We start from the raw sequence: 57064 nt of genomic DNA, 5'->3' as shown, positions 1-57064 counted from the left end.
TGCAGGCGCTGGGGCTGCCGGGCAAATCGTTCGTCCCGCTGATCGTCGGCTTCGGCTGTAACGTGCCGTCGGTAATGGGCGCGCGCACCCTGGATGCACCGCGTGAACGACTGATGACCATTATGATGGCGCCGTTTATGTCCTGCGGCGCGCGTCTGGCAATCTTTGCCGTCTTCGCGGCAGCCTTCTTTGGCCAGCAGGGCGCGCTGGCGGTCTTCTCGCTGTACGTGCTGGGCATCGTGATGGCGATCCTGACCGGCTTAATGCTCAAGCACACCATCATGCGCGGTGAAGCGTCACCGTTTGTAATGGAGCTTCCGGTCTATCACGTCCCGCATCTGAAAAGCCTGGCGATCCAGACCTGGCAGCGCCTGAAAGGCTTTGTGCTGCGCGCCGGTAAGGTGATTGTTATTGTCAGTATTTTCCTGAGCGCGCTGAACAGCTTCACCCTCACCGGTCAGGCGGCAGATAACATCAACGACTCTGCCCTCGCCTCCGTCAGCCGCGTCATCACGCCGGTCTTCAAACCGATTGGCGTGCAGGAGGATAACTGGCAGGCGACCGTGGGCCTGTTCACCGGTGCGATGGCGAAAGAGGTGGTCGTCGGGACCCTGAACACGCTCTACACCGCAGAGAACATTCAGGAGCAGGAATTTAACCCGGCGGAGTTTCACCTCGGTGACGAACTGCTGGGTGCCGTAGAGGAGACCTGGCAGAGCCTGAAAGACACCTTCAGCCTGAGCGTGCTGGCTAACCCGATTGAGGCCAGCAAAGGCGACGGCGAAATGGCGACCGGTGCCATGGGCGTGATGGGCGAGAAGTTTGGCAGCGCGTCCGCAGCCTACAGCTACCTGATCTTTGTTCTGCTCTATATTCCGTGCATCTCGGTGATGGGGGCGATTGCCCGTGAGTCCAGCCGCGGCTGGATGGGCTTCTCCATTCTGTGGGGGCTGAATATAGCCTACTCGCTGGCGACGCTGTTTTACCAGACCGTTAACTTCAGCCAGCATCCGCGCTACAGCCTGGTCAGCATCCTGGCGGTCATCCTGTTTAACGTGATTGTGATTGGCCTGCTGCGCCGGGCGCGAAGCCGCGTTGATATCAACCTGCTGGCGACGCGTAAAACCCCGGCCACCTGCTGCAACAGCCCGGCTGGCGACTGTCACTAAGGGGAAAAACAGATGGCATCGTTGATTCAGGTTCGTGACTTACTGGCATTGCAGGGACGCATGGAGGCAAAACAGCTCAGCCTTAGCCTGCATACGCCGCAGCCGATGATCGATGCCATGCTGGAGCGCCTGGAAGCCATGGGTAAAGCCGTGCGGATTCAGGAAGAAGCGGAGGGTTGCCTCTCCGGCAGTTGTAAAAGCTGTCCGGAAGGAAAGGCCTGTCTCAGGGAGTGGTGGGCACTGCGCTAATAAAGCCGGGCATTGCTGCCCGGTTTTATCGTATTACTTATAGACGTCCGCAGTAGCGCGTACGTTTTTGGTCTGTTTTTCTGCGCTGGTGACGACGAAGTATGTCCCGCCCAGCTCATCCGCTTTCTTCGACAGCTCTTTTCTTGCATCCATCGGCGCGGTGGTGTCAGACGTAGAAATCTCACCAATTTTCGTCAAATTCATCCCGGCAACTTTATCTTTTTCCAGCTCTTTTGCCGCAAAAACGCCAAATGACAGTGACCCAATAACCAGAGAAGTGACAATACCTGTAACAAGTTTCATAGCCTGACTCTCCATAGGATTGTTGTTTTGATTATCGTAGGCAGAACAACCGCAACGACATCTGGAGTATGGTTGCGGTGTGTAACTTTTTCCAGGCTGGATAGAAAATAATCAGTCTAAACGTTGACTTAACGCAACCAACGCTGAACAAAATTCCGTCGGATGAGAGATAAACGGCGCATGCGCGGCTTTTGCTATGACCTGTGATTCGCTGTCCGGCCAGAGGGAATCCAGAAGTGGGACCACTTTGCGCGGCACCAGCCCGTCGAGATAGCCATAGATGCGCAGGTGCGGCATGCTCAGCCCGGCCAGCGGCTCGCGCAGATCGGCCGTTTTCAGGATCTCAAGACCGCCGTTAAGCACCTCGACGTCCGGCATCGGCAGGGAGAGCACCACCTGCTTTAACGCTCTGGCATCCTGACGCGCGGTTTCGGTGCCCATTGTCTGCAAGGCGAGGAATCGCTCGACGGTCCGCTGGAAATCGTCGCTCAGCTGCTGCTGGAAGCCCGCCAGAACATCAGGTTTGATGCCGGGCCACGCCTCTTGTGCGCTAAAGCATGGCGACGAGGCCACGGTGACCAGCGCCCTAACGCGCTCGGGCCAGGAGAGTGCAATCTGGCTTGCCACCAGCCCGCCCAGACTCCAGCCCAGCCAGATGGCATTTTGCGGCGCGGCGTCTACAACGTGCTGCGCCATTTCATCAAGCGACATCGCGCCAAAGCCACGGCTGCGACCATAGCCCGGCAGATCAACCAGATGTAATGTAAATTGCGAGGCAAGTTCCTCGCTTATGCAATGCCACACTTCCGCATTCAGGCCCCATCCGTGCAGCAGCACAAGATGGCAATTTCCTGTCCCTACGGTCTGCCACCACAGCGTCTTCATCAGTTACTGTTCTCTTTTTTCACATGGAGGTTGCACATGCTAACAGTGCCTGGCTTGTGCTGGCTATGCAAAATGCCGCTTGCCCTCAGCGTGTGGGGCGTCTGTTCCGTCTGCACGCGTTCGCTGGAAAGGCATATCACAACCTGCCCGCAATGTGTTTTACCGGCGGCGAACCGCGATTTGCCCTGCGGCCGCTGCCTGAAAAAATCCCCGCCGTGGAGCGCGCTGGTGGCCGTGGATGATTATGTTCCGCCGCTGAGCGGGCTTATTCACGCCCTGAAGTTTTCCGGCCAGAGTTCGCTGGCGCAGCCCCTTGCCCGCCTGCTTTTGCTGGCCGTTTTACAGGCGCGACGAACCCGCGCTTTGCCGAAAATCGACATGGTGGTGAATGTCCCCTTATACCGACGCCGGCACTGGCGGCGCGGCTATAATCAAAGCGACCTGCTCTGCCGCCCGCTCGCCCGGTGGCTGGGCTGTCGCTACGATGCCAGCGCGATTACCCGCGTTCATGCCACCGCCATCCAGCATCAGCTAAACGCCCGGCTTCGCAAAAGGAACCTGAAAAACGCCTTTCGCCTTGAATTGCCGGTCCACGGCCTCCATATCGCCATCGTGGATGACGTCGTCACCACAGGCAGTACCGTTGCTGAACTTTCCCGACTGCTTTTGCAAAGCGGCGCCGCGTCGGTTCAGGTATGGTGTCTGTGCCGTACCTTGTAGCCCTTCTTCAATGGGCGTATGATTATACCCAGGTAATTTAGTCAACTATTAGGCCAAAGCTATGATCCGTATTTCCGATTCTGCACAAGCGCACTTTGCCAAACTGCTGGCAAATCAGGAAGAAGGGACGCAGATCCGCGTGTTTGTGATCAATCCAGGCACTCCGAATGCAGAATGTGGTGTCTCTTATTGTCCTCCGGACGCTGTGGAAGCAACTGACACTGCCCTTAAATTTGAACAGCTCACCGCTTACGTCGATGAACTGAGCGCGCCGTATCTTGAAGATGCGGAAATCGACTTTGTCACCGACCAGCTGGGTTCTCAGCTGACCCTGAAAGCGCCAAACGCCAAAATGCGTAAAGTTTCTGACGATGCGCCACTGATGGAGCGCGTTGAGTATCTGCTGCAGTCCCAGATCAACCCACAATTGGCTGGCCACGGCGGTCGCGTTTCCCTGATGGAAATCACGGAAGACGGCCTGGCGATCCTGCAGTTCGGCGGCGGCTGTAACGGTTGCTCCATGGTCGACGTGACCCTGAAAGAAGGGATCGAGAAGCAGCTGCTGAACGAATTCCCGGAACTGAAAGGCGTGCGCGACCTGACAGAGCACCAGCGCGGCGAGCACTCTTACTACTAATTCAGTACCCGTCTGTATTGCCCGGTAGCGCTGCGCTTACCGGGCCTGACTCCCTTGCCTTCCCCTCTATATGTTGACCTGCGTCTCATAATTCAAATTTTGCCTCACCGGGTGATTCTCAACCACGACATGTTACCCGTATCATTCTCGTGGGCACTCAACACCCTTATAACAGCCGACTAAACTTAACTGTTTCGCAGGCATCAGTATGAGTGCCGTTAACCACTCTGTTCCCAGTTGGGACAACCGGAATTTGTCGTTGAAACAATGACGTTACCCATAACAATTCAAAGGCCAGGTAAATCATGCCATTAGTCATCGTTGCTATCGGTGTTGTGTTATTACTGCTCTTGATGATCCGCTTCAAAATGAACGGATTTATCGCTCTGGTTCTGGTGGCACTTGCAGTCGGTCTGATGCAGGGGATGCCGCTGGTTAAAGTTATCAGCTCTATCAAAGCCGGTGTCGGCGGCACGCTCGGCAGCCTGGCGCTGATCATGGGCTTCGGCGCCATGCTCGGTAAAATGCTGGCGGACTGCGGGGGCGCGCAGCGTATTGCCACCACGCTTATCGAAAAGTTTGGCAAGAAGAACATCCAGTGGGCGGTGGTGTTAACCGGTTTTACCGTCGGTTTCGCGCTGTTCTATGAAGTGGGCTTCGTGCTGATGCTGCCGCTGGTGTTCACCATCGCCGCCGCGGCCAACATCCCGCTGCTGTTCGTGGGTGTACCAATGGCTGCTGCGCTGTCCGTGACCCACGGCTTCCTGCCGCCGCACCCGGGTCCAACCGCCATCGCCACCATCTTCCACGCCGATATGGGTAAAACCCTGCTGTTCGGTACGATTCTGGCGATCCCGACCGTAATTCTGGCAGGCCCGGTGTATGCCCGCTTCCTGAAAGGCATTGATAAGCCTATTCCGGAAGGTCTGTACAACGCCAAAACCTTCACTGAAGAAGAGATGCCAGGCTTTGGCGTCAGCGTCTGGACCTCGCTGGTACCGGTGATCCTGATGGCAATGCGCGCCGTGGCGGAGATGATCCTGCCGAAAGGCCACGCTTTCCTGGCCGTTGCCGAGTTCCTCGGCGACCCGGTGATGGCAACGCTGATTGCGGTATTGATTGCGATGTTCACCTTCGGCCTGAACCGTGGCCGCTCCATGGATCAGATCAACGACACGCTGACCTCGTCCATCAAAATCATTGCCATGATGCTGCTGATTATCGGCGGTGGCGGTGCGTTCAAGCAGGTGCTGGTCGACAGCGGCGTGGACAAATACATCGCTTCCATGATGCATGAAACCAATATCTCTCCAATCCTGATGGCGTGGTCTATTGCTGCCGTGCTGCGTATCGCGCTGGGTTCTGCAACCGTTGCGGCGATTACAGCGGGCGGTATCGTTGCGCCGCTGATTGCCACCACGGGCGTCAGCCCTGAGCTGATGGTTATTGCGGTAGGCTCCGGCAGCGTGATTTTCTCTCACGTGAACGATCCGGGCTTCTGGCTGTTCAAGGAGTACTTCAACCTGACCATCGGTGAGACCATCAAGTCCTGGTCAATGCTGGAAACCATTATTTCGGTCTGCGGCCTGGTAGGGTGTCTGCTGTTGAATATGGCTCTCTGACTCTCCTGCTCGATCGGTTCCCTCTCCCCTTTGGGGAGAGGGCTAGGGTGAGGGGCAAATTACGACTTCTTACCCACCGCCTTTCTGCGCTTATCCAAATCTTTAATCAGCCTGTTAACCCCGTCATCGGCAAACATCGTCTCAAGCGTTGTGGACAGCTTGCGGCGCCAGTTCTTGTACTGATAGCTGGTGCCCGGAACGTTCACCGGCTCCGCCATATCAATCCAGTCTTCCGGCTGCAGGCCGAGCAAAGCGCTGTTGCTGTCGGCAATATAGCGCTGCAGGCCACGGTTGAGCGTTGGGGTCATTGCCATCAGCGACGCCTTATGTCCGGCACGCTTCGGCAGACAGCCATGCTTGTGCAGCGCGTCCAGCAGCCCCTGCTTCGCCAGCTCGCGGTCCTGATACAGCCCGCGCAGAACCTCTTCATCTGGATAGAGGCCCAGCGTTTTGCCGAGGGTCAGATCGCCGCTTTCCCAGTAGCCTCTGAGCGTAGGAAGATCATGCGTCGTCGCGACTGCCATTGACTGTTCAGGGTACGCTTTCGGCGCGCGGAAGGTTTTCTCATGGTCGTTTTCAAAATAGAGCACTTTGTAGGAATAAACCCCGCTGTCGCGGAGCTTGCTGACAATTTCCACCGGTACGGTACCGAGATCTTCACCGATCACCATGCACTGATGACGTTTACTCTCCAGCGCCAGGATCGACAGCAGATCGTCAACCGGATACTGCACGTACGCCCCGTGATCGGCCGTTTCACCGTACGGGATCCACCACAGGCGCAGCACGGACATCACGTGGTCAATGCGCAGCGCCCCGCAGTTCTGCATGTTCGCGCGCAGCAGGTCGATAAACGGCTCGTAGGCGCGCGCCGCCATCACGTGCGGATCCATCGGCGGCAGGCCCCAGTTCTGACCGAGCGGGCCGAGGATATCCGGCGGCGCGCCGACGGATGCTTTCAGGCAGTAAAGCTCACGGTCACACCAGGTTTCCGCGCCGCCTTCCGCCACGCCCACGGCCAGATCGCGATACAGGCCGATCGGCATTTTATAGCCCTGGCTCACCTGCCAGCAGGCGGCAAACTGGCTGTACGCCAGCCACTGCAGCCATAGGTAGAAGTCCACCTCGTCGGCATGATTTTTACAGAAGGCTTTGACTTCAGGGGTATCCACGGTCTGATACGCTTCCGGCCAGACCGGCCAGCCCCAGCGCATTTCGTCCTCTTTCACCTGATACGCGTGCAGCGCATCAAATGCCGCCTGCCAGTAGAGGCTTTCACCTTCCTGCATCACGAACTGGCGGAAGGCCGCCATCTGCTCGTCGTCGCGCTTCGCAAAGCCTTTCCACGCCAGGCGCAGAGCCGCCATCTTCAGCGCGGTCACGGAGGCATAATCTACCCAGTCCGCATCGCGGGCCTGCTTCAGCAGCTGCTGGGTGGTCTCAAGCTTCCACCACGCCTGTGCCTCTTTGCTGTTTTTGAAATCGTCTAACGCGTTAACGTCGATGTAAATCACGTTTAGCCAGCGTCGGGAAGACGGGCTGTACGGGCTCGCGCTTTCCGGGTTGGCCGGATAGAGCGCGTGGATCGGGTTGAGGCCGATAAACGCGCCGCCGCGCTCACCAACAGATGCCAGCATCTTTTTCAGATCGCCAAAATCGCCGATCCCCCAGTTGCTGTCGGAACGCAGCGTATAGAGCTGCACGCAGGCGCCCCACAGTTTTTTGCCTTCGAGCAATGCCTGCGGCTCATAGCAGCGTTTTGGCGCGACGATCACCCGGCAGTGAAAACGCTGTTCGTCCTGGGTGAGCGTCAGGCTGTGATAGCCCTCCGGCAGCTTTGCCGGAAGGTTTAACGTTTTGCCGCCGGTGGCGTGGCCTTTATGCTGATGCCCCTCTTCGGTGGTGAGCAGCCAGCTAAACTCGCCACGCCCCTCCACCGCCAGCGGCATCTTTTTGCCTGCGGTAAAGACCTTCACGTTTGGCACCGGAGCAGCCGACGCGTTCGCGTCGGTTTTGTGCATGGCATCCAGCAAACGTCTTTTGGTGTCCGCACCAATAGACTGCGGTTTGCCGTGCGCATTGATGTAACTGAGGCTAATTCCCGCCGCCTGCGCGGCACTGTCCAGACGTTTACTCTCCATCGCGCTTCCTTAGCGTTTTGCCTGCCAGATACGGGCCTGATAATCACGGATTGAGCGGTCAGAGCTGAACATGCCGCAGCGCGCGGTGTTCAGAATGCACGCCCGGGTCCACGCCTCCTGGTCGCGGTACAGCACGTCGACCTGTTTCTGCGCTTCAACGTAGGCCGTGAAGTCCGCCATCACCAGGTACGGGTCGCCACCGTGTTTGTCCATGCTGTGCAGCATCTGGTCAAACGCGTGCTTGTCGCCATCGCTGTATTTGCCGCTTTCCAGCTCCTTCAGCACCGCATCCAGCACTTTGTCTTTTTTACGCCATTTCACCGGGTCGTAGCCTTTGGCCTTGATGGCTTTCACTTCTTCAACAGTATGGCCGAAGATAAAGATGTTCTCTTCACCGACCTTCTCGGCGATTTCGACGTTCGCACCGTCCAGCGTGCCGACGGTCAGCGCGCCGTTGAGCGCCAGCTTCATGTTGCCGGTACCGGACGCTTCTTTCCCTGCGGTCGAGATCTGCTCGGAGATATCCGCCGCCGGGATCAGCATTTCCGCCGCCGAGACGCAGTAATCCGGCAGGAACACGACCTTCAGCTTGTCGCCTACTTTCGGATCGCTGTTGATCGCCGCCGCCACTTTATTGATGGCGAGGATAATGTTTTTCGCCAGGTAGTAGCCCGGCGCCGCCTTCGCACCGAACAGGAACACGCGCGGCACGCGGTCGGCCTGCGGGTTCTCGCGGATCTCTTTGTACAGCGCCAGAATGTGCAGCAGGTTCAGGTGCTGACGCTTGTACTCGTGCAGGCGTTTGATCTGGATATCGAAAATCGCGTTCGGGTTGATCTCAATCCCGGTACGCATTTTCACAAACTCCGCCAGGCGAACCTTGTTCTCCAGCTTGATCGCGCGGTACTGCTCGCGGAATTTCGCGTCGTCGGCGTATTTTTCCAGGTTAATCAACTGGTCCAGATCGTTGGCCCACTCTTTCTTCAGGGTCTTATCCAGCAGGCCGGCCAGCAGCGGATTGCACTGCTTGATCCAGCGACGCGGCGTAATGCCGTTGGTCACGTTGTGGAACTTGGTCGGCCACAGCTGGTGATATTCCGGGAACAGATCTTTCACCACCAGATCGGAGTGCAGCGCCGCCACGCCGTTCACGGCAAAGCCGCTCACCACGCACATGTTCGCCATACGCACCTGTTTGTCGTGCACCACCGCCAGCTTCGCCCAGACGGCTTTGTCGCCCGGCCAGGTTTTCTCCACCAGCGCTTTAAACTGGTCGTTAATCTTGTTGATGATCTGCATGTGGCGCGGCAGCAGCGTTTTCACCAGCTTCTCATCCCAGCACTCCAGCGCTTCCGGCATCAGGGTGTGGTTGGTATAGGCGAAGGTGCGGCTGGTGATGGCCCAGGCGTCGTCCCAGCTCAGCTGATGCTCGTCAATCAGCACGCGCAGCAGTTCCGGGATGGCAATAGTCGGGTGCGTATCGTTAAGCTGAATGACTTCGAAGTCCGGCAGCTGCGCCAGCTTGCGGCCCGCCAGGTGATGGCGACGCAGAATGTCCGCCACGGAGCAGGCGCACTGGAAGTACTGCTGCATCAGACGCAGCTTTTTACCCGCCAGGTGGTTATCGTTCGGATAGAGGACTTTGGTCAGCTTCTCGGCGTCGATGCCCTGCTGCTCGGCACGCAGGAAATCGCCGTCGTTGAATTTGGTCAGGTTGAACGGATGCGCGTGCTTCGCCTGCCACAGGCGCAGCGGCTGCGCCACGCCGTTACGGTAGCCGAGCACCGGCAGATCCCAGGCTTCACCGGTAATAGTGAACGCCGCTTCCCAGAGCCCCTGCTTCGTCACTTTCCCGCCGATGCCGACCTGCACGTCCAGCTGCGCGTTGTGGCGGAACCACGGGTAGGTATTGCGATGCCAGTCGTCCGGCGCTTCCATCTGGTGGCCGTCGGCAAACGACTGACGGAACAGGCCGTACTGGTAGTTCAGGCCATAGCCAATCGCCGACTGGCCGACCGTTGCCATAGAGTCAAGGAAACAGGCCGCCAGACGCCCCAGTCCGCCGTTGCCCAGCGCCGGGTCGATCTCTTCTTCCAGCAGGTCGGTCAGGTTAATGTCGTGCTCTTTCAGCACATCACCCACCTCCTGATACCAGCCAAGGTTCAGCAGGTTGTTGCCGGTCAGGCGGCCAATCAGGAACTCCATTGAGATATAGTTAACGTGACGCTGGCCTTTGACGGGCTTCGCCACGGGCTGAGCATCCAGCTGCTCTGCGAGCGCCCCGCTCACCGCCTGCCACCACTGGTGAGGCGTCATCTCGTTTGCAGCATGAAGGCCAAAACGCTGCCACTGACGCGTCAGGGCAGCCTGGAATTGAGCTTTGTTGAAGGTAGGCTGTGACATAGGGGATCGGCATCCTTTAGAAAGAAAACACAAGTTGGCGCTAGTGTGCCTGGCTCATTTCACCTCTTCCTCCTCCCGTGGGGGATTAGACAGGGAGGAGTAGCGGGGATGAGCGTAAAAGTGTGATCGAGGCCACTCTGAGAGCATAGCTGGAGTGTGCCCGGAAGATAAAAAAGTAACCGGGGAGAATGTCAAAGAAATGAAATGCGGTTTTGGATGAAATTAATCCACGCGGAAATGATTGCTTACGGAGAATAATATTTCAGCAATCGGCTCCTGCCTAAGGAGATTATTAATCTCACTCAACTTTACCCGAAGTTTATTAAATTCGACGTCATTATACCTTTCTGAAACCAGTTTCAGCCCAGCCTCGTGACATCCATACAAGCCAGCATTGACGCGGCATCAAAGCCTTTTCAAAAAAGTTCCAGTACTGGCCGGAATGTTTTGTGACAGAGTGCAAATTCAGAGCCACAAAAGCCAGACATAACTTGCAATAGTTCTCTTTCTGACCGACCTTATAGCTATTAATTACGAAGCGCAAAAAAAATAAATTCTCTCGTTCCCCACAGTGAAGTGAAACCTATGTTGATTCCGTCAAAATTAAGTCGCCCGGTTCGTCTTGACCATACAGTGGTCCGCGAGCGTCTGCTGGCTAAACTTTCCGGCGCGCATAATTTCCGACTGGCGCTGGTTACGAGCCCTGCAGGTTATGGAAAAACAACGCTCATTTCACAATGGGCCGCAGGTAAGAGCGATCTTGGCTGGTACTCCCTCGACGAGGGCGATAACCAGCAAGAGCGTTTTGCCAGCTATCTGATTGCCGCTATTCAACAGGCAACCAACGGACACTGCGTCGCCAGCGAGGCAATGGTGCAAAAGCGCCAGTACGCCAGTCTGTCCTCCCTTTTCTCTCAGCTGTTTATCGAACTGGCCGAATGGCATCGCCCGCTGTACGTGGTGATTGATGACTATCATCTGATCACGAACCCGGTTATCCATGAGTCGATGCGCTTCTTCCTGCGCCACCAGCCGGAAAACCTGACCCTGGTCGTGCTGTCACGCAACCTGCCGCAGCTCGGTATTGCCAACCTGCGCGTGCGCGATCAGCTTCTGGAAGTGGGCAGCCAGCTGCTGGCCTTTACCCACCAGGAAGCGAAACAGTTCTTTGACTGCCGCCTGACCTCACCCATTGAGGCCTCCGAAAGCAGCCGCTTGTGTGATGATGTCGCAGGCTGGGCTACGGCGCTGCAGCTGATTGCCCTTTCTGCCCGGCAAAACAACAGCCCGACGCACCAGTCTGCGCGCCGTCTGGCCGGCATCAACGCCAGCCATCTTTCGGATTACCTGGTGGATGAGGTGCTGAACAGCGTCGATCCCTCCACCCGCAATTTCCTGCTGAAAAGCTCCCTGCTGCGCTCCATGAACGACGCGCTGATTGTGCGCGTAACAGGCTGTGAGAACGGTCAGCTGCAGCTGGAAGAGATTGAACGTCAGGGCCTGTTCCTGACGCGCATGGACGACCCCGGCGAGTGGTTCAGCTATCACCCGCTGTTTGGCAGCTTCCTGCGCCAGCGCTGCCAGTGGGAGCTGGCAACGGAATTGCCGGAAATCCACCGCGCCGCCGCTGAAAGCTGGATGGCGCAAGGCTTCCCGAGCGAGGCCATTCACCACGCGCTTGCCGCCGGTGACGCCAGCATGCTGCGCGATATCCTGCTTAACCACGCGTGGGGGCTGTTTAACCACAGCGAACTGACGCTGCTGGAAGAGTCGTTGAAAGCCCTGCCGTGGGAGAGCCTGCTGGAGAACCCGCGCCTGGTGCTGCTCCAGGCCTGGCTGATGCAGAGCCAGCACCGCTACAGCGAAGTGAATACCCTGCTGGCGCGCGCCGAGCAGGAGATGGAAAGCGAAATGGATATCACCCTGCACGGCGAATTTAACGCCCTGCGGGCGCAGGTCGCGATTAACGACGGCGATGCGGATGAAGCGGAACGGCTGGCGATGGTCGCGCTGGATGAACTGCCGCTGGCGAATTTCTACAGCCGGATTGTGGCTACCTCGGTGCACGGCGAAGTGCTGCACTGCAAGGGCGAACTGACGCGCTCCCTTTCGCTGATGCAGCAAACCGAGCAGATGGCGCGCCGACATGATGTGTGGCACTACGCCCTGTGGAGCCTGATCCAGCAAAGCGAGATTTTATTCGCACAGGGGTTCCTGCAGGCCGCCTGGGAAAATCAGGAAAAAGCGTTCCAGCTGATTCGTGAACAGCACCTGGAACAGCTGCCGATGCACGAGTTCCTGTTGCGTATTCGCGCTCAACTGCTGTGGGCATGGTCGCGTCTGGATGAAGCAGAAAGCTGCGCCCGTCAGGGTGTGAACGTGCTCTCTGGCTTCCAGCCTCAGCAGCAATTGCAGTGTCTGGCCCTGCTGGTGCAGTGCTCGCTGGCGCGTGGCGATCTGGATAACGCCCGCAATCACCTTAACCGTCTGGAAAACCTGCTCGGCAACGGTCAGTACCACAGCGACTGGGTATCGAACGCCGACAAGGTTCGGGTGATTTACTGGCAGATGACGGGGGACAAAAAATCCGCCGCCAACTGGCTGCGCCAGACGCCTAAACCGGAATTTGCCAATAACCACTTCCTGCAAAGCCAGTGGCGCAACATCGCCCGCGTGCAGATCCTGCTGGGTGACTTTGAGCCTGCCGAAATTGTGCTGGAAGAGTTAAACGAAAACGCCCGCAGCCTGCGTCTGATGAGCGACCTGAACCGCAACCTGCTGCTGCTCAACCAGCTTTACTGGCAGGCGGGCCGCAAAAATGACGCCCAGCGCGTGCTGCTGGAAGCCTTGCAGCTGGCGAACCGCACCGGGTTTATTAGCCACTTCGTGATTGAAGGTGAAGTGATGGCGCAGCAGCTGCGCCAGCTGATTCAGCTCAACACGCTGCCGGAGCTGGATCAGCATCGCGCCCAGCGAATCCTGCGCGAGATTAATCAGCACCATCGCCACAAGTTTGCGCATTTCGACGAGAACTTTGTTGAACGCCTGCTGAACCACCCGGAAGTGCCGGAGCTTATTCGCACCAGCCCGCTCACCCAGCGCGAATGGCAGGTGCTGGGGCTGATCTATTCAGGTTATAGCAACGAGCAGATTGCCGGTGAGCTGGCGGTGGCGGCAACCACCATCAAAACGCACATTCGCAATCTGTATCAGAAGCTGGGCGTGGCGCACCGTCAGGATGCGGTGCAGCATGCGCAGCAGCTGTTGAAGATGATGGGGTACGGAGTTTAGTTTTGTGCGGCCTGATGCCCTCACCCCGGCCCTCTCCCACAGGGAGAGGGAGAACGGCTTTTCAACACAACTCTAACTGCAAATTATTATCCTTAATCACCTGCATCACGCCCGCTGGCGGCATCACGTCGGTATAGACCGCATCCACCATGCTGATGCTGCCCATGTTCACCATCGCGTTACGGCCAAACTTCGAGTGATCCACCACCAGCATTACGTGGCGCGAGTTCTCAATAATCGCGCGCTTGGTGCGCACCTCGTGGTAATCAAACTCCAGCAGCGAGCCGTCGGTGTCGATGCCGCTGATCCCCAGGATGCCGAAGTCGAGGCGGAACTGAGAGATAAAGTCGAGCGTCGCTTCGCCAATAATCCCGCCGTCGCGGCTGCGCAGTTCGCCACCCGCGAGGATGATGCGGAAATCATCTTTCTGCATCAACGTGTTGGCGACGTTCAGGTTGTTGGTCACCACGCGCAGGTTCTCGTGATCCAGCAGCGCATGAGCGACCGCTTCTGGCGTGGTGCCGATGTCAATAAACAGCGTCGCACCGTTCGGGATTTGGCTCGCCACTTTACGCGCAATGCGCTCTTTCTCTGCCGTCTGCGTGGCTTTACGGTCGTGCCAGGAGGTATTGACCGAGCTGGACGGCAGCGCCGCGCCGCCGTGGTGGCGCAAAATACGGTTCTGGTCGGCCAGATCGTTCAGGTCACGACGGATGGTTTGCGGGCTGACTGCAAACTGCTCGACCAGCTCTTCGGTGCTGACGTATCCCTGTTTTTTGACCAGTTCGATAATGGCGTCATGACGTTGTGTTTGTTTCATCAATTATCCCTGAGAATTATGTTCGTTTTCGCGCATGGAGCGTGTCGGCAAGCGCCATTGCAAGACCGACGGCGAGGCCGGTGACGTGCGCACCATTGGCGATAGACATACCAAACAGATCAAACCATCCGGCAATTAGCCATATTAACGCAAAGGCTATTAATCCGCGTTGTAAATAGATGCCGCTTTCCGGGTCGCGCTCCCCGCGAAGCCAGACGTAGCCCATCAAAGCGTAGACGACACCCGACAGCCCGCCGAACCACGGGCCGCTGAATTTATGTTGTACATAGCCGCTCAGCAGGGCGCTGATTACGGTGATGACAATCAGCTTGCCGCTGCCGAGCCGCTTCTCAACGATACCGCCGAGATACCACCACCACAGCAGGTTAAAGAGGATATGCATCACCGAGAAATGCATCAGCGCGTGGGTAAAGTAGCGCCAGACGTTAAAATCCAGCGACGGATCATACGGCCACGCCAGCGCGATCATCACGCTCTGGTCGCCCACCACGTTCATAATAATGAAGACAATAATGCAGGCCGCCATCAGCAGCAGCGTAAACGGGCCCGCGCGCTCGCGAATCGTGGCAAGGAAGGGAAAGCGGCTGTAATGCAGTCCGCTGCCGGTCTGCCCGGATTGCCAGCTGGCCGCCAGATAGCGCGGGTCGCCGGGGTTCTCAAGGAAACGCGCCAGCTCCTCGTTGACCCGCGCAGCCTGGCTCTCGTCGGCCAGCCAGACGTCGGTCTGAGTATGTTGCTGAATGGTCAGAATAACGCCCTGCGTCGCCATATAGTCGACAAACGCCTGGGCGACGCGCGGGTTGGTAAAAGAGGTGATCATCAACATGGGCAGCGGTCGCTTATTTCCACACAAAAGGGGACAGTATAGCGGGATTAGCGCTCAAACGCGTATTCCACTTCTGCCGGGAAATGACGATGCCAGGCATCAAAGCCGCCGTCGACGCTGTATACCGCGTCATAGCCTTGCTGAATCAGATACTGCGCCGCGCCTTTGCTGCTGTTGCCGTGGTAGCACATGACCATAACGGGCGTTTCGAAGTCGTTATCGCGCATAAACGCGCCCAGCGTGTCGTTGGTCAGATGAAACGCGCCCGGCGTGTGGCCCATCGCAAAACTCTGCGGGTCGCGGATGTCCACCAGCACCGCTTTTCCCTGGTGCATCTTCTGGTGGGCTTCTTCTACGTTAATACATTCAAACTGATCCATGGTGTTCTCTTTTCAGTGGTCAACGACAAGATTTTACCCCGTAGTGTACGTCCTGGCGGCGGGTAAACGCCATTATGTTATCCATATCACTCTAAATTGTTTTTTTGATGTTACCAAAAGCGCGTTCCTTTGCTATTATGAGCGATATCGAACATTTTTGAGCTTTAACGAAAGTGCATGAGGGTGTTATGGAAACCAAAGATCTGATTGTGATAGGCGGTGGCATCAACGGTGCCGGTATTGCGGTTGATGCCGCAGGACGCGGTTTATCCGTGCTGATGCTGGAAGCTAACGATCTCGCCTGCGCGACGTCGTCCGCCAGCTCCAAGCTGATCCACGGTGGCCTGCGCTACCTGGAACACTACGAATTCCGCCTGGTCAGCGAAGCGCTGGCCGAACGCGAAGTGCTGCTGAAAATGGCCCCGCATCTGGCGATCCCGATGCGCTTCCGCCTGCCGCACCGCCCGCACCTGCGTCCGGCGTGGATGATCCGCATCGGCCTGTTTATGTACGATCATCTGGGCAAACGCACCAGCCTGCCGGGTTCGAACGGTTTGCGTTTTGGCTCAGAATCGGTCCTTAAGCCGGAAATCGTGCGCGGTTTCGAATATTCAGACTGCTGGGTGGACGATGCGCGTCTGGTTCTGGCGAATGCGCAGATGGTCGAGAAGAAAGGCGGCGAGGTGAAAACCCGGACCCGCGCGACCGCCGCCCGTCGTGAAAACGGCCTGTGGATTGTGGAAGCAGAAGACGTGGATACCGGCGAGAAGTTCAGCTGGAAAGCGCGCGGCCTGGTGAACGCCACCGGCCCGTGGGTGAAGCAGTTCTTCGACGACGGCATGCACCTGCCTTCGCCGTACGGCATCCGCCTGATCAAGGGCAGCCACATTGTGGTGCCGCGCGTGCATACCCAGAAGCAGGCTTATATCCTGCAAAACGAAGATAAACGCATCGTGTTTGTGATCCCGTGGATGGACGAATTCTCCATCATCGGGACCACCGACGTGGAGTACAAAGGCGATCCGAAAAACGTTGAGATCGACGAGAGCGAAGTGAACTACCTGTTGAAAGTGTATAACGCACACTTTAAGAAACAGCTGTCGCGCGACGACGTGGTCTGGACCTACTCCGGCGTGCGTCCGCTGTGTGATGACGAGTCTGACTCACCGCAGGCCATCACCCGCGACTACACGCTTGATATCCACGACGTAGACGGTCAGGCACCGCTGCTGTCGGTGTTTGGCGGCAAGCTGACTACCTACCGTAAACTGGCCGAGCACGCGCTGGAAAAACTGGCGCCGTACTACAAAGGTATTGGCCCGGCGTGGACCAAAGAGGCAGTGCTGCCCGGCGGAGACATTGGCGGAAACCGCGACGATTACGCCGCGAAGCTGCGTCGTCGCTTCCCGTTCATTACCGAAGGGATGGCGCGCCACTACGCCCGCACCTACGGCAGCAATACCGAGCTGTTCCTGGGCGACGCGAAATCGCTTGCCGATCTGGGTGAACATTTCGGCCACGAACTGTACGAGGCCGAGCTGCGCTACCTGGTTGAGCACGAGTGGGTTCGCCGCCTTGAAGATGCCATCTGGCGTCGTACCAAAGAAGGGATGTGGCTCAACGCCGAACAACAGTCTCGCGTGGCGCAGTGGCTGCAGCAGCATGCGGGGAAGCGTGAATTATCATTGGCGTCGTAAATGAAAAAAGCCCGGTGGCGCCACCGGGCTTTGTTTTTACAACCGCACCGGATCAATATGCCAGATGTTCTCGGCATACTCCTTGATGGTCCTGTCAGACGAGAAATACCCCATGTTGGCGATGTTGTGCATCGCCGCGCTGGTCCACTTCTCCTGCTGACGGTACAGCTCATCCACTTTATCCTGGCAGTCCACGTAACTGCGATAATCCGCCAGCACCTGATAGTGGTCGCCAAAGTTAATCAGCGAATCCACCAGATCGCGATAGCGGCCCGGCTCGTCGGGGCTGAACACACCGGTCGCAATCTGCGTCAGGACCTGACGTAGCTCTTCATCCCCTTCATAGAACTCACGCGGGGAGTAGCCTTTCCTGCGCAGCGCCTCCACTTCTTCGGTGGTATTGCCGAAGATAAAGATATTCTCTTCTCCTACGTGCTCCAGCATCTCGACGTTCGCCCCGTCCAGGGTGCCGATGGTCAGCGCGCCGTTGAGGGCAAACTTCATGTTGCTGGTGCCGGACGCTTCCGTTCCCGCCGTGGAGATCTGCTCGGAGAGATCTGCCGCCGGGATGATCAGCTGCGCCAGGCTGACGCTGTAGTTCGGGATGAATACCACCTTCAGCTTGTCGCCAATCTCCGGATCCTGGTTCACCACCTTCGCCACGTCGTTGATCAGGTGAATAATGTGCTTCGCCATGTAGTAAGCGGAAGCCGCCTTACCGGCGAAGATCTTCACGCGCGGCACCCACTCTGCGGTTGGATCGGCCTTAATGCGGTTGTAGTGAGTGATCACGTGCAGCACGTTCATCAGCTGACGCTTGTATTCGTGGATGCGCTTGATCTGCACGTCAAACAGCGCTTTTGGGTTTGCGACCACGTTGAGGTGCATCGCCAGCCAGACCGCCAGACGTTTCTTGTTCAGCAGCTTGGCTTCCCGCACGGCCTTGTTCACCGTCGGGAAATCAATATGCTGCTTAAGCTCGCTCAGCTGGCTCAAATCGGTACGCCAGGTGCGGCCGATATTCTCATCCAGCACGTCAGAGAGCGGCTGGTTGGCCAGCGCCAGCCAGCGGCGCGGCGTAACGCCGTTGGTGACGTTGCAGAAGCGCGTCGGGAAGATCTTCGCGAAGTCCGCAAACAGGGACTGCACCATCAGGTTCGAGTGCAGCTCGGACACGCCGTTGACCTTGTGGCTGATGACAACCGCCAGCCAGGCCATGCGCACGCGACGACCGTTGGATTCATCAATGATCGAGGCACGGCTCAGCAGCCCGGTATCGTTCGGGTACTGCTCCTGCAGCGTCTTGAGGAAGTAGTCGTTGATCTCGAAGATGATTTGCAGGTGGCGCGGCAGAATTTTGCCGAGCATGTCCACCGGCCAGGTCTCCAGCGCTTCGCTCATCAGGGTGTGGTTGGTGTAGGAGAACACCTGGCACGTCACCTCAAACGCGTCGTCCCAACTGAACTTGTGCTCGTCGATCAGCAGGCGCATCAGCTCGGGAATGGAGAGCACCGGATGGGTGTCGTTAAGGTGAATCGCGGTTTTCTCCGCCAGGTTGGCGTAGGTTTTGTGCAGCTGATGGTGGCGGCTGAGGATGTCCTGAATCGTCGCGGAGACGAGGAAATACTCCTGACGCAGGCGCAGCTCGCGCCCGGAGTAGGTTGAGTCATCCGGGTACAGCACGCGGGAGACGTTCTCGGAGTGGTTTTTATCTTCCACCGCGGCAAAGTAGTCGCCCTGGTTAAATTTACCGAGGTTGATTTCGCTGCTCGCCTGGGCATTCCACAGGCGCAGCGTATTGGTCGCATCGGTGTCATAGCCGGGGATGATCTGATCATAGGCCACGGCGAGGATCTCTTCGGTTTCCACCCAGCGGGACTTTTTCCCTTCCTGCTGAATGCGTCCGCCAAAGCGCACCTTGTAGCGCGTGTTGTGGCGCTTGAACTCCCACGGGTTGCCGTATTCCAGCCAGTAGTCCGGGGACTCTTTCTGCCGGCCATCAACGATGTTCTGCTTGAACATGCCGTAGTCGTAGCGAATACCGTAGCCGCGCCCCGGCAGCGCCAGGGTTGCCAGCGAGTCAAGGAAGCAGGCGGCAAGACGCCCGAGACCGCCGTTACCCAGCCCCGGGTCGTTCTCTTCGTCAATCAGCTCTTCTAAATCCAGCCCCATCTCTTCCAGCGCGGTTTTGACGTCGTCGTAGATACCGAGCGACAGCAGCGCGTTGGAGAGGGTGCGGCCAATCAAAAATTCCATCGACAGGTAGTAAACCTGCCGCGTCTCCTGCGAAAGCTGGGCGCGGTTAGAGCGCAGCCAGCGTTCGACCATGCGGTCACGCACCGCAAACAGGGTGGCGTTCAGCCACTCGTGCTTGTTGGCGATGACCGGATCTTTCCCGATGGTAAACATCAGCTTGTAGGCGATGGAGTGCTTTAACGCCTCAACGCTGAGCGTGGGGGAAGAGTAGCTAAATGGAGCGTTCATATCAGTAACTTCGCCTCGTTACATCAAGCGTTGATAAAGGTCGCGGTACGACTGCGCCGCAACGTGCCAGCTAAAGTCCATGGACATCGCCTGACGCTGAACGTAACGCCACAGGGATGGACGGGACCACAAGACGAACGCACGCCGAATCGCCCGAAGCAGCGACCAGGCATTACTGTCTTCAAAGACAAACCCGCTGGCGATACCGTCCGCCAGGTTTTCCAGAGAGCTATCCGACACGGTATCCGCCAGCCCGCCCGTGCGGCGCACCAGCGGCAGCGTGCCGTATTTCAGGCCGTAGAGCTGCGTCAGGCCGCAGGGTTCGAAACGGCTCGGCACCAGAATCACGTCCGCGCCGCCCATAATGCGGTGCGAGAATGCTTCGTGATAGCCAATCTGCACGCCCACCTGCCCCGGATGTTCCGCGGCGGCGGCGAGGAAACCTTCCTGCAGCACCGGGTCGCCCGCGCCGAGCAGCGCCAGCTGTCCACCCTGCTCCAGTAAACCGGGCAGCGCCTCCAGCACCAGATCCAGCCCTTTCTGGCTGGTCAGGCGGCTGACCACCGCAAACAGCGGCACCTTGTCGTTGACCTTCAGCCCCATCGCAATTTGCAGCTGGCGCTTGTTCTCGGCTTTATCTTCCACCGAGTCGCGACCATAGCGCGCGGCCAGCAGGAGATCGGTTTCAGGGCTCCAGATCTGCTCATCCACGCCGTTCAGAATGCCCGACAGGCGGCCTTCACGATGGCGCTGCTGCAGCAGCCCTTCCAGACCGTAGCCAAACTCCGGCTGGGTAATTTCACGCGCGTAGGTGGGGCTCACCGCCGTGATGTGGTCGGCGTAGTACAGCCCGGCCTTCAGGAACGAAATTTGCCCGTTGAACTCCAGCCCGTGCATGTTATAGAACGACCATGGCAGATCGATGTCATTCATATGATGCGCATAGTACATGCCCTGATACGCCAGGTTGTGCACCGTAAACACCGATTTTGCCGGATGCCCTTTTGCCGCCAGATACGCTGGCGTCAGCCCGGCGTGCCAGTCGTGCGCGTGGACCACATCCGGACGCCAGAACGGATCCAGCCCGACAGCCATCTCCGCCCCCACCCAGCCGAGCAGTGCAAAGCGCAGCACGTTATCGGTATAGGCGAAAAGGTTGGTATCGTGATACGGGCTGCCCGGACGGTCGTACAGATGCGGCGCGTCGATCAGGTAGATCCCTACGCCGTTGTAATGCCCAAACAGCAGGGTGATGCGTCCGGCAAACGTTTCACGACGGGTCACGACCTTTGCATCAGGTATGCCGCGCCGGATATCCGGGAAGGCGGGCAGCAGGACGCGGGTATCGACTCCACCGGCGATTTGCGCCGCCGGTAATGCACCAAGAACATCCGCCAGGCCGCCCGTTTTTAACAACGGGAACATCTCAGAACATACGTGTAAAACCTGCATCATCGCTCCTGTTTGATCTGCAGCTTCCGCAACATTTCCCGTGTGACTAACACGATCCCCTCTTCAGAACGGTAGAAGCGACGCGCATCTTCTTCCGCGTTTTCACCAATCACCATTCCCTCTGGAATGACGCAGGCGCGGTCGATCACGCAGCGACGCAGACGACACGAACGCCCTACCCAGACATCCGGCAGCAGAACCGCCGAATCGATATTACAGAATGAGTTTATACGCACGCGCGGGAACAGCACGGACTGCACCACCACCGAACCGGAGATGATGCACCCGCCGGAGACCAGCGAGTTCAGGGTCATGCCGTGGCTGCCGGAGCGGTCCTGCACGAACTTCGCCGGCGGCAGGGATTCCATGTGGGTACGAATCGGCCAGTTCTGGTCGTACATATCCAGCTCAGGCGTCACGGACGCCAGATCGAGGTTGGCTTTCCAGTACGCTTCCAGGGTTCCCACATCGCGCCAGTAAGGCTCCGCATTCGGGTCGGACTGCACGCAGGACAATGGGAAGGGATGTGCATAGGCCATGCCAGCTTTGGTGATTTTCGGGATGATGTCTTTACCGAAGTCGTGGCTGGAGCTTTCGTCTTTGTCGTCTTCTTCGAGCAGCTCATAAAGATAATCTGCATCAAAGACATAGATCCCCATGCTGGCGAGCGATTTGGTGTCATCGCCCGGCATGGTTGGCGGGTTCGCCGGTTTTTCAACGAAGTCGATAATCTTATCGTCCGCATCCACGTGCATCACGCCAAACGCCGTCGCCTCGGCAACGGGCACCGGCAGACACGCCACGGTGCAGCGCGCCCCTTTTTCGACGTGGTCGATCAGCATGTGCGAGTAATCCTGCTTGTAGATGTGGTCACCCGCGAGGATCACGATGTATTCCGCGCTGTAGCGGCGAATAATGTCGAGGTTTTGGGTCACCGCATCCGCCGTGCCGCGGTACCAGTTTTCCCCGTGTACGCGCTGCTGCGCCGGGAGCAGATCGACAAACTCGTTCATCTCTTCGCTGAAGAATGACCAGCCGCGCTGAATGTGCTGCACCAGGGTGTGCGACTGATACTGAGTAATGACGCCAATGCGGCGAATGCCCGAGTTCAGGCAGTTTGAGAGCGCAAAGTCGATAATGCGGAACTTACCACCAAAGTGAACGGCCGGCTTGGCGCGCTTGATGGTCAAATCTTTCAGACGGGTACCACGCCCGCCCGCAAGTATCAGGGCAACGGTTTTTAATGGTAGCTGGCGCGCCAACATTAACGGATCGTTCTTCTCTAATCTAACCATGACTAACTCCTTTTTTATCATCTTTGGAATACGCACACTCCGTGCGCAGGCCCGTGCCAGACAGCCATTACTACCGGATTATCCGCTCCGGCAAAGGGGGGAACAGCTCGCCACTCCCCGTCAGGTAAAACAATCTCTGCGACGTCGTCCTTCGCATTCAGCGTCACCAGCCACTTATCCGAAAGCAGGATTTGCAGGCAGGTGATGCCGTGTTGCCACTCTTGCGCGCTCAACGGCTGCGCGTCTTTATTCAGCCAGCTAACGTTGCCGTCGCCCTCTTCCCACCAGCTGTCGGCGGTAAGGGCGGGGATCTGCTGGCGAAGGTGGATTAGCGCCGCGGTGAAATGGGTCAACCCGCTGTTCGCCTCCCCCCAGTCGAGCCAGGTTAAGGTGTTGTCCTGGCAATAGGCGTTGTTGTTGCCGTGCTGGCTGTGGCCGTGCTCGTCGCCCGCCAGCAGCATCGGTGTGCCCTGAGACAGCAAAAGCGTCGTCAGCAGCGCATGAACGCTGGCGCGTCGCCGCTCGATCACATCCAGACTTCCGCCTAACCCTTCTATACCATGATTGAAGCTATGGTTATTGTTAGTGCCATCGCGATTCTCTTCGCCGTTGGCCTCATTGTGTTTCTGATTGAAACAAACGCAGTCGCGCAGCGTAAAACCGTCATGCGCCGTCACCAGGTTGATGGTGGCCGACGGACGTTTTCCGTCGCGTTTAAAGAGATCGCTGGAGCCGGCAAAGCGTCCGGCGAACTCGCCCAGCGACAAATCGCGCGCCAGCCAGAAGCGGCGGATGGCATCGCGGTAGTGGTCGTTCCACTCGGCAAACAGCGGCGGGAAGTTCCCCACCTGATAACCGCCTTCACCAATGTCCCAGGGTTCCGCAATCAGCTTCACCGTTGAGAGCACCGGGCAGTTTTTTATCGCCTCAAACAGCGGCGCCTGCTGGCTAAATGCTGGAGTGCGCCCCATCACCGGCGCCAGGTCGAAACGAAAACCGTCCACGTGGAACGTCTCTACCCAGTATTTCAGGCATTCGTACGCGTAATGCGTAACGGCCGGATGGCTGAGGTTGAGGGTGTTACCGCACCCGGTCCAGTTCTCGTAATCGCCATCTTCCCTGATCCAATAATAGCTACGGTTATCGATTCCGCGCTGTGAGAGCGTCGGGCCGTCAAGATCGCTTTCCGCACTGTGGTTCAGCACCACGTCCAGAATGACCTCAATGCCCGCGGCGTGGAGTGCCTTCACCGCGTCGCGAAACTCGTCCCGCGATTTCTCCGGATGCACCGCGTAGCGCGGGTCGAGAGCGAACATCGCCAGCGGGTTGTAGCCCCAGTAGTTGCTTAACCCAAGACGCTGAAGACGCGGCTCGCTGGCGAAATGCGCCACCGGAAGCAGCTCCAGCGCGGTGATGCCCAAATGCTTCAGGTAAGCGACCATGGTCGGATGCCCCAGCGCTTTGTAGGTGCCGCGCATCTCTTTGGGGATCGACGGGTGCAGGTAGGTCAGCCCTTTGACGTGCGCTTCATAGATGACGGTGTTACCCCACGGCGTGCGCGGCGGGGCATCGTCTTCCCAGTCGTAGAGATCGTGCACCACCGCGCTTTTCGGCGCGACGGGCGCGCTGTCGCGGTGGTCCGGTTCGCCGTAGCCGACGTGGAACAGCGGGTCGTCTTTAAACTCGCCGTCCACGCGGCGCGCGCACGGGTCAATCAGCAGCTTCGCCGGGTTAAACCAGTGCCCCTGAGATGGCTCCCACGGGCCGTGTACGCGGAAACCGTAGTGCATTCCCGGACGCCCGCCGGACAGGTAACCGTGCCAGATGTCTCCCGTGCGGGACGGTAAATCGTAACGGTGCTCGTTACCCTCCCCGTCAAACACGCAGAGCTCCACCCGCTCCGCGTGAGCAGAAAAGAGCGTGAAGTTCACCCCCTTTCCATCAAAACTCGCGCCGAGCGGTTCGGGTTTACCTGCCGTAAGCTGCGTCATTCTCCCTCCCGCATCAGCCAGATGGTGCCAAGCGGCGGCAGCGTCAGGCTCAGGGAGTTTGGACGCCCGTGGCTTTCAATCGCATCGCTCTGCACCAGCCCGCCGTTACCGGCGTTACTGCCGTGGTAATGCATGGAATCGGTATTCAGGATCTCGCGCCATTTGCCCGGCTGGTTAATGCCGAAGCGGTAGTGTTCGCGCGGCACCGGCGTAAAGTTGCTGGCGACGATAATCTCGTTGCCCGCTTTATCGCGACGTACAAAGACAAACACCGAGCGCTCGTGGTCGTCCACCACCAGCCACTCAAAGCCGTACGGATCAAAGTCCAGCTCGTGTAGCGCTTTGTGGTGGCGGTAGGTCAGGTTCAGGTCGCGCACCAGACGCTGTACGCCGTGGTGCCAGTTGTCGCCGCCCTCCAGCAGATGCCAGTCGAGGCTGGTGTCGTGGTTCCACTCGCGACCCTGGGCGAACTCATTGCCCATAAACAGCAGCTTTTTGCCCGGGAAGGCAAACATCCAGCCGTAGTAGGCGCGCAGGTTGGCAAACTTCTGCCACGCGTCGCCCGGCATGCGGTCGAGAATGGATTTTTTGCCGTGCACCACTTCATCGTGCGACAGCGGCAGCATGAAGTTTTCGGTGTAGTTGTAGAGCAGCCCGAAGGTGAGCTTATCGTGGTGATACTGACGATAAACCGGGTCGAGCTTCATGTAGTCGAGTGTGTCGTGCATCCAGCCCAGGTTCCACTTGTACCAGAACCCCAGGCCGCCTGATGACGGAGGGCGGGAGACGCCCGCAAAGTCCGTCGACTCTTCCGCCATGGTCACGGCGCCTTCCACCTGCTCGCCGATGATGCGGTTGGTGTTGCGCAGAAACTCAATCGCTTCGAGGTTTTCACGGCCGCCATACTCGTTCGGGATCCACTCCCCCTCTTTGCGGCTGTAGTCGCGGTAGATCATCGAGGCCACCGCATCCACGCGCAGGGCATCAATGCCGAAGCGTTCGATCCAGTACAGCGCATTCCCCACCAGGTAATTCGACACTTCGCGGCGACCGTAGTTGTAGATCAGCGTGTTCCAGTCCTGGTGATAGCCTTCGCGCGGGTCGCTGTGCTCGTACAGCTTCGTGCCGTCGAACTCTGCCAGCGCAAAATCGTCCGACGGGAAATGGCCCGGCACCCAGTCGAGGATCACGTTCAGCCCGGCGGCGTGCGCAGCATCAATGAAATAACGGAAATCATCGCGCGTGCCGAAGCGCCGCGTGGGCGCATACAGCCCGGTGGGCTGATAGCCCCAGCTGCCGTCGAACGGGTGCTCGTTAACCGGCAGCAGTTCGAGGTGGGTAAAGCCCATCCATTTGGCGTACGGCACCAGCTGGTCGGCGAGCTCCCGGTAGCTGAGCCAGAAGTTGTTATCCGTGTGGCGGCGCCAGGAGCCGAGATGCACTTCGTAAACGGAGATCGGCGCATCAAAGCGGTTGGCCTGCTTGCGCTCCTCGGTCTGGACGACCTTCTCCGGCAGGCCGCAGATCAGCGATGCGGTATCCGGGCGCATCTGCGCCTCAAAGGCGTACGGGTCGGCTTTAATGCGCAGCTTGCCGTGCGCGTCGATCATCTCAAATTTGTAGAGCTGGCCGTTATGCGCCCCGGGGATAAACAGCTCCCAGATACCCGTCTCACGGCGCAGGCGCATCGGGTGGCGGCGACCGTCCCAGTAGTTGAACTGCCCAACGACGGAGACGCGCTGGGCGTTTGGCGCCCATACGGCAAAGCGCGTGCCGGTGATACCGTCCATGGTATCCGCGTGGGCACCCAGCGTTTCGTAGGGGCGTAAATGGGTCCCTTCGGACAGCAGCCAGGCATCCATCTCTTTTAAGAGCGGCCCAAAGCTGTAGGGATCGTCAATCAGGTTTTGCTGGCCGTGCCAGATAACGGCGAGCTGATAGCGAAAGGGGTTTTTACGGCGGGGCATGACGCCCGAGAAGAAGCCGCGCGAGTCGAGGCATTCCAGATTACCCACCTTGCGGCCGGTTTTGGGTTCGATAACCCACACTTCTGTCGCATCCGGCAACAGCGCCCGAACTTCCAGTCCGGCCTCTGTACGGTGCATCCCTAGCACAGAAAAGGGGTCAGCAAAATGACCCGCAATAAGCGCATTAATCACGTCTCTCGAAATACGATCGGACATGGTATTCATCCTGTTTTTTTATGTCGCCCTTTTTACGCGCTCCGGGACGACTTTTAATGTGACCTAAACGGTGCAGTTGATCCTCTCTGCTCCGCCCTACCCTCAGGTGAGAAATAAATCTTCCTTAAAGCATAGCCAACGTCGTGGTTCCTCCTGATAAAAAATAAGACATCTGCGTTTTACTCCATGTAGTACGCAAAAAAAGGGGGTGACAATCACCCCCCGTGTTTAACAAATTATTACGCCAGCTGGCGCAGCATGCGGCGCAGCGGCTCGGCGGCACCCCACAGGAGCTGGTCGCCGACGGTGAACGCGGAGAGATACTCAGGCCCCATGTTCAGCTTGCGCAGGCGGCCAACCGGTGTGGTCAGCGTGCCGGTAACGGCAGCCGGGGTCAGTTCACGCATGGTGATATCGCGATCGTTTGGTACCACTTTCGCCCACGGGTTGTGCCCGGCCAGCAGCTCTTCCACGGTCGGAATAGACACATCTTTTTTCAGTTTAATGGTGAAGGCCTGGCTGTGGCAGCGCAGCGCGCCGATACGCACGCACAGACCGTCAACCGGAATGGTATTCGCGGTGGCGAGGATTTTGTTGGTCTCCGCCTGGCCCTTCCACTCTTCGCGGGTCTGGCCGTTATCCAGCTGTTTGTCGATCCACGGGATCAGGCCGCCGGCCAGCGGTACGCCGAAGTTATCCACCGGCAGCTCGCCGCTGCGGGTCAGCTGAGTGACTTTGCGCTCGATGTCGAGGATGGCGGACGCCGGGTTTGCCAGCTCGGTCGCGACGCTTTGGTGCAGCTGGCCCATCTGGGTCAGCAGCTCGCGCATGTGGCGCGCGCCGCCGCCGGACGCGGCCTGGTAGGTCGCCACGGAGACCCACTCCACCAGGTCCTGCGCGAACAGGCCGCCGAGTGACATCAGCATCAGGCTGACGGTGCAGTTGCCGCCAACAAAGGTTTTCACGCCGTTGTTCAGGCCGTCGGTGATGACGTCCTGGTTAACCGGGTCGAGAATAATGATGGCATCGTCTTTCATGCGCAGTGAAGAGGCCGCGTCAATCCAGTAGCCCTGCCAGCCGCTTTCACGCAGCTTTGGATAGATTTCGTTGGTATAATCGCCGCCCTGGCAGGTCACAATAATGTCGAGTGCCTTCAGCGCTTCCAGATCGTAAGCGTCCTGCAACGTGCCTGTGGTACCACCAAAGGACGGAGCAGCCTGGCCGAGCTGGGAAGTGGAGAAGAAGACCGGGCGGATAGCGTCGAAATCGCGCTCTTCAACCATGCGTTGCATGAGTACAGAGCCGACCATACCGCGCCAGCCGATGAAACCAACGTTTTTCATAGCATTTTTTTCCTGCTGAGGGTGTGTGCTGATTGTGCAAGCCAGTATTGAACTGGGATATGCTTCACATTACAAAATGCTGCCAAAGTCGCAAGCGAAATTAATCGATGATTGCCCGGCAATCAGAAATACAGCTAATTATCATAATAACCATAGAGAGTTTCAGGGATAATTTACATGAGTGAAATCATTTCAGCAGCGGTTTTATTGATCCTGATAATGGATCCACTGGGCAACCTGCCCATCTTCATGTCGGTGCTGAAGCACACCGAGCCGAAGCGCCGCCGGGCGATCATGATCCGCGAGCTGCTTATTGCCCTGCTGGTGATGTTTATCTTCCTGTTTGCCGGTGAAAAAATCCTCGCGTTCCTGAACCTGCGCGCCGAAACGGTCTCCATTTCCGGCGGGATTATTCTGTTCCTGATTGCCATTAAGATGATCTTCCCGAGCGCCGAAGGCAGCAGCAGCGGCCTGCCCGCGGGCGAAGAGCCGTTTATTGTGCCGCTGGCGATTCCCCTCGTCGCGGGGCCAACCATTCTGGCGACGCTGATGCTGCTGTCGCATCAGTATCCGAATCAGATGAGCCATCTGGTGATTGCCCTGCTGATTGCCTGGGGCGGAACATTTATTATTCTGCTGCAGTCGTCGCTGTTCCTGCGCCTGCTGGGTGAGAAAGGGGTGAACGCGCTGGAGCGTCTGATGGGGCTGATTCTGGTAATGATGGCGACGCAGATGTTCCTGGACGGCATCCGGGCGTGGATGAAAGGATGACTTTCTCCCTCTCCCCGTGGGAGAGGGCCGGGGTGAGGGCATCAGGCCGCAGAGGACAGCCCACCTACCCCTTACGAATCAAATACCGATACGGCAGCGCCTCGGTCTGCTGCGCCACCAGCTCATGCTCCATAAAGGTACAAAAACCGGGAATATCGCGCGTGGTGGCCGGATCGTCGGCAATAATCAGCAACGTTTCACCGGTCTGCATGTTACGCACGGTCTTACGTACCATCATTACCGGCTCCGGGCAGCGAAGGCCCTGGGCATCAAGGGTGTGGTCTGGGCTGGAAAACAGGTCGGTCATGATCTTCTCGGTCAGATAAAAACGGCTGTAGTTTACGCCCCGGCGCGGGCAATGCAAACCAGGTTAACGATTGCGCAAAAACTAACCATTGCAATGTCCAGCCAAAGCAGTATCATGCTGCGGTTTTTATTGGGTTCCCTCACCCCAACGTATAAAAAGGTCACAATATGACGCAGTTCTCTGAATCACAGCGCGTAAAAGCGTTGTTCTGGCTTTCGCTTTTCCATTTGCTGGTGATCACCTCCAGCAACTACCTGGTGCAGCTCCCGATCTCCATTTTTGGTTTTCATACCACCTGGGGCGCGTTCAGCTTTCCGTTTATTTTCCTCGCCACCGATCTGACCGTGCGTATCTTCGGCGCACCGCTGGCACGCCGCATTATCTTTGCGGTCATGCTTCCGGCGCTGTTCATCTCGTACGTGATCTCCTCCCTGTTTTACATGGGAAGCTGGCAGGGCTTTGAGGCGCTGACACACTTCAACCTGTTTGTCGCCCGTATCGCCGCGGCAAGCTTTATGGCCTACGCGCTGGGGCAGATCCTCGACGTGCACGTGTTTAACCGCCTGCGTCAGAATCACCGCTGGTGGATGGCGCCGACCGCGTCCACGCTGTTCGGCAACGTAAGCGATACGCTGGCCTTCTTCTTCATCGCCTTCTGGCGCAGCCCGGATGCCTTTATGGCCGAGCACTGGATGGAGATCGCGCTGGTGGACTACTGCTTCAAGGTGCTCATCAGCATTGTTTTCTTCCTGCCGATGTACGGCGTGCTGCTGAATATGCTGCTGAAAAGGCTGGCAGATAAATCTGAAATCACGGCATTGCAGGCTGGTTAAGGGTTCGCTTTATCAGTTGTGATAAGATGGGTGAATGAGCCGCTATGGCCGTTTATCGAAAGGAAGAAGTCAATGCGCAATCTGGTTAAATATGTCGGGATTGGCCTGCTGGTTGTGGGTCTTGCAGCCTGTGATAACAGCGACACGAAAACGCCTGCTCAGGGCGCATCCGCAGAAAGCAACGCGACCGGTCAGCCGGTGAATCTGATGGATGGCAAACTCACTTTCTCTCTGCCAGCCGATATGACTGACCAGAGCGGCAAGCTGGGCACCCAGGCGAATAACATGCACGTTTACTCCGACGCAACCGGCCAGAAAGCGGTCATTGTGATTGTGGGCGACGACACCAGCGAAGACCTGGCCGTCCTGTCCAAACGTCTGGAAGACCAGCAGCGCGGCCGCGACCCGCAGCTGCAGGTGGTAACCAATAAATCCATTGAGCTGAAAGGCCATAAGCTGCAGCAGCTGGACAGCATCATCTCCGCAAAAGGCCAGACCGCCTGGTCTTCTGTGGTGCTGGGCAAGGTTGATAACAAACTGCTGACCCTGCAGATCACCCTGCCAGCGGAAGATCAGCAGAAAGCGCAGACGGCTGCTGAAAACATCATTAACACCATCGTGATCCAGTAACCCTTCACGACGATGACGTGGCCTCCGGTGCCTGCACCGGGGGCCATTTTTTTAGCCGCCACGTCAGCAGCAGGGCAATTATCACCAGACCCGCCGCGGCAAGATAGATCACCGGTACCCCCGCCCAGGCCATCACCAGCCCCGCCAGCGGCCCGGTTATGCCTAAAGACATATCCATAAATACCGTATAGGTCGCCAGCGCCGCCCCCTGGTTCTGCTGCGGCACCGCTTTAACCGCCACCACGCCCAGTGCCGGGAAGACCAGCGAGAAACCAGCTCCCGCCAGGAAGACGCCAATTTTCGCCATCCAGGGCGCGCTGGCGATGCCGGTTAACAGCAGCCCGACAATCTCTACCGTAAAGCAGATCATCGCCACGTTCAGCCCGCCCAGACGGTTGATACCGTTCGGGAAAAGCAGGCGTGCGCCAACAAACGCACCGCTGAAGAGGGTTAACGCAAAGGCCGCGCCCTCCCAGCCTTTGGCGTCATAAAACAGGGTAATGAAGGTCGCAATGACGCCGAAGCCGGTGGTCGCCAGGGCCAGCGCCATGCCGTACGGCCAGACGCGCCCCAGCACGGCCCGAAACGGCAGCGGCTTGCCCTTGCTGGCCTTCACCTTCGGGCGCGGCAGCGCAAACAGTATCGCCACAAGCGCGACCGCTATAATGGTCAGCGACAGTCCATACAGACCGCCAAAGGCGTAACAGGCCACGCCAAGCGGCGCGCCGAGCGCCATCGCCCCGTAGGTGACGATCCCGTTCCACGAGATAACCCGGCCAATGTGTGGTGCACCGACAACCCCCACACCCCATAGCGTCGAGCCGGTTCCTGCCAGGCTTTGCCCAATCCCGAGAATGACGCGGCCCAGGCAAAGCAGCGCCAGGCTGACCAGCGGCCAGTGGCTGGTAGCGGCAGCCAGCAGGTAGCTCAGACCACTCAGGAAACAGCCGCACAATCCCACTACCACAATGCTTTTGGGACCGAACAGGTCGGCATAGCGCCCGGCGTGCGGGCGGCTAAGGAGCGTGGCGAAATACTGCAGGCTGATGACCAGCCCCGCCCAGAACGCGCTAAAACCCATCACGTCATGGACGTAGCCCGGCAGAACCGCCAGCGGCAGGCCGATCGTTAAATAGCTGGCAAAGTTGAAGATAACGACGGAAACAATGCGCAGATTGAGGCGCAATCCGCTCAGCGCCGGTTCGGCGGCAGGTTCTGGCATGGGGTTCTACCTGAATTTTTTGCAACAGTGTTTCACTATTACCACGGAGCAATAAGAAAATCAGCCCCGACTTTCAGATTATCGGTGCCAGACGAAGCGGCCCTAAGGCACTACACTTATCGGGTCATCTTACTAAGGAACACGCATGTTAGCTCCCCAGCCTGATAAAGCAGGACTCCACATCTTATTAAAACTCGCCTGTCTGGTGGTTATCCTTGCGGGTATACATGCTGCCGCTGACATTATCGTCCAGCTCCTGCTGGCGCTCTTTTTTGCTATTGTCCTCAATCCGCTGGTGACCTGGTTTTTACGCCGGGGCGTGAGCCGCCCGGTGGCCATCACCATCGTGGTTATCGTGATGCTGATTGGCCTGACGGCGCTCTTCGGCGTACTGGCGGCATCGCTGAGCGAATTCTCCACCATGTTGCCGCAGTACAATAAAGAGCTGACGCGTAAAATCGTCGCGCTGCAGGAGATGATGCCCTTTCTTAACCTGCATATTTCGCCAGAACGGATGCTGCGCAGGATGGATTCCGAGAAGGTCATGACCTACGCCACCACGCTGATGACCGGTCTTTCCGGCGCGATGGCCAGCATACTGCTGCTGGTCATGACGGTGGTGTTTATGCTGTTCGAAGTGCGCCATGTTCCGTATAAGCTGCGCTTTGCTTTAAATAACCCGCAAATACACATTGCCGGCCTACACCGCGCCTTAAAGGGCGTCTCCAAATATCTGGCGCTGAAAACGCTGCTGAGCGTCTGGACCGGGATTATTGTCTGGCTGGGGCTGATGCTGATGGATGTTCAGTTCGCGCTGATGTGGGGGGTGCTGGCGTTTCTGCTGAACTACGTGCCGAATATTGGCGCGGTGCTTTCCGCCGTGCCGCCGATGATTCAGGCGTTTCTGTTTAACGGTTTCTACGAATGTATGCTGGTCGGAGCGCTGTTCCTCGTCGTGCATATGGTGCTGGGCAACATTCTTGAACCGCGCATGATGGGGCACCGGCTGGGCATGTCGACGCTGGTGGTGTTTTTATCTTTGCTGATTTGGGGATGGCTGCTGGGCCCTGTCGGCATGCTGCTGTCGGTCCCGCTGACCAGCGTATGTAAAATCTGGATGGAAACCACCAAAGGGGGCAGCAAGCTGGCGATCCTGCTTGGGCCGGGGCGGCCGAAAAGCCGGTTGCCGGGGTAACGTATCTGTCTGTGTAAACGGGTTTATACCGTCAAATACCGCGACGCTCACCGTCGCGGTATTTTTATTTGCGTTAAGGCTTATTCCTTCCGTTTTTTATCAACTCACCCAGATTTCGCTTAAATGCAACACCCCCCTTAAAGCAAATTAAAAAAAACGGAATGATTAATTATTTTGCGTGATATTATACCCCGCCTTAGCGACGACGTAATGTAAACATTAATATTGATTAAAAACACACCTGACTTAATCCCTAAGCCTGGTGATGCTTATTTGTAAAAAACACTACCTTTAATTGTTATTATTGATATGGAGTTGTTGATGAAAAAGCTCGTTAAATGGTGCACTGCCGCCGTATTCGTTGGCGCACTGGCTGGCTGTGCGCGTACCGCCCCTATTGCTCAGGTTCACTCTGTCGTGAGCGCCGGTCATACTGCCGATCAGGTGAAAACAGCCATTTTGAAAGCAGGCCAGAAGCGTGACTGGATCATGACGGAAGCGGGCCCGGGCGTGATTAAGGGCCGTCTACAGGCACGCGATCACTCGGTCCAGGTGCGTATTCCCTACTCTGCGACAAGTTATTCAATTAATTACGAAAGCAGCCTGAACCTGAAAGCGGCAGACGGTAAAATTCACAAAAATTATAACCGCTGGGTGAACAACCTCGACCATGATATTCAGCTGAACCTTTCTGCGGGTGCCGCGCTGTAATATTTTTCTAAAGTCGGGCCGGACATGGCCCGATAACCTCATTTCTTACCCTGAAAGGTTACGCAACAATGTACGAAAAGGACACGCTCAGCGCGCTGGATGCCATTACCGAAGCGCAACGCATCGCTTTTGCGCCGATGTTATTTCAGACCGCGCTTTGTCTGCGTAACTCGGGCGTTCTCGCCTGGCTCGATAAACAGGGTAATAAGGGGGCGAGCCTCGACGAAATAACCGAAAACAGTACCCTGAGCAGTTATGCCGTCAGCGTATTGTTAGACATGGGATTAAGCGGGCGGATAATTACTTATAAAGAAGGTCGTTATTTCCTGGCGAAAGTGGGCCATTTCTTACTCCACGATCCCATGACCCGCGTTAATATGGATTTCACGCAGGACGTCTGTTACCAGGGGTTATTTCACCTGGCCGATGCCCTGCAGAAAGAAAAACCGGCTGGATTATCCGTGTTTGGCGACTGGCCAACCATCTATCCGGCTTTATCCCAGCTTCCTGCCCCGGCAAAAGAGAGCTGGTTTGCCTTCGATCATTACTATTCCGATGCCGCTTTTGACGCTGCGTTGCCATATATATTCGCAAGCTCGCCGACAAAATTGTACGATGTGGGCGGAAATACAGGTAAATGGTCGTTACGCTGCTGCCGCTATGACGACAATGTTGCCGTGACGATCCTCGATCTCCCGCAGCAGATAGCGCTGGCGCAGGAAAACATCGAAAAAGCAGGTTTTTCTCATCGTATTGGATTCCATGCTGTCGATATGCTTAGTCCGTCGGCATTGCCGGGAGATGCCGACGTCTGGTGGATGAGCCAGTTCCTGGACTGTTTCTCTCCGGATCAGATTGTCGCCATGCTAACGCGCGTCGCAGAGGTCATGAAGCCTGGCGCACGGTTGTGCATCATGGAGCTTTTCTGGGATGCCCAGAAATATGAAGCGGCGGCTTTCAGCCTGAATGCCACCTCGCTCTATTTCACCTGTATGGCGAATGGCAATAGCCGGTTTTACAGCGTAGAGAAGTTTTATCACTACCTGGAAAGGGCGGGCTTCAGCATAGCACAGCGGCTGGATAACCTTGGGGTAGGTCATACCCTGTTAATTTGCACCAAACGTGAACAATAGCGCAGCCTGGCTGCCCTTTGAATACGGTATTCCGCGGACGCGCGTAGATGAAATTTTCACTGAACATTATTGACTGGCAGGCAAGAGCGCCAGGACTAAGCGATGCCGCAGAGTGGCAGGCGTGGTCGCGCCTGCAGTCGACCATCGACCCGACGGCTCCTCTACCCCGCCTGACCGCGTTACCCATGATGACCGCGCGCCGCCTTAACTCAGGCAGTAAGCTGGCGGTGGATATTGGTCTTGCCATGCTGCAAAGCCACGCCATAGACGCCGTCGTCTATTCCAGCCGCCACGGCGAGCTGGAGCGCAATTACCGTATTCTGCATACGCTGGCGACCGGGCAGGCCGTCTCGCCTACCGACTTCGCCATGTCCGTGCACAATTCCGCGGTGGGCAATCTCACGATCGCCGCTCGCCAGCCTGTTGTCTCATCATCCATTTCCGCCGGGCTGGACACCTTCCAGCAGGCCCTGTGTGAAGTGCTGAGTCTGCTGCATGCGGGCTACTCCCGCGTCCTGCTGGTGGATTTTGACGGCGCGCTGCCGGAATTTTACCATCCGGCGTTACCGCCGCAGATGCCTACCTGGCCGTACGCGGTGGCGCTGGTGATTGAAGCCGGCAGCGAATGGCAGTGCGAAACCCGCAGCGGCAGCACGGGCGAGGAAGCCGCCCTGCCGCAAAGCCTGATGTTCCTGCAACGCTATCTCCGTGAGGAACGGCAGTTTGTGGTGCCCGGCGAACGTTTGCTGTGGCAGTGGGCGCGCCAATGAACCGCCTGACCGCCCGGATCAACTGGCTATGGCGTCTGGTCATGACCGGATTCTGCTTCGTGCTGTTTGGCGCGGGCGGGCTGCTGTTGTCGCTGGTCTGGTTCAACCTGCTGCTGATTGCCCAGCGCGATCGCGCCAAACGCCGTCGCCTGGCGCGCCGCAGCATCGCGGCCAGCTTCCGCTTCTTCTTAACCGTTGCCCGCGGCACCGGGGTGCTGGACTATCGCATCCACAATCTTGATGCCCTGCGCGGCGATCGGGGCTGCCTGGTGGTGGCTAACCACCCTACGTTAATTGACTACGTGATTCTGGCGTCGGTAATGCCCGAAACCGACTGTCTGGTGAAAAGCGCGCTGCTGCGCAATCCGTTTGTCAGCGGCGTTATCCGCGCGGCAGATTATCTGATTAACAGCGAAGCCGAGCCTCTGCTCGCCGCCAGCCAGCAGCGTCTGGCCCAGGGCGACACGCTGTTAATCTTCCCGGAAGGCACACGTACCCGCCCAGGTGAGGCGATGTCCCTCCAGCGTGGCGCGGCAAATATCGCCGTGCGCTGCCGCAGCGATCTGCGGATCGTACTCATCCACTGCAGCGAGCACCTGCTGGATAAAAAAAGCCGCTGGTATGATGTACCGCCCGCAAAACCTGTCTTTACCGTCGATGTGCGCGATCGCGTGAACATCGACGAATTTTACGATGCAAGGCAACAAGAACCGGCACTGGCGGCAAGGCAGTTAAACCGGCACCTGCAGCATCGATTAACATCAGGCCTTCAATCTTTGTCAGGAATTAATGATGCAAGCGCTTTATCTTGAAATTAAGAATCTCATTATCACCACGCTGAATCTGGACGAGCTTACCGCAGAGGATATTGATACCGATGCCGCGCTGTTTGGCGACGGGCTGGGTCTCGACTCTATCGACGCGCTGGAGCTGGGTCTGGCGGTGAAAAACCAGTATGGCGTGGTGCTTTCTGCCGAAAGCGAAGAGATGCGCCAGCACTTCTTTTCCGTCGCCACCCTGGCGTCCTTTATCCACGCCCAACGCGCCTGAGATGTGAACTATGACCGAACAAGAAACCATTTATCAGGAAGTCTGCGGCCTTCTGACCAAACTCTTTGAAATCGACCCGCAGGACATTACGCCCGAAGCCCGTCTTTACGAAGACCTGGAGCTGGACAGCATTGACGCAGTGGACATGATTGTCCATCTCCAGAAGAAAACCGGTAAGAAAATCAAGCCGGAAACCTTCAAATCGGTTCGTACCGTTCAGGATGTGGTAGACGCCGTCGAACAGCTGCTGCGCGAAGAGTAAGACACCGTGCGTGGTGGACGGACGTTCCCGGTCATCCCACTTCTGACGGGGCTGATGCTGCTGGCGTGGCCCTTCCTGATTGGATTTGGGCTGACGCATAACAGCCTGCCGTGGCTGCTGCCGGTGATGGCGCTGCTGTTGCTGCTGCGGCTGCGTCAGGCGCGGCGTAACACCGGCCCGATGCGGTATGTGGTGCAGTGCGTGGCGCTGGCGGGGATCGCGCTCTGCGCGGCAAGCTACCTGCTGAAAACCCACCAGTGGCTGCTGTTCTACCCTGTGGTCGTTAATCTTGTAATGCTGGCCGTCTTCGGCGGTTCGCTCTGGACAGCGATGCCGCTGGTCGAACGCCTGGCGCGCTTACGTGAGCCCATTTTGCCGCCGGAGGGCGTGCGCTATACCCGCAGGGTGACCCTCGTCTGGTGCGGCTTTTTCATCGGCAACGGGGCGATGGCGCTGTATACCGTCCTGCACGGCGACATGCACCTGTGGACGCTGTGGAACGGTATGGTGGCTTACATCCTGATGGGGACGCTGATGGCGGCAGAGTGGCTGGTGCGCCAGCGGGTGATAAAAAAAGAGATGCAGAATGACTAACCCCCTTCCGCTGGGCCAGTGGTTAAACGCGCCCCGCCCTGACGACACGCCCGTCGCCTGGCTCGACGATCGTACCTGGACGCTGGGCCAGCTGCGCCACGACGTGACGTTACTGGTCGACACCCTGCGTCAGCAGGAAGGCGAGCGCTGGGCGCTGTGCTTTGAAAACAGCTACCTGTTTATCGTTGCGCTGCTGGCCTCGCTGCATGCCGGTAAAACGCCGGTCATTCCTGGCCATAGCCGCGTTTCGCTGCTTGAGGAGCAGCAGCCGCTGTTTAGCGGCGTCCTGAGCGATCGGTCCCTCGATATTGACGGGCAGCTGATTGTGGTAGCCTCCCGCCACCAGACGATCGCCCGCTGGGTACCCCTGCCGGAGATTAACGAAAGCCGCTTCGTCGAGCTGTTCACCTCCGGCTCCACGGGAACGCCGCGCCGGGTGGTTAAGCATATCGTCAGCCTGGATCGCGAAGCCCGCCTGCTGGCTGACCGCTTCGGCGAACGCCTGGCTGGCTGTAGCGTTGTGGCCTCCGTCGTCCCGCAACATCTCTATGGCCTGACATTTCGTATCGTACTGCCGATGGCGATGGGCCTGCCGCTGCATGCCGCGATGCTCTACTACGCAGAGCAGCTGGCCGCCCTTCCTCATGACCGGCATTACCTGTTCATCAGCAGCCCTGCGTTCCTGAAGCGCCTGGATACCGAACTGGCCGCGCCGCCCGTCAGGATGCTGATTTCCGCGGGCGGAATGCTGCCCTGGCGTGACGTCTCCACCACGGTTGGCTGGCTTAACATCTGGCCGGACGAAATTTATGGCAGCACCGAAACCGGGATCCTCGCCTGGCGCCATCGTGTGGAAGATAACCTGCCGTGGCTACCCTTCCCCGGCGTAAACTTCCATCAGGAAGATGACGCCTGCCGCGTCACTTCGCCACTTATCCATGAGGCTGAAGGACTCCAGCTGGACGATATCCTCCACTTCGACAGTGCGGGGCTGTTTAGCATCGCCGGTCGTCGCGGGCGGGTGGTCAAAATTGAAGAAAAGCGCATCTCGCTTAACGAGATTGAGCGTCGCCTGCTGGAGCTTGACGGCGTTTGCGAGGCGGCTGCGCTGCCGGTTACGCGCGGGGGCCGTCAGGGGATTGGCGTCCTGCTGGTGCTGGATGAGGCGGTTCGTCAGCGCTGGCATCTGCAGGATAAAAAAGCGCAGGAGTTCGCCTGGCGACGCGCCCTGCTGCCGTGGCTTGAGCCGGTCGCCGTTCCGCGCTACTGGCGCATTGTCGATGAGTTGCCGGTAAACAGTATGAACAAGCGTGTCTATGCGCAGTTAGAGGAGTTATTTCATGAAAATTCATGAAATCGAGCGCCATCAGGCACAGCCGGAGAAGCTGGAGATCGTGTTGCATCTCGACGCCTCTCTGTTCTGGTTTCAGGGCCATTTTGCCGTACAGCCGCTGCTGCCCGGTGTTGCGCAGCTTGACTGGGTGATGCACTACGCAACGACCTTACTGGCACCGGGCTACCGCTTTCACAGCATTCAAAACGTGAAGTTCCAGGCGCCTCTGCTGCCGGAAACCACGGTGACGCTGGTGCTTGAGTGGCATGCCGGGCGCAAACTGCTGACCTTCAGCTACCTGCGTCATGACGGGGCTGAACGCCATACCGCCAGCAGCGGGAAAATTCGTCTATGTCAGTAACCTTCCGCCCCTGCGTGCTGATCCCGTGCTACAACCACGGCGCCACAATGGCCAGCGTGCTGTCGCGCCTCTCGCCGTTTGGCCTGCCGTGCCTGGTAGTGGATGACGGCAGCGAAGCCGCCACCCGCCAGGAGCTTGAGCGGCTGGCGGCGGAGCAGCCGCAGATGACGCTGGTCCGTCTGGCGCAAAACGCCGGCAAAGGTGCCGCGGTCATCAGGGGGCTGGAGGAGTGCGCGCGTGCGGGCTATACCCACGCCCTGCAGGTGGACGCGGACGGCCAGCATGCCATCGAAGATATTCCCAAAATGCTGGCGCTGGCGGAGCGCCACCCGGACGCGCTGATTTCCGGCCAGCCCGTTTACGATGATTCCATCCCGCGCTCGCGGCTCTACGGGCGCTGGGTCACCCACGTCTGGGTATGGATTGAGACCTTATCCCTGCAGCTTAAAGACAGCATGTGCGGCTTTCGGGTCTACCCGGTCTCGCCCACGCTGCGGCTCGCCGCGCGTGAAACGCTCGGTAAACGGATGGACTTTGACACCGAAGTGATGGTCCGTCTCTACTGGCAGGGCAACACCAGCGTCTTTCTGCCCACCCGCGTGACCTATCCGCAGGACGGGTTGTCCCACTTCGACGCGTTGAAAGATAACGTGCGGATCTCCCTGATGCATACCCGGCTGTTCTTCGGCATGCTGCCCCGCATTCCCGGCCTGCTCTTCCGTCGACGCGGCCAGCACTGGGCGCAGCAGGACGAGGTTAAAGGCCTGTGGGGCATGCGCCTGATGCTGCGCGTCTGGCAGCTGCTGGGGCGGCGGGCGTTTACCGTGCTGCTGTGGCCGGTGATCGGCGTCTACTGGCTGATCGCGCGTCCGGCGCGGCAGGCTTCGCGGCAGTGGATTGCACGCGTGAAGCAGGTGCTGATGCAGCGGAACATGCCTGTTCCAGCACGTCTCAACAGCTTTTTCCATTTCATGCGCTTCGGCAACGCGATGCTGGACAAAGTCGCCAGCTGGCGCGGCGAGCTGAAGTTTAAGCGCGACGTGGTCTTTGCTCCCGGCGCGAGCGAAACGCTTAATATCGCGGCGCCGCAGGGCAAGCTGCTGCTGGCCTCGCATCTTGGCGACGTAGAAGCCTGCCGGGCGCTGGCCCAGCTGGACGGCAGCAAAACCATCAACGCCCTGGTCTTCAGCGAGAACGCCCGGCGTTTTAAGCAAATTATGAGCGAAATGGCGCCCCAGGCCGGCGTGAATTTGATGTCGGTCACCGACATCGGCCCGGACACCGCCATTGCCATCAAAGAGAAGCTTGAGCGCGGAGAATGGGTCGCGATCGTGGGCGACCGCATCGCCGTCAACCCGCAGCGTGGCGGCGAGTGGCGGGTGATCTGGAGCCCGTTCATGGGCCAGCCCGCACCGTTCCCTCAGGGGCCGTTTATCCTGGCCTCCATCCTGCGCTGTCCGGTGGTGTTGATTTTCGCCCTGCGCCAGCAGGGGAAGCTCGTCCTGCACAGCGAGCCGTTTGCCGACCCGCTGATCCTGCCGCGCGGGGAACGCCAGCAGGCGCTGCAGGCTACCGTCGATCGCTACGCGCAGCGGCTGGAGCATTACGCCCTGATGTCGCCGCTCGACTGGTTTAATTTTTTCGATTTCTGGCATCTGCCAGAGTCCAGAGAGAAGGAGTAAAGGGTGCTGACCGATCCCCGCTTTACGACTGAAGTTGAGATCACCGTTCCGTTCCACGACGTCGATATGATGGGCGTGGTCTGGCACGGCAACTATTTCCGCTACTTTGAGATCGCCCGCGAGGCGCTGCTCAATCAGTTTGACTATGGCTATCGCCAGATGAAAGCCTCCGGCTACGTCTGGCCCGTTGTCGACACGCGGGTGAAATACCGCGATGCGGTGACCTTTGAGCAGCGCATTCGCGTTCGCGCGCAGATTGAAGAGTATGAAAACCGCCTGCGCATTGCCTATCAAATTTTCGATGCGCAGAGCGGCAAACGCACCACCACCGGCTACACCATCCAGGTGGCGGTGGAAGAAGCCACCCGCGAAATGTGCTTTGTCAGTCCGGTAGTACTGTTTGAACGTATGGGAGTCATGCCATGAAATGGTTGCCTTTGCTGGCGCTGATCGTCAGCCCGCTGGTCAGCGCCGTGACGCTGGATGAACTGCAGCAGCGTTTCACCGAGCAGCCCGTGGTGCGCGCGCACTTCGAACAGGTCCGCACGATAAAAGATATGCCGCAGCCGCTGCGCTCGCAGGGCGAGATGCTGATCGCCCGCGACAGCGGCCTGCTGTGGGATCAAAAAGCGCCGTTTCCGATGACGCTGCTGCTGGACGACAAGCGGATGGTTCAGGCGATCAACGGCCAGCCGCCGCAGACCATCACCGCCGACAATAATCCGCAGATGTTCCAGTTCAACCACCTGCTGCGGGCCCTGTTCCAGGCCGACCGCAAGGTGCTGGAAGAGAACTTCCGCATCGATTTTAAAGACCTGGGCGCGGGCCGCTGGTCGCTGGTGCTTACCCCAAAAACGACGCCGCTGGACAAGATTTTCGCCACCCTCGATCTGGGCGGCGCGACCTATCTTGAAACGATTCGCCTGAACGACAGGCAGGGCGACCGTACCGATATTGCCCTTTCAAACCACCAACTGACGCCCGCCAGCCTGACCGATGACGAACGCCAACGCTTTGCCGCACCGTAAATCCCTGCGCCCGGCGCTGCTGTGGGCCACGGTATGTCTGGTTATGCTGGGCGTGCTGCTGTCGCTGCTGCCCGGCGCGCGGCTGAACAGCAGCGTGCTGGCCATGCTGCCGAAGCAGACGCTGGGGGCGATCCCTCCGGCGCTCAACGACGGGTTTATGCAGCGTCTCGACCGCCAGCTGGTCTGGCTGGTCAGCCCCGGCAAAGAACCCGATCCGCGCGTGGCGCAGCAGTGGCTTGAACTGCTGCACGGCAGCGACGCGCTCAGCGAGGTCAAAGGCCCGATGGACGCCGCCGGGCAAAAGGCCTGGGGAGAATTCTTCTGGCAGCACCGCAACGGGCTGATTGATCCGGCCACCCGCGCCCGCCTGCAAAACGGCGGAGAAGCGCAGGCGCAGTGGATTTTATCCCAGCTCTACTCCGCCTTCTCCGGCGTCAGCGGTAAAGAGCTGCAAAACGATCCGCTGATGCTGATGCGCGGCTCGCAGCTCGCCCTGGCGCAAAACGGCCAGAAGCTGCGGCTGATGGACGGCTGGCTGGTCACGCAAGATGAAGCGGGAAACTACTGGTATCTGCTGCACGGCGAACTGGCGGGTTCGTCATTTGATATGCAGCAGACCCACCGGCTCGTGACGACGCTTAACGCGCTGCAACAGACGCTGAAAGCGCGTTACCCGCAGGCGCAGCTGCTTTCGCGCGGGACGGTGTTCTACAGCGATTATGCCAGCCAGCAGGCTAAACGCGACGTCTCAACGCTGGGCATCGCCACCCTGCTTGGGGTGTTCCTGCTGATCGTGGCGGTGTTCCGCTCTCTGCGCCCGCTGCTGCTGAGCGTGCTCTCCATTGCCATCGGCGCGCTGGCGGGCACGGTGGTGACGCTGCTGCTCTTTGGCGAACTGCACCTGATGACACTGGTGATGAGCATGAGCATCATCGGTATTTCGGCCGACTATACGCTTTACTACCTGACCGAACGGATGGTGCACGGCGCGGAGCTCTCTCCCTGGCAAAGCCTGGCCAAAGTGCGCAATGCGCTGCTGCTGGCGCTGCTGACGACCGTCGCCGCCTACCTGATTATGATGCTGGCCCCCTTCCCCGGGATCCGCCAGATGGCGGTATTTGCCGCGACGGGGCTGAGCGCCTCCTGCCTGACGGTGATTTTCTGGCATCCGTGGCTGTGCCGGGGTTTGCCGGTGCGCCCGGTTCCCTTTATGGTTCTGATGTTGCGCTGGCTGGCCGCCTGGCGACGCAGTAAAAAACTGTCCGTTGGTCTGCCCGTCGCGCTGGCGCTGCTCTCCGCCGTGGGAATGAGCACCCTGAAGGTGGACGACGACATCGCCCAACTGCAGGCGCTGCCGAAAGATATTCTGGCGCAGGAGAAAACCATTACCGCCCTGACCGGCCAAAGCGTCGATCAGAAATGGTTTGTGGTGCACGGCGCTTCGCCCCAGCAAACGCTGGAGCGGCTGGAAGCCTTTACTCCCGCGCTGGCCGAGGCGCAAAAGGCGGGGGATCTCACCCGCTGGCGCACCCTGCCGCTGAACTCGCTGGCCCGCCAGAAAAGCGACCTTGCGCTACTGCGGAACGCCGCGCCTGCGGTGACGAACGTGCTGAAAAGCGCAGGGCTCAACGCCGTTTCCCCCAATCTGGACGCCATGCCGGTCAGCGTGGACGCGTGGCTTGAAAGTCCGGCCAGCGAGGGCTGGCGCCTGCTCTGGCTGACCCTGCCCGATGGGGAAAGCGGCGTGCTCGTGCCGGTGGACGGCGCAAAAAACAGCGCGGCGCTCGGTGAGCTGGCCGCGCGCCATGACGGCGTCGTCTGGGTGGACCGCAAGGCCAGCTTTGACAGCCTGTTTGCCCTCTACCGCACGCTGCTGACGGGGCTACTGTTTGCGGCGCTGGCGGTGATTGCCTGCGGGGCGATACTGCGCCTCGGCTGGCGCAAAGGGCTGACAAGCCTGGTGCCGTCCGTACTGTCGCTGAGCTGCGGGCTGGCGGTCCTGGCCGCAACGGGCCACCCGGTAAATCTGTTTTCACTGCTGGCGCTGGTACTGGTGCTCGGCATTGGCATTAACTACACGCTGTTCTTCAGCAACCCGCGCGGTACGCCGCTGACTTCGATGCTGGCGATTACCCTGGCCATGATGACCACCCTGCTGACGCTGGGCATGCTCGTCTTCAGCGCCACCCAGGCTATCAGCAGCTTTGGTATTGTGCTGGTGAGCGGTATTTTCACCGCCTTCCTGCTGGCACCGCTGGCGATGCCGGATAAGAAAGAGAGAAAACGTAAATGAACGCTGTTTATCGCGCCGTCGCGCTGGCCGCGGTGTTGCTGCTGGCAGGCTGCAGCCATTCGACCGATACCAAAGAGACGCGGCCTCAGGCCTGGCTTCAGCCTGGCACCAAAGTCACTCTGCCGCCGCCCGGCATCAGCCCGGCGGTAAGCTCCCAGCAGCTGCTGACCGGCAGCTTTAACGGGCAAACGCAGTCCCTGCTGGTGATGCTCAACGCGGATGCGCATAAGGTCACGCTGGCCGGCCTCTCTTCCGTGGGCATTCGCCTGTTCCTGGCAACGTACGACGAGAGCGGTATTCATACCGAGCAGTCGATCGTCGTGCCGCAGCTGCCGCCCGCCAGCCAGGTGCTGGCCGACGTGATGCTCAGCCACTGGCCGATTAGCGCCTGGCAGCCGCAGTTGCCGAAGGGCTGGACGTTAACGGACAATGGCGATCGGCGCGAGCTGCGTAACGCCAGCGGCAAGCTGGTGACGGAGATTGTCTACCTCCAGCGCAAAGGCAAGCGCGAGCCGATCAGCATCGAGCAACACGTATTCAAATACCACATCACCATTCAATATCTGGGTGACTGAGATGATTTATATATCCGCTGTTGGCATGGTCAACGCGCTGGGCAACTCGCCTGATGAAATTGCCGCCAACCTGGCTGCGGGCGTGGCGCCGGGCATGCACGCCCGGACCGGCTGGCTGCAGGGAATGCCCGAAGCGGTACTGGGCGGGGTGGAAGGCGAACTGCCGCTCATCCCGGACACCTTCTCTGCACACCGCACCCGCAACAACCAGCTGCTGCTGGCCGTGCTGGCGCAGATTCAGCCCGCCGTTGACGAGGCCATCGCCCGCGTTGGTCGCGACCGCGTGGCCGTGGTGCTGGGAACCAGCACCTCCGGGCTGGATGAAGGCGATGAGCACGTGCGCCGCATGACCGACGGCGAGACCAGCACGCGCTGGCAGTATCCGCAGCAGGAGCTGGGCGATCCGTCCCGCTTTCTCGCCAACTGGCTGCAGCTTGAAGGCCCGGCTTATACGATCTCCACCGCCTGCTCCTCCAGCGCGCGGGCGATGATCGGCGGCAAACGCCTGATCGAAGCCGGGCTGGTGGATATCGCCATTGTCGGCGGAGCAGACACCCTGAGCCGGATGCCTGTGAACGGCTTTAACAGTCTTGAATCCTTCTCCCCCACGCTCTGCGAGCCGTTTGGCCGGGACCGCCGGGGGATCACCATCGGTGAAGCGGCGGCGCTGATGGTATTAAGCCGGGAACCCGCGGACGTGGCGCTGCTCGGCACGGGCGAATCCAGCGATGCGTACCATATTTCCGCCCCGCATCCGCAGGGCGACGGGGCGATAAGGGCTATCACTCAGGCGCTCAGCGAAGCGGGCATGCAGCCGGACGACATCGGCTACATCAACCTGCACGGCACGGCCACGCCGCTCAACGATCAGATTGAATCACAGGTGGTTCACGATCTCTTCGGGGAAAGCGTGCCGTGCAGTTCAACCAAACACCTTACCGGCCACACGCTGGGCGCTGCCGGCATTACCGAAGCGGCTTTGAGCTGGCTTATCCTGACGCGCGATCTGCCCTTGCCGCCGCAGGATTTTTCCCGCTACGCTCCGGACGAGACGCTGGCGCCGTGCGGCCTGCTGCACCAGAGCACCGCCCTGAAAAAGCCGGTGATTTTGTCTAACTCGTTCGCGTTTGGCGGCAATAACGCCAGCATTCTGCTGGGGAGAACGTCATGAGCTATCTATCACCCGAAACCTATTTGCCGCACGATGCGCCCATGATGCTGCTGGGGTCCGTTGAAAATGTGACGGATGACATGGCGGTCTGCCGCGTGGCGGTTGACAGGCAAAGCGTGCTGGCGCCGTTTCTCAATGCCGATGGCGATCTGCCGGGCTGGTACGCGCTCGAGCTAATGGCGCAGACCGTTGGCGTCTGGTCGGGCTGGCATCGTCAGCAGCAGGGGCAGGAACATATCGCGCTGGGCATGGTGCTCGGCGCGCGCGAGCTGGTCTGCGCCAGCGGGCGTTTCGCCAAAGGCTTAACGCTGGACATTACCGTTAAGCTGCTGATGCAGGACGAACGCTTCGGCAGTTTTGAATGCACGATTTGCGCAGGTGAAGAGACGCTGGCCACGGGCCGGGTCAATACCTTCCAGCCGAGTGCAGAAGAATTAACATCGCTTTTTAATCAGGGATCCCACGCATGAGTCGTTCCGTACTGGTCACAGGGGCCAGCAAAGGCATTGGTCGCGCCATCGCCCGCCAGCTTGCCGCTGACGGGTTCACCGTCGGCGTGCATTACCATCGTGATGCCGCAGGCGCGCAGGAAACGCTGGACGCCATCACGCAGGCGGGCGGCAGCGGCCGTTTACTCTCGTTTGACGTAGGCAACCGCGAGCAGTGCCGTGAAGTGCTTGAACAGGAAATTGATGCCCATGGCGCATGGTATGGCGTGGTCAGCAACGCCGGAATTACCCGCGACGGTGCCTTTCCGGCACTGAGTGAAGACGACTGGGACAGCGTGATCCACACCAATCTCGACAGCTTTTATAACGTCATACACCCCTGCATTATGCCCATGATCGGCACCCGTCAGGGCGGGCGCATTATTACCTTATCCTCCGTCTCCGGCGTGATGGGCAACCGCGGCCAGGTGAACTACAGCGCGGCCAAAGCGGGCATTATCGGCGCCACCAAAGCGCTGGCGATCGAACTGGCAAAACGCAAAATCACCGTGAACTGCATTGCGCCAGGGCTGATTGATACCGGCATGATTGAGATGGAGGAGGCCGCGCTGAAGGAAGCGATGTCCATCATCCCAATGAAACGTATGGGCCAGGCTGAGGAGGTCGCCGGGCTGGCAAGCTATCTGATGTCGGATATCGCGGGCTACGTCACCCGCCAGGTCATTTCGATTAACGGAGGAATGCTATGACGCGTCGCGTGGTGATTACGGGCATGGGCGGCGTCACCGCCTTTGGCGAGAACTGGCAGTCCGTTTCCAGCCGGCTGCTGGCGTATGAAAACGCCGTGCGTAAAATGCCGGAATGGCAGGTTTATGATGGCCTGCACACCCTGCTGGGCGCGCCGATCGACGATTTCGCGCTGCCGGAACACTATACCCGCAAGCGTATTCGCGCCATGGGCCGCGTGTCGCTGATGTCTACCCGCGCCACAGAGCTGGCGCTGGAGCAGGCGGGGCTGATTGGCGAAGCGGTGCTCACCAACGGGCAAACCGGCATCGCCTACGGTTCTTCGACAGGCAGCACCGGCCCGGTCAGCGAATTCGCGACCATGCTTACCGAAAAGCACACCAATAACATCACCGGGACAACCTACGTCCAGATGATGCCGCACACCACCGCGGTGAATACCGGCCTGTTCTTTGGACTACGTGGCCGCGTGATCCCAACGTCGAGCGCCTGTACCTCCGGCAGCCAGGCGATTGGCTACGCCTGGGAGGCAATTCGCCACGGGTATCAGACCGTGATGGTCGCGGGGGGCGCGGAAGAGCTTTGTCCGTCTGAAGCGGCGGTGTTTGACACGCTGTTTGCCACCAGCCAGCGCAACGACGAACCCAAAACCACCCCCTCGCCGTTCGATACGCAGCGCGATGGTCTGGTGATTGGGGAAGGCGCAGGCACCCTCATTCTGGAGGAGCTGGAGCACGCCAGAGCGCGCGGGGCCACCATCTACGGAGAGATCGTGGGCTTTGCCACCAACTGTGACGCGGCCCATATCACCCAGCCGCAGCGTGACACCATGCAGATATGCATGGAGCAGTCGCTGGCGATGGCGGGGTTAAGCGCCCGGGATATGGGGTATATCTCCGCGCACGGTACCGCCACCGACCGCGGCGATATCGCCGAAAGCCAGGCCACGGCCGCCATCTACGGTGACAGCGTGCCGGTTTCTTCGCTGAAGAGCTATTTTGGCCACACGCTGGGGGCCTGCGGCGCGCTGGAAGCGTGGATGAGCCTGCAGATGATGCGCGAAGGCTGGTTTGCCCCGACGCTCAATTTAACGCAGCCGGATGAGCAATGCGGGGCTTTAGATTATATTATGGGAGAAGCCCGTCAGATTGACTGCGAGTATCTGCAGAGCAATAACTTCGCGTTTGGCGGCATCAATACCTCGATTATCATTAAACGCTGGGCGTAACTATGTACCGGTTTGTACTGGGAAAAATTTCCACCCTTTGCGCGGATCCGCTGGCGTCAACGCTTGCAGATAAGGCACCTCAGGGTGCACGACAGGCCTCCTGGCTGGCGGGCCGGACGCTGCTCGCCAGAACATTATCCCCTCACCCGCTCCCCGACATCATTTACGGCGAGCAGGGGAAGCCGGCATTTGCGAAGGGGGATCCGCTGTGGTTCAACCTGAGCCATAGCGGTGATGATATCGCCCTGCTGATGAGCGATGAAGGCGAAGTGGGCTGCGATATCGAAGTGATTCGCCCCCGCAAGAACTGGCAGGCGCTGGCCAACGCCGTTTTCAGCCTGACAGAGCATGACGAGCTGGAGCGTGAAGCGCCTGAGGAACAGCTTTCTGCCTTCTGGCGTATCTGGACGCGCAAAGAAGCGATTGTGAAACAGCGCGGTGGCAGCGCCTGGCAGATTGTCAGCATCGACAGCACGGCGCAGTCGCACTCGGTCAGCCAGCTGCAGCTCGGTTCTCTGAGCCTTGCCGTCTGTACCTCGACCCCTTACACCCTGACCACCGAGTCGATTATTCACGTCGGGGCAGGAAAATCACCAGTACACCCAGCATAATCAACGCGACGCCCAGCAGCCCATGCCAGGAGAAGCGCTCCCCCCAGCCGGGCAGCAGGATTGCCGCGCCCCACACCAGGATATAGCTGAGGCTCAGCAAGGCATACGCTTTGCTGAGCGCCATGCGATGCAGCGCCAGATACCAGCAGCCCATGGAGGCAACGTATCCCGTTAACCCCAGCAGCAGCGCGCCCGTGCCGGACGAAACGTGCCACAGCGCGGAGATAAACGTCAGAAAATCGCTGACCGGCGGCAGAGCCTGCATGGCATCGCGCAGCAACAGCTGTGCGGCGCTGACTAACAGCACGCTGCATAACGCCCAGAACGCGCCTTTCACAGGCTTCCTCCCAGCACGATAATCCCCATGATAATGAACCCGACCCCCAGCCAGTGGTGCACAGCAACGTGCTCGCGCCAGAAGACCTTCGCCGCCAGCGTCACCCAGACAAAATTGAGGCTCAGCATAGGGTAAGCTACGCCGACGGGCAGGCTCTGCAGCACCACCAGCCAGACCAGCATTCCGCAGCCCAGCGCCAGCATCGCCAGGCCAAGCCACCGCATGATGTGCGCGCCACGCCGCCCGCCTTTCGCCGGACGGGTAGCCTGTTTCTGGCACAGCTGTCCCGCGCAGCTCAGCAGGCTTGCCAGTATGAGCCAGGTCCAGGTCATCACTTCGGCAGATACTCCAGCAGGGCCAGACGCCCCTGGATATAGAGATTGTCCGGCTGCGGTAAATTCGCCTCTGCAATATCGTCACGTTTAGACAGCAGCATCACCAGCGACACGCTTCCCTGCTTACGATGCGTTGCCAGCCACTGCGCGAAGTCGTCTTCACTGACAAAGCGATCTTTCGCATCGGGATAATCCAGCCCGTAGCGCAGCTCGCCGCTCTGAGCAAACAGCGTGATGTCACTGCGCTTCAGCTCCCACGCCAGACCCGCGGCCACGCCAACGTTATTGGTCAGCACAAAGCGGCTGCCCTGTAGCGGCTCGCGCACGGTATCCACCAGCGACTGCGGCTGCTTGGAATCCACCACCAGGTTCGGAATGGCAAAACCAATCAACAACGCCAGACCCGCAGGACACAGCGCCGCCAGCCACCAGCGCTGCTGGCTCTGCCGCAGCGTAAACCAGCCTACCGCGCCCCAGATAAGGAACGCCACCACCGCGCAGAAGACTTTATACAGTTCGACCGACGTCCAGACCGGATGCTTAGCCAGCCCCCACGGCGAGACCGCCAGCGCCGCCACCACGCCGATAGCGCCAAACGCCAGGTTAATTCCGCCGTTAATGCGCAACGCTCTGGCCCCTTTTTCCGCCGCGAGGCAGGCATAGCGCGCCATCAGGATAGCCAGCGGGGCAAAACAGGGCAGGATATAGGTCGGCAGCTTGCCTTTAGCGATGCTGAAAAACAGCAGCGGCATCACCACCCACCCCAGCAGGTAGAACCCGCCGCCCGCGTTTTGCCTGTCATTCCAGCCAAGACGCAGCGCGCCTGGCAGCAGCGCCAGCCACGGCAGGCTGCCCGCGAGCAGGAACGGCAGGTAATACCAGAACGGAGCTTTATGCTGCGCGTCGCTCTGGGCAAAACGCTGAATATGCTCAACCCAGAAGAAGTAGCGCCAGAAATCAGGCTCGCGGTGCGCAATAGCCAGCCCCCACGGCAGAACAATCAGCACGCAGCTCAGGACCGCGAGCCAGCCAAAAATCAGCACCTCTTTCCAGCGCTTTTGGGCAATCACCCACGGCAGCACGCCGATCACCGGTACCGCCAGCGCCAGAAAGCCTTTGGTCATCACCCCCATGCCGCAGGCCAGCCCAAGCAGCACATAGCCGCCCGCTTTTCCGGCCACGGTGCGCGCCTGTGAGGCGAGCCAGAAGCTGCACATCGCCGCCACCAGCCACAGGGTGACGATGGGGTCCAGCACCGCATAGGTGCCGATGCCATACACCAGGAACAGGGTCAGGAAGATCAGGCCGGAGAAAATGGCCGTACGCTTATCCCGCCAGAGACGCCAGGCCATCCAGATCACCAGCAGCGCCGCGAGCCCGGTGGAGAAGATCGACCCGGCGCGTACGGCAAAGTTCGTGTGCCCGAACAGCCATTGTCCGATAGTGTTGATCCAGTAGCCGGCAATCGGCTTTTCAAAGTAGCGCAGCCCGAGGAAATGCGGGACAACCCAGTCACCCGATGCCAGCATTTCGCGGCTGATTTCCGCATAGCGCGTTTCATCAGGCTGCCACAGCAGGCGAATATCGACCGGAATGAAGTAATAAACGATAAACAGTGCGAAAAGCGCTACGCCATAACGGGCTGTTTTCATGGGACCGGACTCACGGTTTGTTGATAGCCAAGCCAGCCTTCCCGGCCAGCCAGTTCATTACGGACGACTTTACCCACGGGCAGGCTGCTGAGGTCGTCCGGCAGCAGCTCGCTCAACGGACAGAACGCAATGCCTTCCTGAGCGGCCATCGTCAGCAGTTCATCGAAATCATGCTGCCAGGCAATCCCTTCCACTTCGGCATGGATGGTATAGACCGGCGTTCCGGCGTCACGATGGATGCGGTCCAGAATGTAGCGATTAAATGCTTCCGCCTTCACCTCGCGCCCCACCACCTCATCCCACGTAGGAAGCGTGACAGGAATTTGCACCGTACCGTAGCGATTTTCGCCCAACAGCGGCAAAAACGGCCCGGTTCCACGACAGTCGCTATTGTAGCGAAACGCGAAATGCTCTTTGGCTTTGACCACCCGCTGGTCGGCACGCCATCCCGCCACGGCGGAGCAGCGCACGGGCTGACCGATGATGGCCTCAAGTTCCAGCATTCCACGCTCGACCTCACGGGACAGGCGCGGGATATCCCAGACGCCCGCCCACGCCTGCCAGGCGTGATGATCCCAGGCATGCAGGCCGACCTCGTGTTGCTGCGCCGCCGCGCGGATAACCGCTTCATTACCCGCGCCGATGCGTCTGCCGGGCCAGGCGGTGCCGGCCAGCAAAATATCCCAGCCGTAGAGGGATGCCGCGCGCGAGCGCAGCATTTTGAACAGAAATGCCGGTTTAACCAGACGCCATAAATGGCGTCCCATGTTGTCAGGCCCCACGCTGAAGAAAATGCTGGCACGCACGCCGTGCCTGCTCAGCAGTTCCAGCAGTCTGGGCACGCCGTCACGCGTTCCCCTGAAGGTGTCGACATCAATGCGTAAACCGACTTTTTTCATGAGGCCTGTTCCGATAGCTCCACGGTGCGCAGGAAGAAGTCGAGCGTCTCATCAATGGTCTGCTCCATCTTCACCGTCGGCGTCCAGTTCAGGCAGCGCTTCGCGTTGCGGATGCTTGGCTTACGGTGCTCGACGTCCTGGTAGCCCTTTCCGTAGTAGCTGCTGCTTTCCACTTCGCGGAAACCGGCAAACGGCGGGAAGCGATCGCGCAGCGGGTGGCGCTCAAAGCTGGCCAGCAGCATCTCTGCCAGCTCGCGAATGCTCGCCTCGTTTTCCGGGTTACCGATGTTAATGATCTCACCGTTGCAGCGGTTATCTTTGTTCTCAATGATGCGGAACAGGGCTTCGATACCGTCGCTGATGTCCGTAAAGCAGCGTTTCTGGCTCCCGCCTTCAATCAGCTTGATAGGCGAGCCTTCGACCAGGTTCAGGATCAGCTGAGTGATCGCGCGGGAGCTGCCGATTCGCGCCGCGTTCAGGTTATCCAGACGCGGACCCATCCAGTTAAACGGACGGAACAGGGTAAAGCGCAGACCCTCTTTCTCGCCGTAGGCCCAAATTACGCGGTCCAGCAGCTGCTTGGAGACAGAGTAGATCCAGCGCTGCTTGTTGATCGGCCCGACCACCAGGCTGGAGGCATCCTCATCGAAGTTTTTGTCGGTACACATGCCGTACACTTCAGAGGTGGACGGGAAGATGATGCGCTTGTCGTATTTCACGCAGTCGCGGATGATCTTCAGGTTCTCTTCGAAATCCAGCTCGAACACGCGCAGCGGGTTACGGGTGTACTCGATTGGCGTGGCGATGGCGACCAGCGGCAGCACCACGTCGCATTTTTTAATGTGATATTCGATCCACTCGGAGTGAATGCTGATATCCCCTTCCACAAAGTGGAAGCGCGGGTTGTTGAGGAAACGGCTGATGGCGTCAGAGCCGATATCCAGACCGTAAATCTCGTAGTTATCGTCTTTGAGCAGACGTTCGGTCAGGTGGTTCCCGATAAAGCCGTTCACGCCGAGGATCAGCACGCGCGTGCGGCGCTTGATGGCAACCACCGGCGCGCTGGTGATCAGCGCCCCGGCTACCAGACCCAGAGACTGCGCCAGCTGCGTGCCCTGAACGTACAGGCCGTTGTCGGTCTGCCCGGTGACAATCTCCAGCGCCTGCTCGCCGCAGCTCACAATCAGCGGGGAGACGGAGACGACGGTGCCCGGCTTAGCGGCCGGGATATCGTCACGCACGCGGGATTTCCAGACGATAAATTTGCTTACGCCCGCAAAGCTGTATGCGCCCGGCCACGGGTCGGTCACGGCGCGCACCAGGTTGTGCAGCTGGCGGGCGGGTTTATTCCAGTCCAGGCGACCATCTTCCGGCGCGCGGCGGCCAAAGCAGCTGGCCTTGCTTTCGTCCTGCTCGGTCTCCCTGAAGGTGCCGTTGAGGATGGCTGGCAGCGCGTCACGCAGCAGACTTTGCGCCGCGGTGCAGAGTTTATGATGCAGCTCAAGCGCGGTTTCATCCGCGTCGATTGCCACGCGCTGCTGGGCGACGATGGCCCCGGCATCTGCGCGGCGCACCATGCGGTGCAGCGTCACGCCCGTTTCCGTTTCGCCGTTGACCAGCACCCAGTTCAGCGGCGCGCGGCCACGGTAGGCGGGCAGCAGAGAGCCGTGAAGGTTAAACGCCCCTTTTGCGGCCAGGCCTAAGATCTCGTCGCAGATCAGGTTGCGATAGTAGAACGAGAAGATGACATCAGGTGCGAGCGCGCGGATGCGATCCACCCACAGCGGGTGGTTGACGTCGTCCGGAGCATACACCGGAATACCGCGCTCGGCGGCGATACGCGCCACGGAGCCGAAGAAGTGATTCTCTCCCGCCGCGTCCGGATGGGTAAAGATTGCAGCAATGTCATAGCCCGCTTCCAGCAGGGCCAGCGTGCCCGCGCACCCCATATCGTGATAGGCAAATACAACGGCTTTCATGGGTGGTTTTCCTCTTGAGATGCTTTGTGTTCCTGACGGACAACACGTTGAATAAAGTAGCGCGGACGTGCGCGAACATCGTTATAGATACGGCCTATGTATTCACCGAGCAGGCCCATTCCGACGAACTGGGCGCCGATGAACATAAACAGCACGGCAAAAAGCATGAAGACCCCTTCCGCCGCCCACTGCGGGCCAAAGACCAGCCGCAGCACCACCAGCAGGACGGACAACGTAAAACCGGCCAGGGCGATGATGCTGCCGAACACGCTTAGCAGGCGCAGCGGCGTGGTGGTCAGGCAGGTGACGAGGTCGTACATCAGGTTGATGAGACGCATAAAGCTGTACTTCGATTCCCCGTGCTCGCGCTCGGCGTGCAGGACCGGAATTTCCGTTGCCTTGCGGGCAAAGGTGTTGGCGAGGATCGGAATAAAGGTGCTGCGCTCATGGCAGTGCAGCATGGCGTCGACAATATGGCGGCGGTAGGCGCGCAGCATGCAGCCGTAATCGCCCATTGCTTTACCGGTGGTGCGCTGAATAAGGCGGTTGATGGTGCGTGACGCCAGCTTGCGGAACAGACTGTCCTGACGGTTCTGACGCACCGTGCCGACCACGTCATAGCCTTCGTCGGCTTTCGCCACCAGGCGCGGGATCTCCTCCGGCGGGTTTTGCAGATCCGCGTCCAGGGTGATAATCAGATCGCCCGTAACGTGGCTGAACCCGGCCATAATGGCGGAGTGCTGGCCATAGTTACGGTTGAGCAGCACGGCGACAATATGGCTGCCTTCGGCCTGGGCGGCTTCGGTCAGCATCAGCGCGGAATCATCACTGCTGCCGTCGTCCACCAGCAGAATTTCATAGGCTTTGCCCAGCGTATCGCAGGCTGCCGTGGTGCGGCGGATCAGCTCGGGCAGGCTCTCCTGCTCGTTATAAACTGGGATGACCACAGAAACTTTTTGTACAGGCGGTGCGCTGAACATATCAATGTCCTGCAAGCTGATGGAGCGCGGTAATGACGCGGGTTGTGTCGTCATGAGTCATGTCCGGGAAAAGAGGGAGAGAACAAATACGCGCGCTGTTCCATTCCGAATTCGGAAGCGATACATCAGGAAAACGCTCGCGGTAGTATTTTTGGGTGTGCGCCGCGCGGAAATGAAGGCCGGTGCCGATGCCTTGCTCCTTCAGCGCCGCCATCAGGTTGTCGCGTGAGATCCCGCAGCGCGCTTCATCAACGCGAATAATAAACAGGTGCCAGGCGTGAACGTGCGGCCATGACGGAATGCTCAGCGGCTGGAACGGCGTATCGGCAAGCTCGCGCAGGTAGCGTTGCGCGATTGCCTCGCGGCGTAGGTTGGCCTCTTTCAGCTTGCCCAGCTGTACCAGCGCCAGCGCGGCATTGATATCTGCGAGGTTGTACTTAAAGCCCGGGGAGATCACTTCGGCCTGCGGCGCACGGCCGTGCGTCTGGCGGTCATAGGCATCCACGCCCAGGCCGTGGAATTTCAGGCTGCGGATCCGCGCGGCAAGCCGGGCGTTATCCGTGACGACTAAACCACCTTCCGCGCAGGTCATGTTTTTGATGGCGTGGAAGGAAAAAATCGCCGTGCCTTTCCAGCCTACGTGACGGTTCTTGTAGTACGTTCCGGCGGCATGGGCCGCGTCTTCAATCACCGGAATACCGTGACGCTCACCGACGGCATGAATGGCGTCGATATCACACGGCGCGCCGGCGTAATGCACGGGAATAATCGCTTTGGTACGCGGGGTAATGGCGGCTTCAACCGCTTCCGGCGTCACCATCAATGTCTCGTTGTCCACATCGATCATGACCGGCGTGGCGCCCAGCAGCACGATCATATTCAGCGTGGAGACCCAGGTTTGGGAGGGGGTAATGACCTCATCGCCCGGACCAATATCCAGCGCCATCAGCGTGACGTGCATGCCCGCCGTCGCCGAGCAGACGGCAATCGCGTGCTGGTTCCCCGTCAGCTGACAAAATGCCGCTTCAAGTTCCTGATTTTTAGGCCCTGTGGTGATCCAGCCGGAGGTTAAAACCTGCTGCAACGCCGCTAATTCCTCACTACCCATCGACGGGCGGGAAAAAGGCAAAAAATCACTCATCATTAATTTCCTTGCAATAAGAATGGCACGCGCTTGATATTAACCAATTACTTTTTCGTTTATTTCAACGAACCATAAACTCATATCAAGGTATCGTTCATTTCTTAGGGAAAAATTAAGATGCGTAATTCAGATGTAACAAAATCAATATTAATCCATTTATAAACAATAACTTATGTAATTATGAATTATTTATTTCGTGATCAAACTCAATTTTTACTAAATGTTATTTTAAACCGAACATCAACAAACAAAAAAAATCCCGGTTATTTCTGTAAAAGCAGAAATAACCGGGAACTTTTCTTTTTAGTTAACTGTCGCGCTTATTTTAAGTTATCGGGAAAGTTTTTCGGTAACTCGCTGGCTGCACAGGCAATCACGCTTTCGTTGTTCGCACCGCAGTCGCGTACAAAGGTGATGGTGGCAAATTCGTCAATCACTTCTGTTGGATATGCCGGCCCCGCATCGCGATAGCTGTTCATCAGCGGAATATGGTCGTTCTGGAAGCAGACGGTTTTTTCCGGGTTGTTCATGACCCAACGCGGGAAGAAGATGGTGCCGTGGAACAGTTTGTCGCCCAGGTTCACAATCAGGCTAACGTCCGTACCGGTTGGCTCGGTCCAGGAGATTTTATAGATGCTCTCCCCTACCCGCACGATGTAAGCCTGCTGATCTTTAACCCAACGGTTCGCCACCAGACCGCTGTGAATACGGTAGTCGAGAGTAGTCTCGTTTTTGACGTAAATTTCGTAATTCCAGCCGTTGTCATAGGTATAAACCAGATGTTTGCCAACGAAGCCGCTTAAGTCGTGTTTGTCGAATGTGTTCATAAGATGTCTCCTTCGTTTTGATGAGACGATCTTAAGCCTTCAA

Annotated in this window: 53 protein-coding genes (1 of these 53 running past the window's edge); 30 read left to right on the top strand and 23 right to left on the bottom strand. The window is 58.7% G+C overall.

What is annotated here, in order from left to right:
• Together feoB and feoC are read left to right on the top strand one after the other, a co-directional pair.
• Positions 1 to 1169: the 3' portion of a Fe(2+) transporter permease subunit FeoB gene (gene feoB / locus INF77_RS12585; RefSeq protein ID WP_193532545.1), read on the top strand. It extends 1150 nt beyond the left edge of the window; 1169 of the gene's 2319 nt are visible here — the last part of the coding sequence; its start codon lies off the left edge, out of view; the stop codon is at positions 1167 to 1169.
• A gap of 12 nt (positions 1170 to 1181) precedes the next feature.
• Positions 1182 to 1418 (top strand): [Fe-S]-dependent transcriptional repressor FeoC, encoded by a 237-nt coding sequence (feoC, locus tag INF77_RS12580; RefSeq protein WP_041911908.1) that lies wholly within the window; start codon positions 1182 to 1184, stop codon positions 1416 to 1418.
• Positions 1419 to 1451: 33 nt separating this feature from the next.
• Here the strand turns inward: feoC and INF77_RS12575 are convergent, their stop codons facing one another.
• Together INF77_RS12575 and bioH are read right to left on the bottom strand one after the other, a co-directional pair.
• Positions 1452 to 1721, bottom strand: a complete 270-nt coding sequence (locus tag INF77_RS12575) for a YdgH/BhsA/McbA-like domain containing protein (protein WP_028014676.1) — start codon at positions 1719 to 1721, stop codon at positions 1452 to 1454.
• Between the two features lie 111 nt (positions 1722 to 1832).
• Positions 1833 to 2606, bottom strand: coding sequence for a pimeloyl-ACP methyl ester esterase BioH (gene bioH / locus INF77_RS12570; RefSeq protein ID WP_028014677.1), 774 nt, complete (start codon positions 2604 to 2606; stop codon positions 1833 to 1835).
• 36 nt (positions 2607 to 2642) lie between these two features.
• Here bioH and gntX point away from each other — a divergent pair, with 36 nt between their 5' ends.
• The 3 genes from gntX to gntT all read left to right on the top strand — a co-directional run bounded on the left by gntX (position 2643) and on the right by gntT (position 5585).
• The gene (gene gntX, locus INF77_RS12565; RefSeq protein ID WP_193532546.1) at positions 2643 to 3326 is read left to right on the top strand and encodes a DNA utilization protein GntX; all 684 of its coding nucleotides are present in this window, start codon (positions 2643 to 2645) and stop codon (positions 3324 to 3326) included.
• A 61-nt stretch (positions 3327 to 3387) separates the two neighbouring features.
• Positions 3388 to 3963: a Fe-S biogenesis protein NfuA gene (nfuA, locus tag INF77_RS12560; protein WP_003861601.1), complete on the top strand. Its 576-nt coding sequence runs from the start codon at positions 3388 to 3390 to the stop codon at positions 3961 to 3963.
• 305 nt (positions 3964 to 4268) lie between these two features.
• Positions 4269 to 5585, top strand: a complete 1317-nt coding sequence (gene gntT / locus INF77_RS12555; protein ID WP_193532547.1) for a gluconate transporter — start codon at positions 4269 to 4271, stop codon at positions 5583 to 5585.
• A 59-nt stretch (positions 5586 to 5644) separates the two neighbouring features.
• On the opposite strand, the gene malQ is transcribed toward gntT, so the two are convergent.
• Positions 5645 to 7726 (bottom strand): 4-alpha-glucanotransferase, encoded by a 2082-nt coding sequence (gene malQ, locus INF77_RS12550; RefSeq protein ID WP_193532548.1) that lies wholly within the window; start codon positions 7724 to 7726, stop codon positions 5645 to 5647.
• 9 nt (positions 7727 to 7735) lie between these two features.
• Positions 7736 to 10129, bottom strand: coding sequence for a maltodextrin phosphorylase (gene malP / locus INF77_RS12545; RefSeq protein WP_193532549.1), 2394 nt, complete (start codon positions 10127 to 10129; stop codon positions 7736 to 7738).
• 585 nt (positions 10130 to 10714) lie between these two features.
• Between malP and malT the strand changes: the two genes are divergently transcribed.
• Complete coding sequence (gene malT, locus INF77_RS12540) at positions 10715 to 13420, top strand: HTH-type transcriptional regulator MalT (protein WP_193532550.1); 2706 nt, start codon at positions 10715 to 10717, stop codon at positions 13418 to 13420.
• Between the two features lie 61 nt (positions 13421 to 13481).
• On the opposite strand, the gene INF77_RS12535 is transcribed toward malT, so the two are convergent.
• Genes INF77_RS12535 through glpE form a run of 3 tightly spaced genes read right to left on the bottom strand, consistent with a single transcriptional unit; the run spans position 13482 to position 15467 of the window.
• Positions 13482 to 14240 carry a DeoR/GlpR family transcriptional regulator gene (locus tag INF77_RS12535; RefSeq protein ID WP_028014684.1) on the bottom strand — a complete coding sequence of 253 codons (759 nt, stop codon included), beginning with the start codon at positions 14238 to 14240 and terminating at the stop codon, positions 13482 to 13484.
• A gap of 16 nt (positions 14241 to 14256) precedes the next feature.
• Positions 14257 to 15087 carry a rhomboid family intramembrane serine protease GlpG gene (glpG, locus tag INF77_RS12530; protein ID WP_193532551.1) on the bottom strand — a complete coding sequence of 277 codons (831 nt, stop codon included), beginning with the start codon at positions 15085 to 15087 and terminating at the stop codon, positions 14257 to 14259.
• Positions 15088 to 15134: 47 nt separating this feature from the next.
• Complete coding sequence (gene glpE, locus INF77_RS12525; protein ID WP_028014686.1) at positions 15135 to 15467, bottom strand: thiosulfate sulfurtransferase GlpE; 333 nt, start codon at positions 15465 to 15467, stop codon at positions 15135 to 15137.
• A gap of 188 nt (positions 15468 to 15655) precedes the next feature.
• Between glpE and glpD the strand changes: the two genes are divergently transcribed.
• Positions 15656 to 17164 carry a glycerol-3-phosphate dehydrogenase gene (gene glpD / locus INF77_RS12520; RefSeq protein WP_041911900.1) on the top strand — a complete coding sequence of 503 codons (1509 nt, stop codon included), beginning with the start codon at positions 15656 to 15658 and terminating at the stop codon, positions 17162 to 17164.
• A gap of 36 nt (positions 17165 to 17200) precedes the next feature.
• Here the strand turns inward: glpD and glgP are convergent, their stop codons facing one another.
• The 6 genes from glgP to asd form a co-directional block, all read right to left on the bottom strand.
• Positions 17201 to 19648 (bottom strand): glycogen phosphorylase, encoded by a 2448-nt coding sequence (gene glgP / locus INF77_RS12515; RefSeq protein ID WP_041911899.1) that lies wholly within the window; start codon positions 19646 to 19648, stop codon positions 17201 to 17203.
• Positions 19649 to 19666: 18 nt separating this feature from the next.
• A complete protein-coding gene (glgA, locus tag INF77_RS12510; RefSeq protein ID WP_041911898.1) occupies positions 19667 to 21100 on the bottom strand; it encodes a glycogen synthase GlgA in 1434 nt (477 codons plus the stop codon).
• On the bottom strand, positions 21100 to 22395 hold the full coding sequence (gene glgC, locus INF77_RS12505; RefSeq protein ID WP_028014690.1) for a glucose-1-phosphate adenylyltransferase: 1296 nt from the start codon (positions 22393 to 22395) through the stop codon (positions 21100 to 21102). The genes glgA and glgC overlap by 1 nt, the downstream gene beginning before the upstream one ends.
• A 17-nt stretch (positions 22396 to 22412) precedes the next feature.
• Positions 22413 to 24386 carry a glycogen debranching protein GlgX gene (gene glgX, locus INF77_RS12500; RefSeq protein WP_193532552.1) on the bottom strand — a complete coding sequence of 658 codons (1974 nt, stop codon included), beginning with the start codon at positions 24384 to 24386 and terminating at the stop codon, positions 22413 to 22415.
• Positions 24383 to 26569 carry a 1,4-alpha-glucan branching enzyme gene (glgB, locus tag INF77_RS12495; RefSeq protein WP_045259374.1) on the bottom strand — a complete coding sequence of 729 codons (2187 nt, stop codon included), beginning with the start codon at positions 26567 to 26569 and terminating at the stop codon, positions 24383 to 24385. The genes glgX and glgB overlap by 4 nt, the downstream gene beginning before the upstream one ends.
• 239 nt (positions 26570 to 26808) lie before the next feature.
• The gene (gene asd, locus INF77_RS12490; protein ID WP_193532553.1) at positions 26809 to 27912 is read right to left on the bottom strand and encodes an aspartate-semialdehyde dehydrogenase; all 1104 of its coding nucleotides are present in this window, start codon (positions 27910 to 27912) and stop codon (positions 26809 to 26811) included.
• 177 nt (positions 27913 to 28089) lie between these two features.
• Between asd and yhgN the strand changes: the two genes are divergently transcribed.
• Complete coding sequence (yhgN, locus tag INF77_RS12485) at positions 28090 to 28683, top strand: NAAT family transporter YhgN (RefSeq protein ID WP_003861574.1); 594 nt, start codon at positions 28090 to 28092, stop codon at positions 28681 to 28683.
• A gap of 64 nt (positions 28684 to 28747) precedes the next feature.
• On the opposite strand, the gene tusA is transcribed toward yhgN, so the two are convergent.
• Positions 28748 to 28990 (bottom strand): sulfurtransferase TusA, encoded by a 243-nt coding sequence (gene tusA / locus INF77_RS12480; RefSeq protein WP_008503071.1) that lies wholly within the window; start codon positions 28988 to 28990, stop codon positions 28748 to 28750.
• A 167-nt stretch (positions 28991 to 29157) separates the two neighbouring features.
• Here tusA and INF77_RS12475 point away from each other — a divergent pair, with 167 nt between their 5' ends.
• Both INF77_RS12475 and INF77_RS12470 read left to right on the top strand, forming a co-directional pair.
• Positions 29158 to 29823, top strand: a complete 666-nt coding sequence (locus tag INF77_RS12475) for a 7-cyano-7-deazaguanine/7-aminomethyl-7-deazaguanine transporter (protein WP_028014693.1) — start codon at positions 29158 to 29160, stop codon at positions 29821 to 29823.
• 72 nt (positions 29824 to 29895) lie between these two features.
• Entirely contained in the window at positions 29896 to 30453 is a 558-nt protein-coding gene (locus INF77_RS12470) for a DcrB family lipoprotein (protein WP_126818589.1), read from the top strand.
• Between the two features lie 4 nt (positions 30454 to 30457).
• Here the strand turns inward: INF77_RS12470 and INF77_RS12465 are convergent, their stop codons facing one another.
• Positions 30458 to 31675 (bottom strand): MFS transporter, encoded by a 1218-nt coding sequence (locus INF77_RS12465; protein WP_041911894.1) that lies wholly within the window; start codon positions 31673 to 31675, stop codon positions 30458 to 30460.
• A gap of 145 nt (positions 31676 to 31820) precedes the next feature.
• On the opposite strand from INF77_RS12465, the gene INF77_RS12460 reads away from it, so the two are divergent.
• From INF77_RS12460 to acpT, 20 genes are all read left to right on the top strand, one after another.
• Positions 31821 to 32870, top strand: a complete 1050-nt coding sequence (locus INF77_RS12460) for an AI-2E family transporter (protein ID WP_041911893.1) — start codon at positions 31821 to 31823, stop codon at positions 32868 to 32870.
• Between the two features lie 321 nt (positions 32871 to 33191).
• Positions 33192 to 33581 carry a hypothetical protein gene (locus INF77_RS12455; protein ID WP_028014697.1) on the top strand — a complete coding sequence of 130 codons (390 nt, stop codon included), beginning with the start codon at positions 33192 to 33194 and terminating at the stop codon, positions 33579 to 33581.
• Between the two features lie 68 nt (positions 33582 to 33649).
• Positions 33650 to 34714, top strand: coding sequence for a class I SAM-dependent methyltransferase (locus tag INF77_RS12450; protein WP_150145209.1), 1065 nt, complete (start codon positions 33650 to 33652; stop codon positions 34712 to 34714).
• 47 nt (positions 34715 to 34761) lie between these two features.
• Complete coding sequence (locus INF77_RS12445) at positions 34762 to 35484, top strand: beta-ketoacyl synthase chain length factor (RefSeq protein WP_041911891.1); 723 nt, start codon at positions 34762 to 34764, stop codon at positions 35482 to 35484.
• The gene (locus tag INF77_RS12440; RefSeq protein WP_047367235.1) at positions 35481 to 36296 is read left to right on the top strand and encodes a 1-acyl-sn-glycerol-3-phosphate acyltransferase; all 816 of its coding nucleotides are present in this window, start codon (positions 35481 to 35483) and stop codon (positions 36294 to 36296) included. Before INF77_RS12445 ends, INF77_RS12440 begins: the two co-directional genes overlap by 4 nt.
• On the top strand, positions 36277 to 36534 hold the full coding sequence (locus tag INF77_RS12435; RefSeq protein ID WP_028014701.1) for a phosphopantetheine-binding protein: 258 nt from the start codon (positions 36277 to 36279) through the stop codon (positions 36532 to 36534). The genes INF77_RS12440 and INF77_RS12435 overlap by 20 nt, the downstream gene beginning before the upstream one ends.
• A gap of 10 nt (positions 36535 to 36544) precedes the next feature.
• Complete coding sequence (locus INF77_RS12430) at positions 36545 to 36796, top strand: acyl carrier protein (RefSeq protein WP_024908875.1); 252 nt, start codon at positions 36545 to 36547, stop codon at positions 36794 to 36796.
• Between the two features lie 6 nt (positions 36797 to 36802).
• On the top strand, positions 36803 to 37390 hold the full coding sequence (locus INF77_RS12425; protein ID WP_193532554.1) for a hypothetical protein: 588 nt from the start codon (positions 36803 to 36805) through the stop codon (positions 37388 to 37390).
• Entirely contained in the window at positions 37383 to 38744 is a 1362-nt protein-coding gene (locus tag INF77_RS12420) for an acyl-CoA synthetase (RefSeq protein WP_193532555.1), read from the top strand. The genes INF77_RS12425 and INF77_RS12420 overlap by 8 nt, the downstream gene beginning before the upstream one ends.
• Positions 38731 to 39084, top strand: coding sequence for a hydroxymyristoyl-ACP dehydratase (locus tag INF77_RS12415; RefSeq protein ID WP_028014704.1), 354 nt, complete (start codon positions 38731 to 38733; stop codon positions 39082 to 39084). Before INF77_RS12420 ends, INF77_RS12415 begins: the two co-directional genes overlap by 14 nt.
• Positions 39075 to 40766, top strand: coding sequence for a glycosyltransferase (locus INF77_RS12410; protein ID WP_193532556.1), 1692 nt, complete (start codon positions 39075 to 39077; stop codon positions 40764 to 40766). Before INF77_RS12415 ends, INF77_RS12410 begins: the two co-directional genes overlap by 10 nt.
• A gap of 3 nt (positions 40767 to 40769) precedes the next feature.
• Positions 40770 to 41192 (top strand): thioesterase family protein, encoded by a 423-nt coding sequence (locus INF77_RS12405; protein ID WP_193532557.1) that lies wholly within the window; start codon positions 40770 to 40772, stop codon positions 41190 to 41192.
• Positions 41189 to 41794: an outer membrane lipoprotein carrier protein LolA gene (locus tag INF77_RS12400; RefSeq protein ID WP_045631452.1), complete on the top strand. Its 606-nt coding sequence runs from the start codon at positions 41189 to 41191 to the stop codon at positions 41792 to 41794. The genes INF77_RS12405 and INF77_RS12400 overlap by 4 nt, the downstream gene beginning before the upstream one ends.
• Positions 41763 to 44087 (top strand): MMPL family transporter, encoded by a 2325-nt coding sequence (locus tag INF77_RS12395; protein ID WP_193532558.1) that lies wholly within the window; start codon positions 41763 to 41765, stop codon positions 44085 to 44087. Before INF77_RS12400 ends, INF77_RS12395 begins: the two co-directional genes overlap by 32 nt.
• Positions 44084 to 44662 (top strand): DUF3261 domain-containing protein, encoded by a 579-nt coding sequence (locus tag INF77_RS12390; RefSeq protein WP_049138150.1) that lies wholly within the window; start codon positions 44084 to 44086, stop codon positions 44660 to 44662. Before INF77_RS12395 ends, INF77_RS12390 begins: the two co-directional genes overlap by 4 nt.
• 1 nt (position 44663) lies before the next feature.
• Positions 44664 to 45833, top strand: a complete 1170-nt coding sequence (locus tag INF77_RS12385) for a beta-ketoacyl-[acyl-carrier-protein] synthase family protein (RefSeq protein WP_193532559.1) — start codon at positions 44664 to 44666, stop codon at positions 45831 to 45833.
• On the top strand, positions 45830 to 46303 hold the full coding sequence (locus INF77_RS12380; RefSeq protein ID WP_150145220.1) for a 3-hydroxy-fatty acyl-ACP dehydratase: 474 nt from the start codon (positions 45830 to 45832) through the stop codon (positions 46301 to 46303). The genes INF77_RS12385 and INF77_RS12380 overlap by 4 nt, the downstream gene beginning before the upstream one ends.
• Positions 46300 to 47031, top strand: a complete 732-nt coding sequence (locus INF77_RS12375) for a 3-ketoacyl-ACP reductase FabG2 (RefSeq protein ID WP_028014712.1) — start codon at positions 46300 to 46302, stop codon at positions 47029 to 47031. Before INF77_RS12380 ends, INF77_RS12375 begins: the two co-directional genes overlap by 4 nt.
• A complete protein-coding gene (locus INF77_RS12370) occupies positions 47028 to 48257 on the top strand; it encodes a beta-ketoacyl-ACP synthase (RefSeq protein ID WP_028014713.1) in 1230 nt (409 codons plus the stop codon). Before INF77_RS12375 ends, INF77_RS12370 begins: the two co-directional genes overlap by 4 nt.
• A 2-nt stretch (positions 48258 to 48259) precedes the next feature.
• Positions 48260 to 48868, top strand: coding sequence for a 4'-phosphopantetheinyl transferase AcpT (acpT, locus tag INF77_RS12365; protein ID WP_028014714.1), 609 nt, complete (start codon positions 48260 to 48262; stop codon positions 48866 to 48868).
• Here acpT and arnF read toward each other — a convergent pair.
• From arnF to INF77_RS12325, 8 genes are all read right to left on the bottom strand, one after another.
• Positions 48825 to 49205 carry a 4-amino-4-deoxy-L-arabinose-phosphoundecaprenol flippase subunit ArnF gene (gene arnF / locus INF77_RS12360; protein ID WP_048960809.1) on the bottom strand — a complete coding sequence of 127 codons (381 nt, stop codon included), beginning with the start codon at positions 49203 to 49205 and terminating at the stop codon, positions 48825 to 48827. The two genes, acpT and arnF, sit on opposite strands and share 44 nt — an antisense overlap.
• Positions 49202 to 49537, bottom strand: a complete 336-nt coding sequence (gene arnE, locus INF77_RS12355) for a 4-amino-4-deoxy-L-arabinose-phosphoundecaprenol flippase subunit ArnE (RefSeq protein WP_045259389.1) — start codon at positions 49535 to 49537, stop codon at positions 49202 to 49204. Before arnE ends, arnF begins: the two co-directional genes overlap by 4 nt.
• Positions 49537 to 51192: a lipid IV(A) 4-amino-4-deoxy-L-arabinosyltransferase gene (gene arnT, locus INF77_RS12350; protein WP_193532560.1), complete on the bottom strand. Its 1656-nt coding sequence runs from the start codon at positions 51190 to 51192 to the stop codon at positions 49537 to 49539. The genes arnE and arnT overlap by 1 nt, the downstream gene beginning before the upstream one ends.
• Positions 51189 to 52091, bottom strand: a complete 903-nt coding sequence (gene arnD / locus INF77_RS12345) for a 4-deoxy-4-formamido-L-arabinose-phosphoundecaprenol deformylase (RefSeq protein WP_193532561.1) — start codon at positions 52089 to 52091, stop codon at positions 51189 to 51191. The genes arnT and arnD overlap by 4 nt, the downstream gene beginning before the upstream one ends.
• Positions 52088 to 54070, bottom strand: a complete 1983-nt coding sequence (gene arnA / locus INF77_RS12340) for a bifunctional UDP-4-amino-4-deoxy-L-arabinose formyltransferase/UDP-glucuronic acid oxidase ArnA (RefSeq protein ID WP_049000483.1) — start codon at positions 54068 to 54070, stop codon at positions 52088 to 52090. Before arnA ends, arnD begins: the two co-directional genes overlap by 4 nt.
• Complete coding sequence (arnC, locus tag INF77_RS12335; protein ID WP_041911876.1) at positions 54067 to 55050, bottom strand: undecaprenyl-phosphate 4-deoxy-4-formamido-L-arabinose transferase; 984 nt, start codon at positions 55048 to 55050, stop codon at positions 54067 to 54069. The genes arnA and arnC overlap by 4 nt, the downstream gene beginning before the upstream one ends.
• 1 nt (position 55051) lies before the next feature.
• Positions 55052 to 56191 (bottom strand): UDP-4-amino-4-deoxy-L-arabinose aminotransferase, encoded by a 1140-nt coding sequence (gene arnB / locus INF77_RS12330; RefSeq protein ID WP_193532572.1) that lies wholly within the window; start codon positions 56189 to 56191, stop codon positions 55052 to 55054.
• Between the two features lie 323 nt (positions 56192 to 56514).
• On the bottom strand, positions 56515 to 57021 hold the full coding sequence (locus tag INF77_RS12325) for a phenolic acid decarboxylase (protein WP_028014722.1): 507 nt from the start codon (positions 57019 to 57021) through the stop codon (positions 56515 to 56517).
• Positions 57022 to 57064 lie beyond the last annotated feature (43 nt).

Source organism: Enterobacter cloacae complex sp. P1B (genome assembly GCF_014982345.1).
In the GTDB taxonomy this organism is placed as follows: Bacteria; Pseudomonadota; Gammaproteobacteria; order Enterobacterales; family Enterobacteriaceae; genus Enterobacter; species Enterobacter bugandensis.
The sequence above is the reverse complement of the archived record's forward strand: the minus strand, read 5'-3'. Positions and strand labels throughout refer to the sequence as shown.

Bases quoted from the DNA above. Each gene is read 5' to 3' on its own strand.
- INF77_RS12420 (WP_193532555.1), top strand. From the start codon at position 37,383: ATGACTAACCCCCTTCCGCTGGGCCAGTGGTTAAACGCGCCCCGCCCT.
- INF77_RS12390 (WP_049138150.1), top strand. From the start codon at position 44,084: ATGAACGCTGTTTATCGCGCCGTCGCGCTGGCCGCGGTGTTGCTGCTG.
- acpT (WP_028014714.1), top strand. From the start codon at position 48,260: ATGTACCGGTTTGTACTGGGAAAAATTTCCACCCTTTGCGCGGATCCG.
- arnB (WP_193532572.1), bottom strand. From the start codon at position 56,191: ATGAGTGATTTTTTGCCTTTTTCCCGCCCGTCGATGGGTAGTGAGGAA.
- INF77_RS12325 (WP_028014722.1), bottom strand. From the start codon at position 57,021: ATGAACACATTCGACAAACACGACTTAAGCGGCTTCGTTGGCAAACAT.
- INF77_RS12465 (WP_041911894.1), bottom strand. From the start codon at position 31,675: ATGCCAGAACCTGCCGCCGAACCGGCGCTGAGCGGATTGCGCCTCAAT.
- glgC (WP_028014690.1), bottom strand. From the start codon at position 22,395: ATGGTTAGATTAGAGAAGAACGATCCGTTAATGTTGGCGCGCCAGCTA.
- gntT (WP_193532547.1), top strand. From the start codon at position 4,269: ATGCCATTAGTCATCGTTGCTATCGGTGTTGTGTTATTACTGCTCTTG.
- bioH (WP_028014677.1), bottom strand. From the start codon at position 2,606: ATGAAGACGCTGTGGTGGCAGACCGTAGGGACAGGAAATTGCCATCTT.
- INF77_RS12535 (WP_028014684.1), bottom strand. From the start codon at position 14,240: ATGAAACAAACACAACGTCATGACGCCATTATCGAACTGGTCAAAAAA.
- INF77_RS12455 (WP_028014697.1), top strand. From the start codon at position 33,192: ATGAAAAAGCTCGTTAAATGGTGCACTGCCGCCGTATTCGTTGGCGCA.
- arnT (WP_193532560.1), bottom strand. From the start codon at position 51,192: ATGAAAACAGCCCGTTATGGCGTAGCGCTTTTCGCACTGTTTATCGTT.
- nfuA (WP_003861601.1), top strand. From the start codon at position 3,388: ATGATCCGTATTTCCGATTCTGCACAAGCGCACTTTGCCAAACTGCTG.
- INF77_RS12430 (WP_024908875.1), top strand. From the start codon at position 36,545: ATGACCGAACAAGAAACCATTTATCAGGAAGTCTGCGGCCTTCTGACC.
- glpE (WP_028014686.1), bottom strand. From the start codon at position 15,467: ATGGATCAGTTTGAATGTATTAACGTAGAAGAAGCCCACCAGAAGATG.
- INF77_RS12475 (WP_028014693.1), top strand. From the start codon at position 29,158: ATGACGCAGTTCTCTGAATCACAGCGCGTAAAAGCGTTGTTCTGGCTT.
- INF77_RS12380 (WP_150145220.1), top strand. From the start codon at position 45,830: ATGAGCTATCTATCACCCGAAACCTATTTGCCGCACGATGCGCCCATG.
- glgP (WP_041911899.1), bottom strand. From the start codon at position 19,648: ATGAACGCTCCATTTAGCTACTCTTCCCCCACGCTCAGCGTTGAGGCG.
- malQ (WP_193532548.1), bottom strand. From the start codon at position 7,726: ATGGAGAGTAAACGTCTGGACAGTGCCGCGCAGGCGGCGGGAATTAGC.
- arnA (WP_049000483.1), bottom strand. From the start codon at position 54,070: ATGAAAGCCGTTGTATTTGCCTATCACGATATGGGGTGCGCGGGCACG.
- INF77_RS12410 (WP_193532556.1), top strand. From the start codon at position 39,075: ATGTCAGTAACCTTCCGCCCCTGCGTGCTGATCCCGTGCTACAACCAC.
- tusA (WP_008503071.1), bottom strand. From the start codon at position 28,990: ATGACCGACCTGTTTTCCAGCCCAGACCACACCCTTGATGCCCAGGGC.
- glpG (WP_193532551.1), bottom strand. From the start codon at position 15,087: ATGTTGATGATCACCTCTTTTACCAACCCGCGCGTCGCCCAGGCGTTT.
- glgB (WP_045259374.1), bottom strand. From the start codon at position 26,569: ATGTCCGATCGTATTTCGAGAGACGTGATTAATGCGCTTATTGCGGGT.
- glgA (WP_041911898.1), bottom strand. From the start codon at position 21,100: ATGCAGGTTTTACACGTATGTTCTGAGATGTTCCCGTTGTTAAAAACG.
- INF77_RS12470 (WP_126818589.1), top strand. From the start codon at position 29,896: ATGCGCAATCTGGTTAAATATGTCGGGATTGGCCTGCTGGTTGTGGGT.
- yhgN (WP_003861574.1), top strand. From the start codon at position 28,090: ATGAGTGAAATCATTTCAGCAGCGGTTTTATTGATCCTGATAATGGAT.
- glpD (WP_041911900.1), top strand. From the start codon at position 15,656: ATGGAAACCAAAGATCTGATTGTGATAGGCGGTGGCATCAACGGTGCC.
- INF77_RS12450 (WP_150145209.1), top strand. From the start codon at position 33,650: ATGTACGAAAAGGACACGCTCAGCGCGCTGGATGCCATTACCGAAGCG.
- malT (WP_193532550.1), top strand. From the start codon at position 10,715: ATGTTGATTCCGTCAAAATTAAGTCGCCCGGTTCGTCTTGACCATACA.
- INF77_RS12415 (WP_028014704.1), top strand. From the start codon at position 38,731: ATGAAAATTCATGAAATCGAGCGCCATCAGGCACAGCCGGAGAAGCTG.
- INF77_RS12370 (WP_028014713.1), top strand. From the start codon at position 47,028: ATGACGCGTCGCGTGGTGATTACGGGCATGGGCGGCGTCACCGCCTTT.
- INF77_RS12400 (WP_045631452.1), top strand. From the start codon at position 41,189: ATGAAATGGTTGCCTTTGCTGGCGCTGATCGTCAGCCCGCTGGTCAGC.
- malP (WP_193532549.1), bottom strand. From the start codon at position 10,129: ATGTCACAGCCTACCTTCAACAAAGCTCAATTCCAGGCTGCCCTGACG.
- INF77_RS12435 (WP_028014701.1), top strand. From the start codon at position 36,277: ATGCAAGCGCTTTATCTTGAAATTAAGAATCTCATTATCACCACGCTG.
- INF77_RS12445 (WP_041911891.1), top strand. From the start codon at position 34,762: ATGAAATTTTCACTGAACATTATTGACTGGCAGGCAAGAGCGCCAGGA.
- asd (WP_193532553.1), bottom strand. From the start codon at position 27,912: ATGAAAAACGTTGGTTTCATCGGCTGGCGCGGTATGGTCGGCTCTGTA.
- gntX (WP_193532546.1), top strand. From the start codon at position 2,643: ATGCTAACAGTGCCTGGCTTGTGCTGGCTATGCAAAATGCCGCTTGCC.
- INF77_RS12385 (WP_193532559.1), top strand. From the start codon at position 44,664: ATGATTTATATATCCGCTGTTGGCATGGTCAACGCGCTGGGCAACTCG.
- glgX (WP_193532552.1), bottom strand. From the start codon at position 24,386: ATGACGCAGCTTACGGCAGGTAAACCCGAACCGCTCGGCGCGAGTTTT.
- INF77_RS12375 (WP_028014712.1), top strand. From the start codon at position 46,300: ATGAGTCGTTCCGTACTGGTCACAGGGGCCAGCAAAGGCATTGGTCGC.
- arnD (WP_193532561.1), bottom strand. From the start codon at position 52,091: ATGAAAAAAGTCGGTTTACGCATTGATGTCGACACCTTCAGGGGAACG.
- arnC (WP_041911876.1), bottom strand. From the start codon at position 55,050: ATGTTCAGCGCACCGCCTGTACAAAAAGTTTCTGTGGTCATCCCAGTT.
- arnE (WP_045259389.1), bottom strand. From the start codon at position 49,537: ATGACCTGGACCTGGCTCATACTGGCAAGCCTGCTGAGCTGCGCGGGA.
- INF77_RS12575 (WP_028014676.1), bottom strand. From the start codon at position 1,721: ATGAAACTTGTTACAGGTATTGTCACTTCTCTGGTTATTGGGTCACTG.
- feoC (WP_041911908.1), top strand. From the start codon at position 1,182: ATGGCATCGTTGATTCAGGTTCGTGACTTACTGGCATTGCAGGGACGC.
- INF77_RS12395 (WP_193532558.1), top strand. From the start codon at position 41,763: ATGACGAACGCCAACGCTTTGCCGCACCGTAAATCCCTGCGCCCGGCG.
- INF77_RS12440 (WP_047367235.1), top strand. From the start codon at position 35,481: ATGAACCGCCTGACCGCCCGGATCAACTGGCTATGGCGTCTGGTCATG.
- INF77_RS12460 (WP_041911893.1), top strand. From the start codon at position 31,821: ATGTTAGCTCCCCAGCCTGATAAAGCAGGACTCCACATCTTATTAAAA.